The 56,482-nt window shown below is 66.5% G+C and carries 48 protein-coding genes (2 of these 48 running past the window's edge); 25 read left to right on the forward strand and 23 right to left on the reverse strand.

Annotated elements, in window-relative coordinates; genetic code table 11:
* The 5 genes from DLM85_RS04655 to alaS form a co-directional block, all read right to left on the reverse strand.
* On the reverse strand, nt 1–749 hold the 5' portion of the coding sequence (locus tag DLM85_RS04655; RefSeq protein ID WP_111476880.1) for an energy transducer TonB family protein. It extends 100 nt beyond the left edge of the window; the window shows 749 of its 849 coding nt (coding positions 1–749); the start codon lies at nt 747–749; the stop codon falls past the left edge of the window.
* 50 nt (nt 750–799) lie between these two features.
* Entirely contained in the window at nt 800–1,639 is an 840-nt protein-coding gene (locus DLM85_RS04660; protein ID WP_111476881.1) for a toxin-antitoxin system YwqK family antitoxin, read from the reverse strand.
* A 105-nt stretch (nt 1,640–1,744) separates the two neighbouring features.
* A complete protein-coding gene (locus DLM85_RS04665; RefSeq protein WP_111476882.1) occupies nt 1,745–2,695 on the reverse strand; it encodes an SPFH domain-containing protein in 951 nt (316 codons plus the stop codon).
* A 59-nt stretch (nt 2,696–2,754) separates the two neighbouring features.
* Nucleotides 2,755–3,540 carry an energy transducer TonB gene (locus tag DLM85_RS04670; protein ID WP_111476883.1) on the reverse strand — a complete coding sequence of 262 codons (786 nt, stop codon included), beginning with the start codon at nt 3,538–3,540 and terminating at the stop codon, nt 2,755–2,757.
* Nucleotides 3,541–3,673: 133 nt separating this feature from the next.
* Complete coding sequence (alaS, locus tag DLM85_RS04675; protein ID WP_111476884.1) at nt 3,674–6,358, reverse strand: alanine--tRNA ligase; 2,685 nt, start codon at nt 6,356–6,358, stop codon at nt 3,674–3,676.
* Between the two features lie 254 nt (nt 6,359–6,612).
* Here alaS and DLM85_RS04680 point away from each other — a divergent pair, with 254 nt between their 5' ends.
* The 5 genes from DLM85_RS04680 (at nt 6,613) to DLM85_RS04700 (ending at nt 12,711) form a co-directional block, all read left to right on the forward strand.
* A complete protein-coding gene (locus DLM85_RS04680) occupies nt 6,613–6,993 on the forward strand; it encodes a MerR family transcriptional regulator (protein ID WP_111476885.1) in 381 nt (126 codons plus the stop codon).
* 89 nt (nt 6,994–7,082) lie between these two features.
* On the forward strand, nt 7,083–7,802 hold the full coding sequence (locus DLM85_RS04685; protein WP_207890953.1) for an AXH domain-containing protein: 720 nt from the start codon (nt 7,083–7,085) through the stop codon (nt 7,800–7,802).
* Between the two features lie 101 nt (nt 7,803–7,903).
* Nucleotides 7,904–9,061 carry a DNA-processing protein DprA gene (gene dprA, locus DLM85_RS04690; RefSeq protein WP_341537755.1) on the forward strand — a complete coding sequence of 386 codons (1,158 nt, stop codon included), beginning with the start codon at nt 7,904–7,906 and terminating at the stop codon, nt 9,059–9,061.
* 207 nt (nt 9,062–9,268) lie between these two features.
* Nucleotides 9,269–11,755: a T9SS type A sorting domain-containing protein gene (locus DLM85_RS04695; RefSeq protein ID WP_111476887.1), complete on the forward strand. Its 2,487-nt coding sequence runs from the start codon at nt 9,269–9,271 to the stop codon at nt 11,753–11,755.
* A 131-nt stretch (nt 11,756–11,886) separates the two neighbouring features.
* Entirely contained in the window at nt 11,887–12,711 is an 825-nt protein-coding gene (locus DLM85_RS04700) for an aminotransferase class IV (protein WP_111476888.1), read from the forward strand.
* Here the strand turns inward: DLM85_RS04700 and DLM85_RS25335 are convergent.
* Nucleotides 12,708–12,854 carry a hypothetical protein gene (locus DLM85_RS25335; protein WP_165822005.1) on the reverse strand — a complete coding sequence of 49 codons (147 nt, stop codon included), beginning with the start codon at nt 12,852–12,854 and terminating at the stop codon, nt 12,708–12,710. The genes DLM85_RS04700 and DLM85_RS25335 overlap by 4 nt on opposite strands.
* Nucleotides 12,855–13,305: 451 nt before the next feature.
* A complete protein-coding gene (locus tag DLM85_RS04705) occupies nt 13,306–14,100 on the reverse strand; it encodes a thymidylate synthase (protein WP_111477503.1) in 795 nt (264 codons plus the stop codon).
* Between the two features lie 310 nt (nt 14,101–14,410).
* Between DLM85_RS04705 and DLM85_RS04710 the strand changes: the two genes are divergently transcribed.
* Nucleotides 14,411–15,409, forward strand: coding sequence for an N-acetylmuramoyl-L-alanine amidase family protein (locus DLM85_RS04710; protein ID WP_243635862.1), 999 nt, complete (start codon nt 14,411–14,413; stop codon nt 15,407–15,409).
* A 93-nt stretch (nt 15,410–15,502) separates the two neighbouring features.
* Here the strand turns inward: DLM85_RS04710 and DLM85_RS04715 are convergent, their stop codons facing one another.
* A complete protein-coding gene (locus DLM85_RS04715) occupies nt 15,503–15,748 on the reverse strand; it encodes a hypothetical protein (protein WP_111476889.1) in 246 nt (81 codons plus the stop codon).
* Between the two features lie 132 nt (nt 15,749–15,880).
* Here DLM85_RS04715 and DLM85_RS26165 point away from each other — a divergent pair, with 132 nt between their 5' ends.
* The gene (locus DLM85_RS26165; RefSeq protein WP_111476890.1) at nt 15,881–18,190 is read left to right on the forward strand and encodes an efflux RND transporter permease subunit; all 2,310 of its coding nucleotides are present in this window, start codon (nt 15,881–15,883) and stop codon (nt 18,188–18,190) included.
* Nucleotides 18,191–18,425: 235 nt separating this feature from the next.
* On the opposite strand, the gene DLM85_RS25340 is transcribed toward DLM85_RS26165, so the two are convergent.
* The gene (locus DLM85_RS25340) at nt 18,426–18,587 is read right to left on the reverse strand and encodes a hypothetical protein (protein ID WP_165822006.1); all 162 of its coding nucleotides are present in this window, start codon (nt 18,585–18,587) and stop codon (nt 18,426–18,428) included.
* 97 nt (nt 18,588–18,684) lie between these two features.
* On the opposite strand from DLM85_RS25340, the gene DLM85_RS04725 reads away from it, so the two are divergent.
* From DLM85_RS04725 to DLM85_RS04755, 7 genes are all read left to right on the forward strand, one after another.
* Nucleotides 18,685–19,269 carry a hypothetical protein gene (locus DLM85_RS04725; protein WP_111476891.1) on the forward strand — a complete coding sequence of 195 codons (585 nt, stop codon included), beginning with the start codon at nt 18,685–18,687 and terminating at the stop codon, nt 19,267–19,269.
* Nucleotides 19,270–19,484: 215 nt separating this feature from the next.
* Entirely contained in the window at nt 19,485–19,844 is a 360-nt protein-coding gene (locus DLM85_RS04730) for a hypothetical protein (protein ID WP_111476892.1), read from the forward strand.
* 90 nt (nt 19,845–19,934) lie between these two features.
* A complete protein-coding gene (locus DLM85_RS04740; protein ID WP_165822007.1) occupies nt 19,935–21,296 on the forward strand; it encodes an SWIM zinc finger family protein in 1,362 nt (453 codons plus the stop codon).
* Nucleotides 21,293–22,855: a DUF5691 domain-containing protein gene (locus tag DLM85_RS04745; RefSeq protein ID WP_111476895.1), complete on the forward strand. Its 1,563-nt coding sequence runs from the start codon at nt 21,293–21,295 to the stop codon at nt 22,853–22,855. Before DLM85_RS04740 ends, DLM85_RS04745 begins: the two co-directional genes overlap by 4 nt.
* A gap of 138 nt (nt 22,856–22,993) precedes the next feature.
* Complete coding sequence (locus tag DLM85_RS04750; RefSeq protein ID WP_111476896.1) at nt 22,994–24,094, forward strand: ATP-binding protein; 1,101 nt, start codon at nt 22,994–22,996, stop codon at nt 24,092–24,094.
* Complete coding sequence (locus DLM85_RS24945) at nt 24,010–25,440, forward strand: YopA family protein (protein WP_133256904.1); 1,431 nt, start codon at nt 24,010–24,012, stop codon at nt 25,438–25,440. The genes DLM85_RS04750 and DLM85_RS24945 overlap by 85 nt, the downstream gene beginning before the upstream one ends.
* Nucleotides 25,441–25,446: 6 nt before the next feature.
* Nucleotides 25,447–27,765: a DUF5682 family protein gene (locus DLM85_RS04755; RefSeq protein WP_111476897.1), complete on the forward strand. Its 2,319-nt coding sequence runs from the start codon at nt 25,447–25,449 to the stop codon at nt 27,763–27,765.
* Nucleotides 27,766–28,094: 329 nt separating this feature from the next.
* Here DLM85_RS04755 and DLM85_RS04760 read toward each other — a convergent pair whose 3' ends face one another.
* Nucleotides 28,095–30,794: a M1 family metallopeptidase gene (locus DLM85_RS04760; RefSeq protein WP_111476898.1), complete on the reverse strand. Its 2,700-nt coding sequence runs from the start codon at nt 30,792–30,794 to the stop codon at nt 28,095–28,097.
* A gap of 196 nt (nt 30,795–30,990) precedes the next feature.
* Between DLM85_RS04760 and DLM85_RS04765 the strand changes: the two genes are divergently transcribed.
* Nucleotides 30,991–32,115, forward strand: coding sequence for a VWA domain-containing protein (locus tag DLM85_RS04765; protein ID WP_111476899.1), 1,125 nt, complete (start codon nt 30,991–30,993; stop codon nt 32,113–32,115).
* A gap of 96 nt (nt 32,116–32,211) precedes the next feature.
* On the opposite strand, the gene DLM85_RS04770 is transcribed toward DLM85_RS04765, so the two are convergent.
* Both DLM85_RS04770 and DLM85_RS04775 read right to left on the reverse strand, forming a co-directional pair.
* The gene (locus DLM85_RS04770) at nt 32,212–33,564 is read right to left on the reverse strand and encodes a WD40/YVTN/BNR-like repeat-containing protein (protein WP_111476900.1); all 1,353 of its coding nucleotides are present in this window, start codon (nt 33,562–33,564) and stop codon (nt 32,212–32,214) included.
* Nucleotide 33,565: 1 nt separating this feature from the next.
* On the reverse strand, nt 33,566–35,692 hold the full coding sequence (locus DLM85_RS04775; protein WP_111476901.1) for a YCF48-related protein: 2,127 nt from the start codon (nt 35,690–35,692) through the stop codon (nt 33,566–33,568).
* Between the two features lie 251 nt (nt 35,693–35,943).
* Here DLM85_RS04775 and DLM85_RS04780 point away from each other — a divergent pair, with 251 nt between their 5' ends.
* The 4 genes from DLM85_RS04780 to DLM85_RS04795 all read left to right on the forward strand — a co-directional run bounded on the left by DLM85_RS04780 (nt 35,944) and on the right by DLM85_RS04795 (nt 40,234).
* Nucleotides 35,944–37,938: an AAA domain-containing protein gene (locus tag DLM85_RS04780; protein ID WP_111476902.1), complete on the forward strand. Its 1,995-nt coding sequence runs from the start codon at nt 35,944–35,946 to the stop codon at nt 37,936–37,938.
* 364 nt (nt 37,939–38,302) lie between these two features.
* A complete protein-coding gene (locus DLM85_RS04785) occupies nt 38,303–38,815 on the forward strand; it encodes an FKBP-type peptidyl-prolyl cis-trans isomerase (protein ID WP_111476903.1) in 513 nt (170 codons plus the stop codon).
* Between the two features lie 144 nt (nt 38,816–38,959).
* On the forward strand, nt 38,960–39,382 hold the full coding sequence (locus DLM85_RS04790) for a DUF3592 domain-containing protein (protein WP_165822008.1): 423 nt from the start codon (nt 38,960–38,962) through the stop codon (nt 39,380–39,382).
* Nucleotides 39,383–39,535: 153 nt separating this feature from the next.
* Nucleotides 39,536–40,234, forward strand: a complete 699-nt coding sequence (locus tag DLM85_RS04795; RefSeq protein WP_111476905.1) for a carboxypeptidase-like regulatory domain-containing protein — start codon at nt 39,536–39,538, stop codon at nt 40,232–40,234.
* Between the two features lie 354 nt (nt 40,235–40,588).
* Here DLM85_RS04795 and DLM85_RS04800 read toward each other — a convergent pair whose 3' ends face one another.
* Nucleotides 40,589–42,076 (reverse strand): amidohydrolase family protein, encoded by a 1,488-nt coding sequence (locus DLM85_RS04800; RefSeq protein WP_111476906.1) that lies wholly within the window; start codon nt 42,074–42,076, stop codon nt 40,589–40,591.
* 184 nt (nt 42,077–42,260) lie between these two features.
* On the reverse strand, nt 42,261–42,854 hold the full coding sequence (locus DLM85_RS04805; protein ID WP_111476907.1) for an acyl carrier protein phosphodiesterase: 594 nt from the start codon (nt 42,852–42,854) through the stop codon (nt 42,261–42,263).
* A gap of 153 nt (nt 42,855–43,007) precedes the next feature.
* Here DLM85_RS04805 and DLM85_RS04810 point away from each other — a divergent pair, with 153 nt between their 5' ends.
* The 5 genes from DLM85_RS04810 (at nt 43,008) to leuS (ending at nt 48,277) form a co-directional block, all read left to right on the forward strand.
* On the forward strand, nt 43,008–43,520 hold the full coding sequence (locus DLM85_RS04810) for a pyridoxamine 5'-phosphate oxidase family protein (protein ID WP_111476908.1): 513 nt from the start codon (nt 43,008–43,010) through the stop codon (nt 43,518–43,520).
* Nucleotides 43,521–43,612: 92 nt separating this feature from the next.
* Nucleotides 43,613–44,320 carry a spheroidene monooxygenase gene (locus DLM85_RS04815; protein ID WP_243635863.1) on the forward strand — a complete coding sequence of 236 codons (708 nt, stop codon included), beginning with the start codon at nt 43,613–43,615 and terminating at the stop codon, nt 44,318–44,320.
* A 344-nt stretch (nt 44,321–44,664) separates the two neighbouring features.
* Nucleotides 44,665–44,919, forward strand: coding sequence for a hypothetical protein (locus tag DLM85_RS04820; RefSeq protein ID WP_111476909.1), 255 nt, complete (start codon nt 44,665–44,667; stop codon nt 44,917–44,919).
* Between the two features lie 9 nt (nt 44,920–44,928).
* Nucleotides 44,929–45,390 (forward strand): hypothetical protein, encoded by a 462-nt coding sequence (locus DLM85_RS25710; RefSeq protein ID WP_207890954.1) that lies wholly within the window; start codon nt 44,929–44,931, stop codon nt 45,388–45,390.
* 103 nt (nt 45,391–45,493) lie between these two features.
* Complete coding sequence (gene leuS / locus DLM85_RS04830; RefSeq protein ID WP_111476910.1) at nt 45,494–48,277, forward strand: leucine--tRNA ligase; 2,784 nt, start codon at nt 45,494–45,496, stop codon at nt 48,275–48,277.
* A gap of 167 nt (nt 48,278–48,444) precedes the next feature.
* Here leuS and DLM85_RS04835 read toward each other — a convergent pair whose 3' ends face one another.
* From DLM85_RS04835 to DLM85_RS04865, 7 genes are all read right to left on the reverse strand, one after another.
* On the reverse strand, nt 48,445–49,095 hold the full coding sequence (locus tag DLM85_RS04835) for an NAD(P)-dependent oxidoreductase (protein WP_111477507.1): 651 nt from the start codon (nt 49,093–49,095) through the stop codon (nt 48,445–48,447).
* Nucleotides 49,096–49,173: 78 nt separating this feature from the next.
* Nucleotides 49,174–49,620: an Rrf2 family transcriptional regulator gene (locus tag DLM85_RS04840; RefSeq protein WP_111476911.1), complete on the reverse strand. Its 447-nt coding sequence runs from the start codon at nt 49,618–49,620 to the stop codon at nt 49,174–49,176.
* 76 nt (nt 49,621–49,696) lie between these two features.
* The gene (locus tag DLM85_RS04845) at nt 49,697–50,059 is read right to left on the reverse strand and encodes an MmcQ/YjbR family DNA-binding protein (RefSeq protein WP_111476912.1); all 363 of its coding nucleotides are present in this window, start codon (nt 50,057–50,059) and stop codon (nt 49,697–49,699) included.
* 24 nt (nt 50,060–50,083) lie between these two features.
* Complete coding sequence (locus DLM85_RS04850; protein WP_111476913.1) at nt 50,084–50,263, reverse strand: DUF6728 family protein; 180 nt, start codon at nt 50,261–50,263, stop codon at nt 50,084–50,086.
* 130 nt (nt 50,264–50,393) lie between these two features.
* Nucleotides 50,394–50,921: a GNAT family N-acetyltransferase gene (locus DLM85_RS04855; RefSeq protein ID WP_111476914.1), complete on the reverse strand. Its 528-nt coding sequence runs from the start codon at nt 50,919–50,921 to the stop codon at nt 50,394–50,396.
* Between the two features lie 110 nt (nt 50,922–51,031).
* A complete protein-coding gene (locus DLM85_RS24950; RefSeq protein ID WP_133256905.1) occupies nt 51,032–52,615 on the reverse strand; it encodes a DUF6770 family protein in 1,584 nt (527 codons plus the stop codon).
* A gap of 27 nt (nt 52,616–52,642) precedes the next feature.
* Nucleotides 52,643–54,250: a hypothetical protein gene (locus tag DLM85_RS04865; RefSeq protein ID WP_111476915.1), complete on the reverse strand. Its 1,608-nt coding sequence runs from the start codon at nt 54,248–54,250 to the stop codon at nt 52,643–52,645.
* 265 nt (nt 54,251–54,515) lie between these two features.
* Between DLM85_RS04865 and DLM85_RS04870 the strand changes: the two genes are divergently transcribed.
* Complete coding sequence (locus DLM85_RS04870) at nt 54,516–54,989, forward strand: nuclear transport factor 2 family protein (protein ID WP_111476916.1); 474 nt, start codon at nt 54,516–54,518, stop codon at nt 54,987–54,989.
* Between the two features lie 27 nt (nt 54,990–55,016).
* On the opposite strand, the gene DLM85_RS04875 is transcribed toward DLM85_RS04870, so the two are convergent.
* Both DLM85_RS04875 and DLM85_RS04880 read right to left on the reverse strand, forming a co-directional pair.
* On the reverse strand, nt 55,017–55,721 hold the full coding sequence (locus DLM85_RS04875) for a LytR/AlgR family response regulator transcription factor (protein ID WP_111476917.1): 705 nt from the start codon (nt 55,719–55,721) through the stop codon (nt 55,017–55,019).
* Nucleotides 55,718–56,482: the 3' portion of a sensor histidine kinase gene (locus tag DLM85_RS04880; protein ID WP_111476918.1), read on the reverse strand. It continues 357 nt past the right edge of the window; only the last 765 of its 1,122 coding nucleotides appear in the window; the start codon falls outside the window, past its right edge; its stop codon occupies nt 55,718–55,720. Before DLM85_RS04880 ends, DLM85_RS04875 begins: the two co-directional genes overlap by 4 nt.

The following is a 56,482-nucleotide window of genomic DNA, read 5'->3' on the forward strand; positions in this document are numbered from 1 at the left end:
CGCGGCAGCTTGCGCACGGCCTCCAGTGCAGCCGCGTTCAGCTGCTCGTCGTCGGAGGCCAGCACGCGCGCGTCCTGCACGTAGCCCAGGCTGTCGACCTGAAACGCGACGTGGACCACGGCGTCGGTGGCGCGGGCGTAGGATTTGGGCACGAACTGCGCAAACTGCTTCTGCAGGCTCTGAAACACCGCGGCCTGCCCGGCACCCTTGCCGGCCAGCTTGGCGCTGCTGCGGTAGCCGGGGCACACGTCCAGCGCCTGCCCATCGGGCCCGAAACACTCGCTCCTGACCACCGCGCCGGCCCGGTTTTGCTGGTCGCGGCGCAGCTTGCCCGAGGGGTAGTAGGTTTTCATGGGGCCGTCGGGCTTGCCGAGGCGGTAGCTCACGTCCTCGCGCAGCTGCCCGCCGGGGTACCACTCGCGCACCCGGGCGTGGGGCACCTGGCCGGGCAGCTCGCCCGCGTAGCCCGCATCGAGCAGCTGCTGGTGGCCCTGCACGGTAAAGCGGCGCACGCGCCAGCGCACCCCGAGGCTGTCGGCCCGGCGCAGGATGTCGTAGGCGTAGGCGCCCGCGGCCGAGGGCAGCGGCACCAGGTTGCGGTCGAGGTAGCGCAGGGCCACGCGCTGGCCCTCGAGCTGGTCGAGGCGGGTCACCACTTTCACCTGCGCGGTGGCCGCGCTGCTCAGCCCGAGGGCCAGCCCGGCCGCGCCGGCCAGGGCGGCGCGGCGTTGAACTTGTAGAGTAGCCATGCGGGCAAGATACACAGGCCGCCCGCTACCACCAGACGACGCTTGTTCGCTCAGGGCTTGCGGCGCTTGGCCACGGCGGGGCTGTAGAGCACGAAGCCCTCAATCGGATCGGGCGCGAGGCGGCCTTCCAGGCGGGCCGGCTCGAAGCGCGGCAGGTGCCGAATGGCCTCCAGCACGGCCGCGTTCAGCGCCTCGTCGTCGCCGCGCAGGATGCGCGGGGCGGTGGCCCGGCCCAGCGTGTCGACGTAAAACGCGAAGTACACGATGCCCTTGCCCGGCCGGGCGTAGTCGGCGGGCAGGTACTGCGGGTAGTCCTGGCTGAGCTGCTGCTGCACGTCGGGGCTGCCGCTGGTGGGCTGGGCGAAGGTGTGGTAGGGCGGGCACTCGGCCGCGTCGCCGGTGGCGGTATAGCACTCGGCCCGCACCGCTTTCTGCTTGTAGTAGTCGACGAGGCGGCGCGTCTCGCCGTTGGGGTAATAAGTCTGCAGGCGGCCCTCGGCCATGCCCTTGCGGTAGCTGGCCTGCTCGCGCAGCTGCCCCGAGGGGTACCACTGCCGGCTCGGGCCCTCGGGCACGCCCCAGGGCAGCGCCCCGCCGAAGCCCAACGCCAGCAGCGGCCGGCGCGAGGCCATGTCGTAGCGGCGCACGCGCCAGCTGATGCCGGCGCTGTCGAGGCGTTGCAGCACTTCGTAGCTGGCGGCGCCCGCGGCCGCGGGCAGCGGGGCGCCGGCCGCGTCGTAGTAGCGCAGGCCGGCGCGCTGGTCCTGCAGCTCGTCGAGCACGGCCACGACCGGCAGGTCGGGCACGGGGGCGGTTTGGGCGCGGGCGGCCAGCGGCAGGGCGGCCAGGCAGGTCAGAAGCGGCAGGCGGAGAGTCGAGCGTAGGGCCATAGGCGGATGGGGCGGCGGGTGGGCACCCCCATTAAACGCAGCGCCCGCGCTTCCGTTGGGCGGAAGCGCGGGCGCGGGCAGTCGGGCCGGCCGTTGGCGGCCGGTTCAGGAGCGGCGAACCGGCGGCGAACCGCCGGGCCCGCCGGCGGCGGGCAGCTGCTGCATGGCCATCAGCTGCTGAATGCTTTTCTGCATGCCCTCATTGGAGCCGTCGAGGAAAATCACGTTGCCCTTGCCCTGTTCGGCGAAGTGCTTGATGGCCTCGGTCCACATCGAAAAGTACACCAGCGAGGGGTCCAGGTTGTTTTCCGTCAGCTCCTGCACGGCGTGGGCCATACCCTTGGTGACTTCCTCCCGGAACAGGGCCACGCCCTGACCGCGCAGCTGGGCGGCCACTTTCTCGGCTTCGGCCGCAATCTTGATGGCGTTGCCCTCGGCCTCGGCGGCCTTGGTTTTGGTGATGAGCAGGGCCTGGCCCTCGTTTTCGGCGGCGGCACGCAGGTTGCTGGAGGCCACCACCTTGGCCATGGAGCGGATAATTTCCTCGTCGAAGGTGATGTCGTTGAGCTGCAGATCGATCAGGTGGTAGCCCCACGATTCCAGCGTCGCGTCGAGCTGCTCCTTTACGTGGGCCACGATTTCGCCGCGCAAGCTGAGCACGGCCGCCTGGCGCTGGGTGGCCACGAAGGTGCGGATGCTGCCCTCCACGGTGCGCACCAGCGCCTGCATCAGACTCATCTCGTCCACGAACTTAAAGGCCACGTTCTTGATGGCCTCTTCCTCGTGGTTGAGCACCGCGTACACCAGCATGGCCTTGAAGTTCACGTTGGCCTGGTCGGAGGTAATGGCCTGGAACTGCAGCTCCAGGGAGCGGTTCTGAATGCTGATGCGCTTGTAGACGAACTCGATGAAGGGAATCTTGAAGTTCAGCCCCGGCCGCATGATGCGCTGGTACTTGCCGAAAATGGTGATGACCGCCACGGTGCCCTGCTGCACCACGACAAAGGAGAGAAAAAGCAGCAAGGCGAGCAGGAGCAGCGGAATCAGCAGATACATGCAGCGGGCGGAATTGGGAGTACGGCCGGAAAGTACGCGGAATTAAACCAATCGGCCCGCTACAGCCCCAGCTGGCGCAGGGCCTTGATGACGCCGGGCGCCTTGAAGGTGATGGGCACCAGCATGGCCATGGGCACCCGCTCCCCGTCGACGCGGCCGGGCTCGAAGGCGGGCAGGGTGCGCACGGCGGCCAGGGCGGCCGCGTCCAGCTCGGGGCTGATGCCGGATTGCACGCGCACGTCCGTCACGTCGCCGCGGGCCGTCACGGTGAAGCCCACCAGCACCTGCCCGTCGCCCACGTCGGTCAGGGACGTGGGGTACGTGAGGTGGGCCTGCAGGTAGGCGACCAAAGCCGGATTGCCGCCCGGAAACGCCGGCTCCTGCCGAAACGCCACGTGGGGCTCCACCAGCTGGCCCTCGGGCGTGAAGTACTGGCCCTTGATCAGCCGGCCGTGGTCGTAGAGGTCGTTGCGCTTCAGCTGGCCGTCGGGGTAGTAGGTGCGCAGGTAGCCGTCGATTTTCCCGTCGTCGGAGCGGTACTCCAGCCGGGGCTGCCCGTCGGGGTACCAGGTGCGCACCGGGCCCTGCACCACGCGCCGGTCGGGGCTGCGGTAGCTGACTTCGGAGTACAGGCGGCCGTCGGGAAAGAATATCTGCGTCAGCGCGGACGCCCCGGCCCGGGCGGGCAGTTTCACCTGGGTGTAGTAGGCATTGGCCGGCTTCGCTTCCAGCAGATCGGTGTCGTAGAAGCTCACGAGGGAATCTTTGATGCAGCCTTGGGGTGCCTGGGCCCAGGCCGGCGCCGCGCCCACCAGCCCACCGGCAACGAGTAATGCTATTTTCATCTACGGAATCGTTTGAGTAAAAATAGCACACCACAACCAACTTTAGCCCGACTTGGCGGCCAGAAACAAAGAACGGCGGCCCCGGAATTGCCCGGAGCCGCCGTTGCGCTTGAATTGACTTTCAGCCCGATACTTACCCCAGCAGCCCGCTCACCAGCCCTTCGGCCTTGCCGATGGCGGCATCGAGCCCAGCGGCGTTCTTGCCGCCGGCCGTGGCGAAGAACGGCTGCCCGCCGCCGCCGCCCTGGATTTCCTTGGCCAGCTCGCGCACCAGCTGCGAGGCATTGAGCTTGCCGCCTTTGGCCAGCTCGTCGTCGAGCATTACCGCCAGCTGGGGCTTGCCGTCGACGTCGGCGCCGAGCACCAGCACCAGGTTTTCCGTCACCTGCCGCAGCCCGAAAGCCAGCGTTTTGAGCGCGTCGGCCGAGCGGGCAGGTACTTTGGCAGCCAGGAAGTTCACGCCCCCGAGCGGCTTCACCTGGGCGGCCAGCTGGTCCTTGAGCTGCCCGAGCTGCTGCTGCTCGGCCTGCTCCAGCTGCTTGCGCAGGGCGGCGGTTTCCTCCGAGAGCTTCTGGATGGTGGTGGTCAGGTGCTGGGGGTTGCCCAGCAGCTCGCGCACCTGGGCCAGCAGGTCCATCTGCTCGTCCACGTACTGCTCGGCCAGCTCGGCCGTCACGGCTTCGATGCGGCGCACCCCAGCGCCCACGGCCGACTCGCTCACAATCCGGAAAAAGCCGATTTCGCCGGTGTTGGGGGCGTGAATGCCGCCGCACAGCTCCACCGAGTAGTCGGCATCGAAGGTGATGACGCGCACCACGTCGGCGTACTTCTCGCCGAACAAAGCCGTAGCGCCGCGCTCCTTGGCCACCTGCAGCGGCACGCTGCGCTCCTCGCCCAGCGGAATCTGCTGGCGGATGCGCTGGTTGACAATCTGCTCCACCTCGCGCAGCTGGGCCTCGGTCACCTTGCTGAAGTGCGAGAAGTCGAAGCGCAGCAGCTTTTCGTTCACGAGGGAGCCGCGCTGGGCGACGTGCGTACCGAGCACCTGGCGCAGGGCCGCGTGCATGAGGTGGGTAGCCGAGTGGTTTTTGCGAATCTGCTGGCGCCGGGCCTCGTCCACCTGGGCCGTCACCGGGGCGTCGATGTCCTGGGGCAAATCCAGCGTGGTATGCACGATCAGGTCGTTTTCCTTGCGGGTGTCGATGACGCGCACCTTGGCCAGCGGCGTGAGCAGGTAGCCCGTGTCGCCCACCTGCCCGCCCGACTCGGCGTAGAACGGCGTCTGGTCGAGCACGACGTGGTACTCGGTTTTGCCCTTCTGCGTCACGGCGCGGTAGCGCAGGATGCGCGCCTCGGCCGTGGTGGCGTCGTAGCCCACGAAGCGCGGCTGCTCCTGCGAGGGCTCCACGATGGTCCAGTCGCTCTGCTCCTGTTCGGAGGCGTTGCGCGAGCGGGCCTTCTGCTGCTCCAGCTCCTTTTTAAACTCCTCCTCGCTCACCGTCAGCCCCTTTTCGCGGGCCAGCAGGGCCGTCAGGTCGAAGGGAAAGCCGAAGGTGTCCGACAGCTCAAACGCCGACTTGCCGTCGACGTGGCCGCCGTGCTGGCGGAAGCCTTCTTCCAGGGCATCGAAGCGGCGCAGGCCGTTTTCGAGGGTGCGCAGGAAGGCAATTTCCTCCTCCTCGATGACGCGCGTCACGAACTTCTCCTGGGCTTTCAGCTCGGGGAAGATGCTCTTCATGTGGTCGGCCAGCACGGGCACGATCTTGTAGAGGAAGGGCTGCTTCTGATTCAAAGACGAGAAGGCGTAGCGCACGGCCCGGCGCAGGATGCGGCGGATGACGTAGCCGGCCTTTACATTGGAGGGCAGCTGCCCGTCGGCAATGGTGAAGGCGATGGTGCGGATGTGGTCGGCAATGACGCGCACCGCAATGTCGGTTTTCTCGTTTTCGGTGGCCGGCGGGGTGTTCACCGTGGCCGGGGCCGTGCCGTGGTACTGCACGCCGGCTTCCCGGGCAATGAACTGAATCAGCGGCTGGAACACGTCGGTGTCGTAGTTGGACTTCACGCCCGACACGGCCATCATCAGGCGCTCGAAGCCCATGCCGGTGTCCACGTTCTGCTGCGGCAGCTTGATGAGCGACTTGTCGGCGCGGCGCTCAAACTCCATGAACACGTTGTTCCAGATTTCCACCACCTGCGGGTGGTCGGCATTCACCAGCTCGGCGCCGGGCTTCTGGGCCCGCTCCTCCTCGCTGCGCAAATCCACGTGGATTTCGGTGCAGGGGCCGCAGGGACCGGTGTCGCCCATTTCCCAGAAGTTGTCCTTCTTGTTGCCGGGCAGAATGCGGTCATCCGAGGTGTACTGCCGCCACAGCTGCTGGGTCTCGGTGTCGGCGGCGGTGCCGTCGGCCTGGTCGCCCTCAAAGTAGGTCACGTACAGGCGGTCCTTGGGCAGCTTGAACACGTCGGTCAGCAGCTCCCAGGCCCAGGCAATGGCGTCGGTCTTGAAATAGTCCCCGAACGACCAGTTGCCCAGCATCTCGAACATGGTGTGGTGGTAGGTGTCGTAGCCTACCTCCTCCAGGTCGTTGTGCTTGCCCGACACGCGCAGGCACTTCTGCGTGTCGGCAATGCGCTTGTAGGGGGCGGGCTTGTTGCCCAGAAAGTAGTCCTTGAACGGGGCCATGCCCGAGTTGATGAACATCAGCGTCGGGTCGTCCTTCACCACGATGGGAGCCGAGGGCACGATGTGGTGGCCCTTGGAAGCGAAGAAGTCGAGGAACTGCTGGCGGACTTGATTGGCGGATGGGAGCGACATGAGCGGCGTAGCGCGAAATTTCACTTCGCGTCTTTCGGTTGGTATCTTTAGAAGGAGCGGCGCGGCTAACTTGGGCGCCGCCGGTTTTTGGCTACTTTTCGGCTTCCGAAGCCGCCGCTGCGGCCCCGGAAAGCACTTCCGGCAAAGGTAGAAAGGTATTAGGTATTGGGTAATAGGTCGTGGGACATTGTTTCGCGCCCCACCACCCAGCCTTTTTATCCTAATACCCACTACCCACTACCTACTACCAGTCCATGCCCTACAAAGAGCGCGACATCGAGAAGCAGTACTACACCATCGGCGAGGTGGCCGCGCAGTTCGACGTGGCCCCGTCGCTGATCCGCTTCTGGGAAACCGAGTTCGACGACCTGAAGCCGCGCAAGAGCAAGAAGGGCAACCGCCTCTACTCCCCGCAGGACATCGAGACGTTCCGCACCATCTACCACCTGGTAAAGGAGCGCGGCTACACCATCCCCGGCGCCCGCGACCTGATGAAGCAACGTGGTCCCCAGCTCAAGGAGAAAGTCGACGTAATTCACTCGCTGGAAAAGGTGCGCAACTTCCTGGTGCAGCTGCGCAAGGAGCTGGACGTGGCCGGCAAGCAGGCCAGCGCCGGTTCCGCGAACGAGCAGTAACCCCTACCGCCTGGCGGCAGTACCGGCTATAATAAAACGTACTCCAACTTGAGGCTATGAGGGCGTGGCTGATACCCGTAGCGCTGAACATGTTGCTGGTCACCGGGGCTTTCCCGCACGAGCAATCGGTGGTGGCCGCGCGCCAGCGTACTGTAATGGCAGGAGCGGCGCGGCCACCGGGAACATTTGGCCGCTGGGTAAACCGGCGTACCAAACCTATTGGGCGGACGCTGGAGAAAGTGCTGCCCTTCCGGCTGGTTAAGCAGCGCCTCGTTCACGGGTGCGGCCGCTGCTTCCCGGCCGATACCCGCATCAGCCTGCCCGGCGGCGCCACCTGCCCCATCAGCGAGCTGCGCGTGGGCCAGAGCGTGCTGGGCTGGAACCCGGCCACCGCCACCCTCGACACCGCGCAGGTAGCAGCCCTGGCCACCGTCGTGCACGACTCGCTGCGGCTGCTCGCGTTTGCCGATGGCCGCACCGTGACGGCCACGGCCGACCACCCGTTCTGGGTGCAGCACGCGGGCTGGGCGTCGCTGGCGCCCGCCCTGACCACCGCCCGCTACGCCACCGGCCCCACCCGCCTGCTGCGCCCCGGCGACAGTTGCCTGGTCTTCAGCGGGGCGGCCCGGCTCGCGCCCACCCGCCTGCGCCACGTCACCGCCCTGACGGCCTGCGGCGTTACTACCTACACCATCACCCGGCTGAGCCACGGCAGCGTGTTCTTCGCCAACGGCTTGGCCGTGGGCGTCGAAGGCAACCCGCGCCGCAACGGCCGGCCGCCCAACCATTCCCTGGCGCGGCGTTTCTAGCTTCCGGCCCTTGCCCGGGCAAAGCCGAACCTGTTTCTATATTTACCACCTATCGACTCCCGCCCTTTTCCGACTTTTAGGACAATTAACCACGCATTCCCGTGCCGTTATTCTCATCTGCCGCTGACGCGCAGCCGGCCCCCGCATCCGACACTACCACTTCCCTCCTCTCGGAAGTTGCCCTCACGCTGCTGCCCGGCATCGGCCCGCTGGTCACGCGTCAGCTGATCGGTTACCTGGGCTCGGCCCAGAACGTGCTCAACGCCGGCCCCAACCAGCTGCTGAAAGTGCCCGGCGTGGGCCCCGCGCTGGCGCAGGTGCTGCGCAGCGCCACGCCCGCCCTGCGCCAGGCCGAGCAGGTGCTGCGCCGGGCCGAGAAAGACGGCGCCCGCCTGCTCTACTACACCCGCCCCGACTACCCCGCCCGCCTGCGCCCCGTGCCCGACGCGCCGGTGCTGCTCTACTACCAGGGCACGGCCGAGCTGAACAACCCGCGCACCCTGGCCGTGGTGGGCACGCGCCAGGCCACCGACTACGGCCGCGAGCAGACGGAAAAGCTCGTCAAAGGCGTGGCGCCCTACCAGCCGCTCATCGTCAGCGGGCTGGCCTACGGCATCGACATCGTGGCGCACCGGGCGGCCCTGCAGGAAAACCTGCCCACGGTGGGCGTCATGGCCACCGGATTGGACTCGATTTACCCCCACGCCCACCGCCGCACGGCCGAAAAGATGCTGGAGCAGGGCGGCGGTTTGCTCACCGAATTCACCTTCGGCACCCCGCCCGACAAGTACAACTTCCCGGCGCGCAACCGCATCATTGCCGGCCTGACCGACGCCACGGTGGTGGTGGAAGCCGCTAAAAAAGGCGGAGCGCTCATCACCGCCGAGCTGGCCCAGGACTATAACCGCGAGGTGCTGGCCGTGCCCGGCCGACTCGATCAGCCCGCGTCTGAGGGCTGCAACCACCTGATTCGCACCCAGCGCGCCGCCATCTACACCGGCCCGCAGGACGTGGAGCAGCTGCTCAACTGGGACGGCGCCCTGCAGCCCGCCGCCGTGCCCGCGGGCCTCAGCCCGGCCGACTTCACGCCCGAGGAGTTCCGCCTGCTGGAAATCCTGCTGGCCCACAAGGAAAAGCAGATCGACGAGCTGAGCTGGCAGGCCCAGCTGCCCATCAACCAGGTCTCGACGCTGCTGCTGGGGCTGGAGTTCCGGGGCGTGGTGCGGGCCCTGCCCGGCAAGAAATTTGCGCTGCTCTAAGCTGGGGACGGGGCCTGCCCGCCACCGCGTGGCCGCCGCGGCGGCATTACACTGATAATAAGCACGCTCCGCTTATCCGACCACTGGCTCTACCGGTGCGCGCTGCCCCGCAGCCCGGCCGAGCTGTGGCTCCGGTATACCAACGTGTATTTCGACGGCGTTGACGCCTTGCATTTTTCCCTTTTCATTCCTCCTTTTTTATCGTCCATGAAAACAGTTCGACTATTTACCGCCGTCCTGAGCCTGGCCGTGCTGGCCGCCCGGCCCGCCGCGGCGCAGGGCTTCGACCCGTCCTTCGCCGCGCCCAGCGTGTACGCCCCCGGTACGACCACGGCGACCCTGGAGCAGCCCGACGGGAAACGGGTGGTGGCGGGCTCGTTCGTGCGCATCGACGGCACGCCGGTTTCCTCCCGGGTGGTGCGCTTCAACCCCGACGGCACGCTCGACACGCCGTTTCTGCAAAACGTGGGCCCGTCGACCCTCATGCAGCGCATGCACCTGCTCAGCAACGGGCAAATCCTGCTCATCGGCCTCGGCGGGGCCACCACGGCCGGCGGCATCACGCGCCAGGACCTGGTGCGCCTGAACGCCGACGGCACGGCCGATGCCAGCTTCGATGCCGGCACCGGGCCGGAGGAGCAGGGCACGCACATGTACCTCGACGATGCCGTGTCGTTGCCCAACGGCAAGGTGGTGGCGGTGGGCCCGTTCGACCACTTCGACGGCGCGGTGGCCAACTACATCGTGGGCCTGACCAGCACCGGCGCCCTCGACCCGACGTTCAACCCCGGCACCGGCGCCAACGCCGTCGTGCGCACGGTGGTGGCGCTGCCTTCGGGCAAGCTGCTCATCGGCGGCTTTTTCACCAGCTACAACGGCAACCCCTGCCAGGGCCTGGCCCGCCTGAACGCCGACGGCAGCTTCGATGCCACGTTTTCCCGGTCCGTCACGGCCCTGGAAGTCATCAACATCGTGGTGCAGCCCGACGGCAAAATCCTCATCAGCGGCACGCTCCAAGCCAACGCGGGTTTGATGCGCCTGAACGCCGACGGCTCCATCGACAACAGCTTCACCATTCCGACGCAGCTCTACCCGAACACCATTTACGGGGACGGCATGCAGGTGCAGCCCGACGGCAAGATCCTGGTCATCAACTCCGGCCCCACCCGCGCGCCCGTGGTGCGCCTGAACGCCGACGGCACCGTGGACGCCAGCTACCAGTCGGGCACCAACCCCATCGGGTTTATCAACTCCATTACCCTGCTGGCCAGCGGCAAGAGCCTGGTCATGGGCTCGTTCACCGAATTCAACGGCACGACGGACCGCACCCTGGTGCAGCTCACCAGCACGGGCGCCGTCGACGCGAGCTTCCTGCCCAAAATCCAGACCAACGGCGGCGTCAACGCCCTGGCCCGGCAGGCCGACGGCAAGTACGTGGTGGGTGGCACCTTCTCCGAAATCAACGGGCAGGTGGCGCGCCGCCTCGCCCGCTTCAACGCCGACGGCTCGCTCGACGCCGCCTTCAGCACCAACACCGGCGGCCTGGGCGTCGTGGTGAACGACCTGGCCCTGCAGCCCGACGGCAAGGTGCTGGCCGCGGCCGGCGCGCAGGTGCGCCGCTTCCTGGCCAGCGGCAGCCCCGACAACGGCTTCACCGCGGGCACCTTCGTGGGCACTCCGAACCGCCTGCTGCTCCAGCCCGACGGCAAGGTGCTGGTGGGCGGCACTCACCTGAGCTACAACGGCCAGTCGGCCCCCTACCTGCTGCGCCTCACCGCGGCCGGCACCCACGACAACACCTTCGTGCCGGCCACTACCGGCGCCAACTCCATCAGTCAGTTTCACTCGATGGCCCTGCAGCCCGACGGCAAGCTGCTGGTGGCGGCGTACGTGCGCCCGGCCAGCGGCAGCGCCGTGTCGCGGGTGCTGCGCCTGAGCGCCACCGGCGCCGTCGACGCCACCTACACCTCGCTGCCCATTACCAGCGCCGGCAACGTCAATTCGTCGACCTTCCGGGCCACCAACCTGGTGCTGCAGCCCGACGGCAAATTGCTGCTGGCCGGCGCGTTCGGCGCGGTGGGCGGCGCGGCCCGCGGCAACGTGGCGCGCCTGAACGCCGACGGCACGCTGGACGCCGGCTTCGTCCCGGCAACGTTCAACGGGGCCGTTTCGGCCCTGGCGTTGCAGCCCAACAACCGGGTGCTGCTCGGCGGCTCGTTTAGCGCCCCCAACCTGTCGGCGAACCTGACGCGGCTGAACGCCGACGGCACGGCCGATGCCAGCTACCTCGCCACGGCCGTGCCCAACAGCATCGTGCGCACCCTGCTGGTGCAGGCCGATGGCGGCATCATGGCCGGCGGTTTCTTCACCGGCCTGAGCGGCCAGCCGGCCATGGCCCTGGCCCGCATATCGGCCCCGAACGTGCTGCACGCCGCCCTGCCCCAGGCCGTGGCCGACCGCACCCAGGCCTGGCCCGTGCCCGCCCGCACCACCCTGCACGTGCGCCTCGACCCGGGCGCCCGCGCCCAGACGCTGGAGCTGCTCGACGTGCTCGGGCGCCCGGTGCGCCAGCAGGCGCTGGGCAGCGCGGCCGACGACGCCACGGTGGCCGTCGACGGGCTGCCGACCGGCCAGTACCTGCTGCGCGTGCATTACGCCCAGGGCGCGGTGACGCGCCGCGTCAGCGTGCAGTAAGCCCAGGGCGCGGTGACGCGCCGCGTCAGCGTGCAGTAAGCGCCCCGCCGGGCCGCTTCCCGCAAAAGGATGAGCCCCCGGCTCATCCTTTTTTCGTGGCTTGTGGGCCGGGCGGACTATTTTGCCGGTCTATGTCCCTGGTTTTGCTCGACGGCGCGCTGCTTCCGGCCGCCGACCTCGCCCTGCCGCTGCCCAACCGCGGCCTGCAGTTCAACGACGGCTTTTTTGAAACGCTGGTGCTCATCAACGGCCAGCTGCGCTACGCCGCCGACCACGCGGCCCGCATGCGCTGGGCGGCTACCACCCTGCACCTGCACCTGCCCGCGGCCCTGAGCACGCCCGCGGGCCTGGAGCAGGCACTGCGGCACCTAGCCGAAGCCAGCGGCCTGGCCGCTGCGTGCCGCCTGCGGCTGCAGCTCTGGCGCGGCGGCGGCGGTCTGTATACCCCCGGCACGGCGGCCGCGCACTGGCTGGCCGTGGCGGCTCCGTTCGAGGCCGGGCCCGCCACGGCGGCCCGCGCGGCTTTTGCCGGCAGCATCCGCACCCACTTTTCGCCGGTGTCGTTCTGCAAGGGGCCGTACGCGCTGCATTACGTGCTGGCCGCGCAGGAGCGCGCCGCCCGCGGCTTCGATGAGTTGCTGCTGCTCGACGGGCAGGGCCACGTGGCCGAGGCGGTGGCGGCGGCGGTGTTCTGGCTGCAGGACGGGGCACTGTATACGCCCGCGCTGGAAAGCGGGTGCGTGGCCGGGGTGCGGCGGGCCCACCTGCTGCGGGTGGCGCAGCAGCGTAGCCTGCCCTGTCACGTGGGGTTGTTTCCGGCCGAGGCGGTGCTGGCGGCCGAAGCGGTTTTTACGGCCAACGTCGCCGGGATTCGGCCCCTGGCCAGCATTGGCGAAACGCCGCTGGCCGCGGCTCATCCGCTGCTGGAGGCGCTGCGGCGCTGGGAAGCCGCTTAGGCAGCCGAGGCGCGCCGCCGCCGGCGAATGCGCAGCCAGTCGGCCTGGAATTCCGCCAGGTCGGCTTCGGTCACGTCGTTGGCGGTCAGGATTTCGGCGCGGGACTGGCGGCCCAGCTCCAGCGCGTACAAAGCAATAAGCACCCGGTGACGGCGGGGCAGCGGAACGGGGTCAGAAAACAGGTGTGGCGTAGTGAGGTTCACGGCGTTGGCGGAGTCTGCGCCGATTGATTGTATTCTGGCGGACAGGTTTAATTTCCCCGGTGCAAAGATCGAGCCTTTTTCTGGAGTCGCCATCATACCAGCCGCGTTTATGTTCCAAAATTTATCCTACAACGGCACAAGCCACCCAAATGATGCAGTCATCAGATAAAAATATGATTCTAGCTCCCGCAAACAGGCATCAGCAAGCCTGAAAAGCCATTCTAGCAGGAATAGTTGTTTGCTTTTTTCCAATCCTTCACATTAGCTCTCCCACCAGAACAGAATTAACTTTATTAACAAAGTACCAATCATCAACAGGCGAGCCCCCGACAGCGGCTAAAAGCGCTGGCCGGGGGCTCGTCTGGTACAAAAGCCCGCTGGCTCGGGCGGCTTACACGGCTACCGGAGCCTTGATGGCCGGCCACGGGTCGTAGTTTTCCAGCTTGAAATCATCGTACTGGAAGCCGAACAGGTCGGTGACGGCCGGGTTCAGGCGCATCTGCGGCAGCGGGCGCGGGGCGCGGCTGAGCTGCTCCCGCGCCTGCTCCAGGTGGTTGGAGTACAGGTGGGTGTCGCCGCCGGTCCAGATGAATTCACCGGGCTGCAGGCCCGTTACCTGGGCCACCATCAGCGTAAGCAGGGCGTAGCTGGCAATGTTGAAGGGCACGCCGAGAAACACGTCGGCGCTGCGCTGGTACAGCTGGCAGGAGAGCTTGCCGTCGGCCACGTAGAACTGAAACAGGGCGTGGCAGGCGGGCAGCTTCATGGCTGGCAAGTCGGCCACATTCCAGGCCGACACCACCATGCGGCGCGAATCCGGCTGATTTTTCAGCTGCTGCAGAATCTGGCTGATCTGGTCGATGTGGCCGCCGTGGCCGTCGGGCCAGCTGCGCCACTGGTAACCGTAAACGGGGCCCAGGTCGCCGTTTTCGTCGGCCCACTCGTTCCAGATTTTTACGCCGTTCTGCTGCAGGTAAGCCACGTTGGTATCCCCTTTCAGAAACCAGAGCAGCTCGTGAATGATGCTCTTCAGGTGCGCCTTCTTGGTGGTAACCAACGGGAAACCCTGACTCAGATCAAACCGCATCTGGTAGCCGAAAACCGACACGGTACAGGTGCCGGTGCGGTCGGTCTTGAGTGTTCCGGTATCGAGTATGTGCTTTACAAGGTCGAGATACTGCTTCATGCGGCGGGTCAAGTTGGGGTGGTCGGCAAAAATAGGAAAAGCCGCCCGGGCTGCGGGCGGCTTTCGGTGTGAAGCCCGATTTGTGGCCTTTATTCTTCCCGCGGCAACTCCCGTCGCTACTTTTGCGGTACTTGCCTTACCTCCGGTGCAATTTCTCCCCGGCTGCCCCGGCCTTACCCCTGGTTTTTCCGCTACTTAGCTTTACCAGCCCGGCCCTTCTTCCAAACCCGACTCTCCCGCCGCTTTGCGAATACTTCTGCTCCTTCTCCTGCTTGTTCCGGTTGCAGCCTTTAGCCAGCATTTTCGCAAGGTGGTTCCCAAACGCGGCGACGTGATTTCGACGCTGCTGGTGCGCCACGGGCTGAATCCGCGCTACTACGAGCGGGAGTTTGTGGCGCTGAACAAGCCGCTGCTGGGGCCGCGCAACAGCCTGCGGGCCGGCAAATCGTACCGCCTGCCGCCGCGCAAGACGGCGGCCCAGCTGGCGGCCAGAAAGCCCGCCGCGGCCAAAGCGGTGGCGGCCCGGGCCGAAAAGGTAAAGGCCGTGAAGGGCCGCAGCGGGAGCACCGCCGTGCTCTTTGGCAAGTACGGCCGGCCCTCGGCCAGCGACCAGGCCCTCGGCGGGGCGGTGTTCTACCTCATGTCGGGCCACGGCGGGCCCGACCCGGGCGCGGTGGGCCAGTACGGCAACGCCAAGCTGGCCGAGGACGAGTACGCCTACGACGTGACCATCCGGCTGGCCCGGGTGCTGATGGAGCACGGCGCCACCGTCCACATGATCGTGCAGGACCCCGACGACGGCATCCGCGACGAGGGCGTGCTCAAGATGGACGCGGACGAGCTGACCTACCCCAACCTGACCATTCCGCTGGGCCACGTGGCGCGCCTGCGCCAGTACACCAACGCCATCAACCGCCTGCACGGGCGCTACGGCCGGAAAACCTACCAGCGCATGATTACCATCCACGTCGACAGCCGCTCGGCGGGCCTGAACACCGACGTGTTTTTCTACCACCACGAGCGCAGCGCCGTGGGGCTGCGCCTGGCCAAGAACATCCACCAGGTGTTCCGGCGCCGCTACGCCCGCTACCAGCCCAACCGGCCGTACGTGGGCACCGTCACGCCGCGCACCAGCCTCTACGTGGTGCGCAACAGCTACGCGCCCACCGTGTTTATCGAGCTGGGCAACATCCGCAACAGCAAGGACCAGCGCCGCTTCGTGCTGGCCCAGAACCGGCAGGCGCTGGCCAACTGGATCTGCGAGGGTGTCATCAACGACTACCAGCGCAAAACGCTGGAAGGGCAGTAGCTCGCCACGCTACGCGCGGCGTAGCGCGCTGCACGCAAACGGCCCCGCATCCTGCTGGATACGGGGCCGTTTTACTGACTGGCCGTCGGGAGCTTACAGCGACTTCACCGCCGGGGCGGCACTCGGGGCGGCGGCCGGAGTGGTTACGGCGGCCGAAGCGCCCTTTTTCATGCAGCACGACGGGGTGCCGGCGCTGGCACCTTTCGAAGCGCAACCGGCTTTCATCTCGGCCGAGCAGTTTTCTTTCTTCGCGCCTTTCTTGTCTTTGTCTTTGCCGTCGGTGGCGGAGGCGGTACCGACGAAGGCGAACAGGGCCAGGGCGAGCAGGGCGTTTTTCATGGGGCGAAAATGGAGAAGTGGAAAAGGAAACAAAAGCCAGAAACGGGTGGTTGGCTCAGCGCCGGCCCTAATCTACGCAACGACTTCGATACCGCCGCCGGCCCCGCTTAGTTCCCCCGCCTCCGCTCCTCCGTGCTCCAACCCCGCTCCCTCAGCCTGCTCACCCTGGCCGCCCTGGCCCTGCTGGGCCTGCTGGCCCTCACCGGCCTGCTGCGCCTGCGCTTCAACTACAATTTCAACGACTTCTACCCCACCGGCGACCCGGACCTGGCCTACTACCAGGACTACGCCCGGCGCTTCGGCAACGACAACGACTACGTGCTGGTGGGCCTGGAGGCCCCGGCCGGCCGCACCGTGTTCGACGCCGATTTTGCCCGCCGCGTCGACGCGTTTACACGCTTTGCCCAGCGGCAGCGCAACGTGCGCCAGGTGGTGTCGCCCACCACGGCCAGCAACCCCATCGTGGAGGGCCTGGGCGTGTTCAACGTGCCCTACCTGCACCTCGACCAGCTCGGCCGCGACCCGGCCAGCCGCGCCCGGGACTCGGCCCTGATCTACCGCACGCCCGGGCTGGTGGGCAACCTCTTCGCGCCCGACGCGCGGGCCGTGGCGGTGGTACTGCAAACCACGCCCGACCTCAAGAAGCCGCCCGGCGACACGCTGCTGGCCGCGCTGCGCGGGGAGCTGCGGCGCCTGGGCGTCGGGGACGAGCAGATTCACTTCGGGGGCAAGATGGTGGCGCAGTCGGTGTTTGTGGACCGGCTGCGGGTGGAAATGGCGGTGTTCGTGTCGCTTTCGGTGCTGCTGGTGATGGGGCTGCTCTGGCTCACGTTCCGGGCCTGGTGGGGCGTGGTGCTGCCCCTGTCGGTGGTGGCCGGGGCCACGGTGGGCGGGCTGGCGCTGGTGGGGTGGTCGGGGGCGGGTATCGATCTGATGACCGCCCTGCTGCCGGTGATGATGTGCGTGGTGGGCATTGCCGACTCGGTGCACCTGCTCACGCGCTACGTGACGGAGACGGGGGAAGGCACCCCCACGGTGCCGGCCCTGCGCATCAGCATGCGGGAGTCGATGTTCGGCTCGGGGCTGTCGGCGCTGACCACGTCGCTGGGCTTTTTCACGCTCACGGCCAGCCACATCCGGCCCATTCACAACTTCGGGCTGTACACAGGGCTGGCGGTGCTCATTGCCTACGCCCTGTCGTTCACGCTGCTGCCGGCCCTGCTGGTGCTGCTGCCGCGGCCGCAGCAGAAGTTCGGGGCCGGGCGCAGCTGGGACGGGCCGCTGATGCGCCTGCTGGCCTGGGTGCTGCGGCGGCGGGCCCTCATCGTGGGGGCGGCAGCGGTGCTGGTGGTGGGCGCCCTCGCGGCCGCGTCGCAGGTGCGCATTGAGTCGCGGCTGCTGGATGACCTGGCCGACGACGACCCGGTACAATTGGACTTCCGCTTTTTCGAGCGGGCGTTTGCCGGCGTGCGCCCCTTCGAGCTGCACCTGCTTCCGCAGGGCGGGCGCACCGTCTACAGCCTCGACGTGCTGCGCGAAACCGAGGAAATCGAAGCGTACCTGCAAAGCCGGTACGGCCTGCGCTTCGTGGCCTCGCCGGTGACGGTGGTCAAGTCCCTGCGCAAGGCCCTGAACGGCGGGGCGCTGGCGGAATACCGTCTGCCCGACTCCGAGGCCGAGCTGCAGCGCCTGCTGCGGCGGCTGCGCCCGTTTCGGAAGAAGCCCGAGTTTCGGGCCCTGGCCCTCGACGACGCCCGGCAGGGCCGCCTGACCGGCCGCATGCCCGACCCGGGCAGCACCACGGTGGCCCGCCTGAACCGGGGCCTGCAGCAATTCCTGCGCACCCACACCGACCCGGGCGTGCTGCGCACCCGCCAGACCGGCTCGGCCCTGCTCATCGACAAGAACAACCAGAACCTCACCCGCGACATGCTGCTGGGCATCGGGATGGACGTGGTGATGGTCACGGTTATCGTGCTGGCGCTGTTCCGCTCCTTCCGCATGGTGCCGGTGGTGCTCATTCCCAACCTGCTCCCCATCGTGGTGGTGGGCGGGGTGATGGGCCTGTGCGGGGTGCCCATGAAAGTCAGCACCAGCATCATCTTCACCATTGCCTTCGGCATTGCCGTCGACGACACCATTCACTTCATTACCAAGCTGCGCCTGATGCTGGGCAAGGAGCCCACGGTGGAAGCGGCCGTGCGCCACACCTACCGGCTGGCCGGCAAGGCCGTCATCGTCACCTCCCTCATCCTGGTCGGCGGCTTCAGCACCCTGCTTTTCTCCTCCTTCGACGGCACGTTCTACGTGGGCCTGCTCATCGGCCTGACGCTGCTCTTCGGCGTGGTGGCCGAGCTGACGCTGCTGCCCATCCTCATCCTGCATTTCTACAAGAAGCCCCGCGTGGGCCGGGCCCGGCGGCTGACGGCCTCAGAAAAGTGAGCAATAGCTAGACCCTGTTTCCGAATGATTCGGATGCAGCGGAGAAGCATTATCCCCCTATGTCGAAATTTTCGACAGCATATCCGGCGCCTTCTACCCCTATGTCGAAATTTTCGACAGTGTGTCCGGCGCCTTCTCCCCTCATGTCGAAATTTTCGACAGTGTATCTGACACGTCCGACCCTGTTTCCGAATAATTCGGATGCAGGGTCGGACGTGTCGGGAAGGTGTCCGAATCATTCGGATGCCAGGTCGGAGGCGTCGACTACGTCGCCGGATTTTTCGACCTGACTTGGGTAGAGCTGCCGGCCAGGCGGGTAGGCGGGGGACGGGTAGCCGGGGACGAAGTTGGTGGCCGGGTCGGGCGCCGGGGAGCGGTGGCGCTTCGTGGGGGGCATCTGAGCGGCGGTGGGCAGGGCTGGCGGGGCAGCAGAAGCCCCTGATTTTGGCGCGGCACCCAACCAGCGCGGCCGGGCTGCGTACTTTTGCCCAGCTATGAAATACCCCGTTTGCCTGCTGCTGGCCGCCACGCTGGCCTTTCCGTCCGTTGCCCAAACGCTCGCGCCGCCCGACGACGCGGTGCCCGGCCTGATCCGGGAGCGGGAGCAGCTCATCAAAGAATACGAGGCCGCCAGCGCCCAGCGCAACGCCTTTCTGGCCAACAAGCCTTCCAAGAAAGACCTGGAGGAAGTCATCGGCGCGCTGAAGGGCATCATCCGCAAGGATTCCGAAATCGTGCAGGCGCTGAAGGCCGGGGAGCTGCGCCGCCAGGCCAGCATCGTGGCCGAAAAGCAGCAGGCCGTGCAGCAGGCCACCGTGGCCCAGACCGACCAGACCTCCACCAAGGAGCGGTTCTACGACCTGGAAAACCAGATTGCCAACCTGGAGCTGCGCGACAAGCAGCGCGAGAAAAAACTCCGCGAGGCCGAAGCCGCCGCCCACGAGGCCCAATCGGGCCGCACCACGCCCCAGCTGCTGGCCGTGGGCCTGGCCCTGCTCAGCCTGGGCCTGCTGGGCTACGTGGCCAAGCTGCGCGGCCAGCTGAACGGCGCCCCCCGCCGCAGCGCCAAGCGCCGCTAGGGCCGGCGCCGGGGCCGGGCGGGTATCCAGCCCGTCATCCTGAGCGCAGCAAAGCACCTGATAGCAGTTCCATGAACGTCGTAGAGACGCGTATTCGCGTTTTGTCGTCCGCACCGCGTGCCGTTCAACGATGAGACGCGAATACGCGTCTCTACGGGTCGGCCGCTTTGTTCTTCAGGTACCAGCCCGCCCCATCGGCGCCTACCTTTGCGCTCATGCTCGTGGTAGCCGCCGAATACCTGACGTACGCCGAGGCCGTAGGCCTCTACCACCGCCTGCACGACGAGGCCGCCATCGTGAGCCTGGTGAAAAACTACGGCCCGGCCACCCTGCCCTTCGGCGACGGGCTGTACTTCCGCCTGCTCATCGAAGAAGCTGACGTGGCGGCGGCCCAGGCCATCGTGGAGGAGTTTGAGCAGCGCCGCACCGAGCGGGCTGCCGTACGCTGCCCGCGCTGCGGCTCCTACCACGTATGGCCTGCCCCGGCCGGGGCCCGGCCCTGGTACAAGCGCCTGTTCTACGCCGGCACCACCCTCTACCACTGCCAGCACTGCGGCTACGACTTTTCGGCCTGAGCCGCCCCCGCCGCCGGGGGCGGCGTGGCCGGCCGCTGCTATCTTGCCGCCGCCTACGGCCGTAGCCATTCTATCTATTCCTTGATGCTGATGTGGACCGAAGACCAGGCCCGCGCCCTCGTACCCGACGCCGGCACGCTCAAGCGCGGGCTGGAGCTGGCCACGCCGCCCAAGTGGCAGAACCTGGGTCAGACCGCCGCCGCCGCCTGGGGGGAGTGCCAGGGCAGCGGCGCCAAGCCCTACCAGACCGGCATCGACCTGACGGAGCCGGCGTTTAAGTGCTCCTGCCCCAGCCGGGTGTTTCCGTGCAAGCACGGCGCGGCCCTGCTGCTGCTGCTGGCCCGCCAGCCCCAGCTGTTCGGGCCCGCCACCCCGCCGCCCTGGCTGCAGGAGTGGCTGGACAAGCGCCAGCACGCCCCGGCCAGAAAAGCCGCGCCCGCCGCCGCCCCGGCGGCTCCGGCCGCAGCACCCGCGCCGGATGCGGCAACGGCGTCGGCGCCGGGGGTGGCCGTGAGTGCGGCCCGGCTGGAGCGCATGCAGCGCGGGGCGGCCGAGCTGCTGCACTGGCTGCACGACTTGATTGGGGCGGGGCTGGCCCAGGCGGAGCAGCGCCCCGCCGGCTTCTGGGAAAACCAGGCCGCCCGCCTCGTGGATGACCAGCTGCCGGGGCTGGCCGCCGCCCTGCGCGAGCTGCCCGACCTGCGCCAGCAGGGCCCCGACTGGCCCGCCCGCCAGCTGGCCCGCCTCGGCGAGCTGTACCTGCTGGCCGCCGCCTTCGGGCGCCTGAACGAGCTGCCCGGGGCCCTTCGCGCCGACGTGCTGCAGCTGGTGGGCGTGAGCGTGAAGAAGGAAGACGTGCTCGGCCGTCAGCCCGCCGTGGCCGACAGCTGGCAGGTGCTGGGCCAGGTGACCAGCGAAGAAGAGCGGCTGCTGGCCCGCCGCAGCTGGCTGTGGGGGCAGCGCACCGGCCGCTACGCCCTGGTGCTCGAATACGCCTTCGGCGGGCAGGCCTTCGGCACCGCGCTGGTGCCCGGGGGGCAGTACCGCGGCGAGCTGGCCTTTTACCCCGGCGCCCGGGCCCTGCGCGCCGTGGTGGGCCCCGCCTGGACGTTCGAGGGCCTGCACGACGACATCCTGGACCCCGGCCTGACGCCCGCCGCCCTGCTCGACGCCTACGCCACCGCCCTGGGCCAGCTGCCCTGGCTGCGCGAGTGGCCCGCTACCCTGGCCGGCGTAGTGCCCCGGCCCGGCCCCGACGGCACGGTGCAGCTCTGCCACCCCGGCAGCGGCCAGCAGCTGCCCCTGCACCCCGCCAGCGAGCTGGGCTGGGAGCTGCTGGCCGTCAGCGGCGGCTACCCCATCACCGTATTTGGCGAATGGGACGGCCGGGCGCTTTTGCCCATCACCTACACCGGCGCCGCCGCGCCCCCCACCCCTGCCGCCGCGCTATGAACCCCTCCGCTGACTGGCAACAGCTGCTGCAGCTGGCGCTGCTGGGCACCCGCCACGGCGGCGGGGCCCCGGTGCCCACGCTGCCCGAGCTGCCCGCCCCGCCCGACGCCTCCCGCGAAGCCCAGGTGCTGCGCAGCGCCGGGGCGCTGGGCTTGTTGCAGCGGGCCGGCTACCAGGCCGCGGCTGCCGCCGAAGCCCCGCCCGCCCCGGCCGGCCCCGAAACCCAGCCTACCCTCGGCCCCCAGGGCCAGGACATGCTGCGCCAGCTGCTCGGCGGCCACCACGCCGAGGTGCTGCCCGACTACCTGCGCGAGCTGGCCCGCCACGGCCGCCGCGTGCCCCACCGCCTGCTGGTGTCCCTGCTCGACTACGCCCACGGCCGCCCCGAGCTGCGCGCGGCCACCAGCGCCGTGCTGGGCGTGCGCGGGGCCTGGCTGCTGGGCCTGAACGCCGCCTGGGCCGCGCAGTACGCCGCCACTACCGACGACGATGCCACCTGGGACACCGGCACGCCCGCCCAGCGCCGCGACTACCTGCTCGGCCTGCTCCCGCGCGACCCGGCCCGCGCCCGGGCGCTGCTGGCCGCCGCCCTGCCCCAGGAGCCGGCCCGGCAGCAGGCCGTATTGCTCGGCACCCTGGCCGCCCGGCCCGACGGCCTGCTCGCCGCCGACGCTGCCCTGCTGGAGCCCTACCTGGCCTCCAAAAGCAGGGACGTGCGCCAGCAAGCCGCCAGCCTGCTGGTGCGCGTGCCCAGCAATGCCCTGGTGGCCCGCCTCTGGCCGCACGCCGCTCCCCGGCTCACCCTGAAAAAGCCGCTGCTGGGCGCCGCCCGCCTGGAAGTCGGGCTGCCCGAGGCCTGGGTGCCTGCCTGGCAGGCCGACGGCATCGAGCCGAAAGACGGCCGCTTCAGCGGCGAAAAAGCCGCCTGGCTGGGTCAGCTGCTGGCCCTGCTGCCGCCCGCCCGCTGGGCCGCGCACTTCGGCCAGCTGCCCACCCGGCTACTCACCCTGGCTGCCGACGGCGAGTGGGCCGCCCTGCTGCTGACGGCCTGGCGCCACGCCCTGCAGCTGCACCGCGCCGCCGACTGGGCCCGCGCCTACCTCGTGCTGCAGCTGGAGCGCGACGACGTGCCGCCGCTGCCCGCCGACGCGCTGGCCGAGCTGCTCAGCCCCGCCGAGCTGGCCGAAACGCTGCTGGCCCAGCTGCCCCGCCAGCCCCGGCTCAGCCAGCCCGAGGCCCGCTGGGAGCCGCTGCTGCTGAATCTGCCCGGCCCCTGGCCCGCGGCCCTCACCGAGCAGGCCCTGCGCATCATCGATAACACGCTGACGGTGCCCGCCGCGGGGCCGCGCTACACGTTTCACTACCGCCTCACCCAGCTGCTGCGCCACATGCAGCTAGTGGTGCCGCCCGGGCAGTACGCCCGCTGCGCCGAAGTGCTCAACCCGCTGCGCGAGGCAGAAACTGCCCTCAACAATCCCATCAACCAGCTCCTCGACACGCTGTACTTCCGCCAGCAGCTGGCCGCCACCCTCACCGAGCCGCCCGGCCCGGACAGCTGACGGCCAGGTGACGCGCTGCGTTGCCCTTCCCCGCACAATCAACCTCCGCCAACCCCAGCCCGGCCAAAGCCCGAAACCGGCCCCACCGGGTGCCTTCCTCGTCCGACCTGCCTTTAGTTACGTTCCACCTACTTCGCCATGTCCGCCACGCCCAACCCCGATAACATTCTGCGCCCCCACGCCGAGGTGCAGTACGCCGAAGAGCTAGCCGCCCTGCGCGCCGCCGACGACCGGCCCAAACCGCCCGGCTGGCAGCTCTCCCCCTGGGCCGTGGTCACGTACCTGCTCGGCGGCCAGCTCGATAATGGTTTCGCCATCGAGCCCAAGTACATCGGGCAGCGGCGGCTGATGGAAATTGCCGTAGCTACGCTGGCCACCGACCGCGCCCTGCTCTTGCTGGGCGTGCCCGGCACGGCCAAAAGCTGGGTATCGGAGCACCTGACGGCGGCCATCAGCGGGCACTCGAACCTGCTCATCCAGGGCACGGCCGGCACTAGTGAGGACGCCATCCGCTACTCCTGGAACTACGCCCGCCTGATTGCCGAGGGGCCCTCGGCGGCGGCGCTGGTGCCCTCCCCCCTGCTCAAAGGCATGCAGGACGGGGCGCTGGTGCGTATCGAAGAGCTGACGCGCATCCCGGCCGACGTGCAGGACGCCCTGATTACGGTGCTGTCGGAAAAGGTGCTGCCGGTGCCGGAACTGGCCACCGAGGTGCAGGCCACGCGCGGCTTCAACGTCATTGCCACCGCCAACGACCGGGACAAGGGCGTGAACGAGCTGAGCAGCGCCCTGCGCCGCCGCTTCAACACGGTGGTGCTGCCCCTGCCCACGTCGGTGGCCGAGGAAGTGCAGATTGTGCAGAGCCGGGTGGAGAAAACCGGCCGGGCCCTGCAGCTGCCGCCCACCACGGCCGCCCTGGAGCAGATCAGCCGCCTGGTGACCATCTTCCGCGAGCTGCGCGGCGGCGTGACGGAGAACGGCAAAACCAAGCTCAAAAGCCCCAGCGGCACCCTGAGCACCGGCGAAGCCATTTCGGTGCTCAACAGCGGGCTGGCCCTGGCCGCCTACTTCGGCGACGGCACCCTGCAGGCCGCCGACCTGGCCGCCGGCCTGACCGGCGCCGTGGTGAAAGACCCGGTGCAGGACCGCGTGGTGTGGCTGGAATACCTGGAAACCGTGGTGAAGGAGCGCGACGGGTGGAAGGATTTGTACCGGGCCTGCCGGGAGGTGGTGGAGTAAGAAATCTACAAACGAATAATAATACAGCAATGCAAGATCAAGACACCCAAAAAACTACTGCCATGGCCTCACCTAACGAGGCAATCAGCATCTACAAAGGCCTTTTCCAACTAGCCAATCTTACTGGCACTGCAACTCTAAATGGACAAATATATTTCAAATGGCTTCCTGATGCAATGGTAAGATTCGAAGGAATACATCAACATCATGAGCATGACAACCCAGACCACATAGCTTTCTTTAATCATGATGAAAAAACCGACATTATAATTAATGGACTTCTATTTGGGAAGGGTTTTATCAATCAAGTAAATATCTCTAAAGATACAACAATAAAAGGAATAATACCTGGCCAGGCAGTTATTGGCGAAGGCAATATACCAGTTGACTCGGTTCATTTCAGCATAGCGAATTTTAGACGACTAGCTACTACAGAATTAATCTTTACTTATGAAGATTGGTCAATATCTATCAAAGAATCTAAAAATTTCAAAGACAAAGAAGACAACTTAAATGATCAAGGAGGTTATTTTATATTACACAACGGAACAATTACAAATAAAAGAAACCCAGTAAAACTATCCGAAATACAAGACTTAGTCCATTCATTCTCCACATATTTAACATTTATAAATGGCCGCAGATGTTCTTTACTTTTTTTGAATGGGGTTTTTAATAACGAGATTATTTGGCAAGACTTCACACCTAGATTCACAGATCAGTATAAGCCTGTTTTTTCATGGGCACAGAAATTTAATAACGAAGGACTAGTTAAGGCTTGGCAAAACTTTAATAAATTATGGAAAAATAAGAGTGACCAGAATTTCCTGAGCGGCGCTATCCACTGGTATATTGAAGCAAATGGACATGCAGCTTTTACTGAAGGATCAATCGTATTGACACAAACTGCATTAGAACTAATATACAATTGGCTCCTTATTGAGCAAAAAAGAATATTAATTGGTCGTGATGCAGAAAATATTTCAGCCTCGAATAAAATAAGACTATTATTAAATCAAATAAATTTACCAGTAAAAATACCCCAAAATTTAAAAGCAATACTCAATAATATTAAACTATTTGAAACAATCAAAAACGAAGAACCTGATGGGCCTGACGTTTTTGTACAGATCAGAAATATCATTGTCCATTCACAAGAAGAAAAGAGAAGAAAATTAATGGATATACCTTCAATGTCTCAGTATGAAGCACTACAAATAGGGCTATGGTATACCGAACTATGTCTTCTTTATATATTAAACTTCAATGAATCATACCGAAATAGATGCTTAAAAGCTCGTTGGGCTGGTTCAGATGAAGAAATAGTGCCTTGGGCTAAATCCTAAATTATCATGCCCACCGACCTGCGCCTCTTCGGCATCCGCCACCACGGCCCCGGCAGCACCGCCTCGCTGCTGCAGGCCCTTGACGCCTACCAGCCCGACATCGTGCTGCTGGAGTGCCCCGCCGACGGCGAAAAGGCCCTGGCCGAAGTAGCCAACGCGGCCCTGCAGCCGCCGGTGGCCCTGCTCGTCTACAACCCCAGGCAGCACCAGCAGGCCACGTTTCTGCCCTTCGCTTACTTCTCGCCCGAGTGGCAGGCCGTGCGCTGGTGCCAGCAGCACGGCGCCCACCTGCGCGCCTTCGATTTGCCGATGACCCTGCGCTTCGCCCTGCCCGACTCGGTGGAACACCTGCCCGGCGAAACCGCCGCGCCCGCGGACGAAGCCGCCCAGGCCGCCGAAAACGAAGCCGCGCCGTCAGGCTCCTCCTCTCCCTCGGAGAGGGGGCCGGCCCCGGCGGGGTCCCGTGAGGCGCCCCCGCTGCGCCTCGACCCCATTGCCCACCTGGCCCGCCTCGACGGCTACGCCGACGGGGAGCGGTGGTGGGAAGCGCGCATTGAGCACTCCGCCGGCCACGCCGACGCCTTCGCGGTGGTGCTGCAGATGATGACGGCGCTGCGCGAGGCGCTGGCCCAGCCCGAATCGGCGGAAACGCTGCTGCGCGAGGCCTATATGCGCGAGACGCTGCGCACCACGCTCAAGCAGGGCTACCAGCGCGTGGCGGTGGTGTGCGGGGCCTGGCACGCGCCGGTGCTGCGCGCCGAGGGGCTGGCGGCCTACGCCAAGGACGACAAAGCCCGGCTGAAAGGCCTGAAGAAGGCGCCCACCGAAGCCACCTGGGTGCCCTGGACCTACGAGCGGCTGGCCCGGCAGTCGGGCTACGGGGCGGGCGTTGTGTCGCCGGCGTGGTACGAGCTGCTGTTTGAGCAGCCCCACGCCGCGGTGGTCACGCACTGGATGGTGCGGGCGGCGCACCTACTGCGGGAGCAACAGATCGATGCCTCGTCGGCCCACGCCATCGAGGGGGTGCGGCTGGCGGAGGCGCTGGCGGCCGTGCGCGGGCTGGCCCTGCCGGGCATCGAGGAGCTGCAGGAAGCGGCGGTGAGCATCTTCGGGGGCGGCTACGCCGAGGTGCTGAGCCTGGTGCACCAGCAGCTGGTTATCGGCCAGAAGCTGGGCCAGGTGCCGGAAGAGCTGCCGGCCTCGCCGCTGCAGCAGGATTTGGCGCAGCACCAGAAAGCCCTGCGCCTCAAGCCCGAAGCCGCCGCGAAAACCCTGGCCCTGGACCTGCGCAAGGACACCGACCTGGGCCGCAGCCACCTGCTGCACCGCCTGCAGCTGCTGGGCATCCGCTGGGGCCGGCCGCAGCGGGTATCGGGCAAGAGCGGTACCTTCCACGAAGTGTGGGAGCTGCAGTGGAAGCCCGAGCTGGTGCTGGCCGTGCTCGAAGCCGGCCGCTGGGGCAACACCATCCTCGCGGCCGCCAGCGCCGCCGCCGGCCACCGCGCCAGCGAAGCCCAGGACCTGGCCCAGATCAGCCAGCTGCTGGAAGAGGCCCTGCGCGCCGACCTCGCCCCGGCCCTGCCGGCCCTGGTGGCCCGGCTCGAAACCATCAGCGCCGGCACCCGCGACGTGGCCCACCTGCTGGCCGCCCTGCCCCCGCTGGTGCAGGTGCTGCGCTACGGCAACGTGCGCCGCACCGAAGCCGGGCAGGTGGCCCAGGTGGTGCATCACTTGGTGCCGCGCCTCTGCATCTCGCTGCCCCGGGCCACCACCGGCCTCGACGTGGACGCCGCCCGCGCGCTGCTGGAAAGCCTCGAAGCCGCCCACCAGGCCGTGGCCCTGCTCCCCGACGCCGCCCAGCAGGCCGACTGGTACGCCGCCCTCGACGCCATTGCGCGGCAGCCGGCCAGCAGCGGCCTGCTGGCCGGGGCCGCCGCCCGCCTGCTCTTCGACGCCCAGCAGCTGCCCGCCGACGACACCGCCCGCCTGCTGGGCCTGGCCCTGGCCGCCGCCCAGCCCACCGCCTACGCCACCGCCTGGATCGAAGGCTTTCTGCGCGGTTCGGGCCTGCTGCTGATCCACAACCAAGTGCTCTTCGACCTGCTCGACGCCTGGCTGGCGGGCCTCGCGGAAGACGCCTTCCAGGAAACCGTGCCCCTGCTGCGCCGCGCCTTTGCCGAGTTCAGCCCGCCCGAGCGGCAGCAGGTACTGGCCCTGGCCGTCAGCGGCCCCGGCGTCGGCCCCGCCACCGAAGCCGTCGACCTCGACCTGGAGCGCGGCCGGCGGGTGCTGCCGGTGCTGCGCGAGCTATTGGGGGTGGCGTAGGCTTGTTTCGCCGCAATCAGCCCCGCAGACCCGAGCCCGCGGCCAACGGCAACACCCGGTAGTCATTGCGAGGCGTAGCCAATCCTTCTTCCAGCAGCAACGCCGCCACAATAGCTACAGACTTAAAACCGCCCCGCCCGAACCTGCACAACGACAGCGTTGGGCGGGGCGGTTGTGGGCAGTGCCGGTTGGGCCGTTGCGCCGCGAGCGAATGGGTTGGCCAGGCCTTCCTGCGGGTGCTCGGCTACGTATTGCAATGACGGTCAGTAAACCGCAGGCAGGTTGCATCCCTGCTCCAAGGCGCCCCCGGCGCATGATACCTACGCCCCTTACTGCCCCGTCAGCTGCTCGGCGCGCAGCAGGTCGTCGGCGGCTTGCTGGAGCTTGGCGCGCAGCCGGGGGTTGTACTGCGGATGCGCGGCCAGGAAGCCGCGGACGGTGCAGGCGGCGGTGGGCGTCTGGTAATAGCCCAGGGTGGCCTGCAGCCAGTTGTGGGGAAAGAAAATGTCGCCGGTCTGCTGAATTTCCTCCAGCAAGGCCAGGCTCTGCGGCAGGTACTGCTCGGAGGCGGCCGCGCGCAGCGGGTGGTGCAGGTAGCCCAGGGCCGTTACCACCCAGGCCTCCTTTTCGCGGTTGTGCGCGTCGGCCAACGAGGCAAAGAAATGGTCGCGGGTGGCCTGTTCGGGGGCCAGGGCCGGCATGAGGAAGCGCAGGCGCTGCTGCCGGTCGGGGTTCTGGATGCGGGCGAGCTGCCGGGGCAGGATGGGGTCCGGGGCAGGGTAGTCGCGCACGGCCAAGGCCAGGGCCAAGGCGGTGTAGTCGTCCTCGGTGAGCTTGACGCCGGCGGGCGGCTGCTGCCCATCCCAGATCTGGTACAGCCGCTGCTGGGCCGTGCGGCTCAGCGCCACCGACTGATAGGTTTTGAACAGCAGCTTCTTTTGGTTCGGCGCGGGGTTCCGCTCCAGCGCATACCACAGCTCCTGTTCCAAGGTGGCGGCCAGGGCCTGGCGCTGCTCCGGCCGCAGAAACTTCCAGTACAGGTCGCCGAGCTGCGCGGTGAGCAGCTTCAGGTTCAGCTCCTCCGGCTCGTGCAGCAGGCGCTGCCGGTACACGTCGAGCAGGGTGCGCGGCGTGAGGTAGCGGCGGCTCAGCACGTTCTCGTAGAGGTTCACGTAGCTGGCCGCCCGCGCCACGGGGCTCGGTAGCAGAGCGAAGCGCTGGCCCAGCACCTGCCCCATTTCCTTGTAGCTGTAGCTGCGCGGCACCCCGAGCTGGTCGTCCACCGGAAACACGCCGTAGCCCAGGCCCGAGGAGTTGAACAGCACGAACAGCGGCACCGGCTCCCCGGCGGCGGCGGGCACCGTCACCTCGGGCTGGGTCAGGTTCACCGTCAGTTCCTTGCTGCGGCCGTCCGGGTACACCAGCTGCACTTCGCAGCGCTGCGGCCAGAGGCGCGTGCTGCCGTCCTCGGCCCGCTGCGTGAGCGTGAGGCTGCTGATGCTGCCGCCGCTGGTGTGCAGCGTGTAGTCGAACACCGGGCGGCCGGGCTGGTTGACCCACACCTGGTTCCAGGCCTGCAGGTCGGCGGGCGTGCGCGCGTCCAGCATGCGGATAAGGTCGGGCCAGGTGGCGTTGCCGCGGGCGTAGGTGCGCAGGTACTCGCGCAGCCCTTCGCGGAAGGCGTCTTCGCCCATCAGCCGCTCCAGTTGGCGCATCATGATGGGCGCCTTGTGGTAGATAATGTTGCCGTAGAGCGAGCCAGCGTCCTGCAGGTTCGCCAGGGGCTGACGGATGGCATTGGCGCCGGCGGTGCGGTCCACGCCGTAGGCCGCCGGGAAGTGGTCCACCACGAACTTCAGGTCGTAGTTGGCCCCGGGCACGGCCACCTGGGTGATTTTGTCGGCCATGAAGTTGGCAAACACCTCCTTCATCCACACGTCGTCGAACCAGCGCATGGTCACCAGGTCGCCAAACCACATGTGGGCCGTTTCGTGGCTGACGAGGCTGCTGCGGGCCAGCAGCTGGTCCTGCGTCGCGCCCGCGTCCAGAAACAGCGTGCTGGCCTTGTAGTCGATGGCCCCGACGTGCTCCATGCCGCCGTACTGAAAATCGGGCAGGGCGGCGAAATCCAGCTTCTTAAACGGGTACGGAATACCGGTGTACTGCTCCAGGAAGCCCAGCGCGGCGCGGTGAATCTGGAAAATGGCCGGCAAGCTCAGGCGCAGCTTGTCCGCGTCGGTTTCGCGGTGCAGCAGGTGCAGATTGCGGCCCGCCACCGGCCCGACGGCGGCCGGGCTTTCGGCCGTCTGAAACCGCCCCGCCACGAAGCCGAACAGGTAAGTGCTGATGGTATCGGACGGGGCGAAGAAGTAGGTAGTCGAGCCAGGGAGCAGCCCGTCAAGCTTTAGCTGGGTGGAATCCAGCGGGGCATTTGCCAGGGCCTGCCAGCCGGTGGGCACGTCAAGGGTAAGCTTGAACGAGGCTTTCAGATCGGGCTGGTCGAACACCGGGAAGACCGTGCGGGCGCGGTCGGGCACCAGCAGGGTGTAGAGAAAGTCGTCGTTGCGGTTCAGCGAGAGGTTGCCAGCCCGAAACTCGAGGCCGATTTCGTTGGCCCCCACCCGCAGCGCAGCGGCCGGGACGACCAGGTGCTCCGCGCGGTGGTCGATGGCCACGGCCCGGCCGTTGACCGTCAGGCGCCGCAGCCGCTCGGTCTGCTCCTTGAAGTCGAGCTGCAGCGGCTGGGCCGCCGATTGCAGGCGGAAGCGAATGACTTCAACGGCCTGAATATCGGCCTGCTTGTCGGCGGGCACTGTCAGGGCCAACGCGTAGCTCAGGCCGCTGAGCTGCTGGCGGCGGTACTCGGCCAGCCGGCGGCTCACGCCCGGCTCCACGGGCACGGCGGATGCCGCAGCTTCGGCTTCCCTCGGGGCGTCCAGGGGCCGGGCGGGGCGGGTACTGGTGCAGGCGGCAGGGGCCAGCAGCAGCCAAACGCTCCAGCTGCGCAGCGCACGAGGGCATCGGTTCATATCGAATAGCGGGCAAAAGCCCGAAATTAGCCCAAACCCGCCCACTTGGCCCACCTTCGCGGAACGCGCGGCCCGGGCGGGAGTTGCCCGGGCCGGTTTTGCCTGCGTACTTGCCGCCCGGCCCGCCGGGCGGGGCACTTCCCTCCCATACCCGGGCGGCGCCTCGGCCCGCCCTTCACTTCTTGCTACCTGCCCTATGCCCGCTGACCACGCCGCCCGCTGGAAGCTCGTCCTCGGCTCGGCCGCCGACGCCGACAACGCGGTGCCCCTCTCGCCCGACTACGGCCGCATGGACGAAGTGCTGACCCAGCTCTACGACCAGCAAAACCAGGCGCGCCGTGGCGGGCTGGGCTCCTCCGCGCCCCGCGTGTCGCGCTGGCTGGGCGACATCCGGCAGTACTTTCCCGCCTCGGTGGTGGCCGTGATGCAGCAGGATGCCATGGAGCGCCTGGGCCTGAACGAGCTGCTGCTGGAGCCCGAAATTCTGCGCTCGGTGCAGCCCGACGTGCATCTGGTGGGCCTGCTCATGTCCCTGGGCCGGGTGATGCCCGCCAAGGCCCGGCACACGGCCCGCGAGGTGGTGCAGCGCGTGGTGCAGGAGCTGGAGCGGAAACTGGCCAACCCGCTGCGGCAGGCCGTGCTGGGCGCCCTGAGCCGGGCCGTGCGCAACCCGCGCCCGCGCTACCGCGAAATCAACTGGCATGCCACCATCCGGGCCAACCTGCGGCACTACCAGCCTGCCCAGCGCACCATCATTCCGGAGCGCCTCGTGGGCTACGGCCGGCGCGGGCAGGCGCTCAAGGAAATCGTGCTGTGCGTGGACCAGAGCGGCTCGATGGCGGCCTCGGTGGTGTACGCGGGCGTGTTCGGGGCGGTGCTGGCCTCCATCCAGGCGGTGCGCACCCACATGGTCGTGTTCGATACCGCCGTGGTCAACCTCACCGAGGAGTTGCAGGACCCGGTGGACCTGCTGTTCGGCGTGCAGCTGGGCGGCGGCACCGATATCAACCTGGCCCTCACCTACTGCCAGCAGCTCATCACCCGCCCCGCCGACACCATCCTGGTGCTCGTCAGCGACCTGTACGAGGGCGGCAACCCGGCCGAACTGATCAAGCGCGCCGCCGCCCTCCAAGCCGCGGGCGTGACGCTGGTGGTCCTGCTGGCCCTCAGCGACGAGGGCGCCCCGAGCTTCGACCGCGCCGTGGCCGAAAAGCTGGCCGCGCTGGGCATTCCGTCGTTTGCCTGCACCCCGGATAAGTTTCCGGCCCTGATGGCGGCGGCCATTCAGGGCCAGGACGTGGCGAAGGCGGCGCAACCCTGACGCGCCCTCTCAGCCCCGCTCGCAGGCCCCCAAGCGCCGGACGGCCCCGCTACGAGCAGTAGCGGGGCCGTCCGGCGCTTGGGGGCCTGCCGCGAATCAGGGCGCGTGGTAATACACCCCGCTGTCGGTAATCAGCATCAGCGAGCCGTCGGCCTTGACGAAGTAGTTGTAGATGCGCGGCGTGAAGCCCGGGGTGGCCAGCGCGTAGCTACCGGGCGTGCCGGCGTACACGCCCGGCGTGAGGTTGCCGAGCACCACGAAGTACAGCCGGTTGCGGGCCGAGGTGATGTTGTAGATGGAGTGGGACGTGTGCGTCTGGGGCGTGTAGAACGAGCTGACGGTGCCGGTGAGCGAGGCGGGGTTGAGCACGGCCAGCAGGGCGTCGCCCGAGCCGACGACCAGGTTGCCGGTGTGGTCGACGGCCAGGGCCGTCACCTGGCTGCGCACGTACTGCGCGGCCGGGGTCTGGCGCAGCCAGTTGCTGCCGTTGTCGGTCGATTTAAACAGGTTGCTCCATTTGTCCACCAAAAACAGTTCGCCGCCGGGCAGGCGGGTCAGCAGGCTGTACTGCTCCCAGTACTGGCCCGCCACGAGCTGCTTGCGCCAGAAGCCCCCGTTGTTGGTGCTGCGGTACAGCCCGTCGTTGAAGAAGCTCACAAACACGTTGTTGTCCTCCGCCACCAGGTCGATGGGGTAGCGGTGGTCCAGGATGCCGTTGTTGACGGCCGTCCAGGTGGCGCCCTGGTCGTTGGAAACGTGTACGCCGCTGTTTTCCATCAGGGCGTACACGGTGCCGCGGGAGTTGCACTTCAGAAAGCGCACGTAGTCGTTGACGGCGGGCAGCGGCAGCAGACGCCAGTTCACGCCCTCGTCCTGCGACGCGTAGCCCTTGCCGCCCATGACCATGTAGAGCCGGCCCGCGCAGTTGCAGATGCTGCTCTGCAGCCCCCCGCTCATCGGCTCGCCCCCGCAGGCGCGCACCCAGCCGCTGCCCTGGCGGGCCGTGGCCCGCGCACTCACCGAGTCCAGGGGCGTGCACTGGCCCTGGCTGGGGTCGGCGCAGCTGGCATCGAACAGGTAGAAGGTGGTTTTCTGCTGCAGCAGGTCGCAGCCCAGGCTCCAGCGCACCCGGATGCGCCCGCGCGCGTCGGCGCGCAGCAAGCCGCGCGGCATGCCCCAGTTGTTGGCGGCTTCCACGTAGCCGTTGCCGGTCAGGCGGTAAGACACGAGGTAGCCGTTGGCCGGGGCATTGCCAGCCGGCTGCACCTGCAGCACCACGCTGTCGGGCACGAAGGCGCCGAAGGTGCCGCTCTGGGTGCCGCCGCGCACCAGCGTAAGCCGGGCCGGGACGGGGTCGGTCGGGCGGGGGTCTTCCTTTTTCTTTGGTTCGCAGCTGCCCAGGGCCAGCAGGGCCGCGCCGGTCAGCAAGCCGGCAAATAACTTGATCATCTTATTCCTTGATAAAGCGGGTGGTCAGAATCGTGTGGCGGGCGTCTTCGACGCGCAGCAGGTACATGCCCGCCGGCAGGGTGGCCACGTCGAGCTGCTGCCGGTCGGCGGCGCGGGCGGGCGCCAGCCGGCGCCGGCAGCGGCCCTGCGCGTCGTACACCCACAGGCTCGTCGGCACGAAGCCGGGCGGGTAGGCCAAGGTCAGGGCCTGCCGGACCGGGTTGGGGTACAGCCGGAGGCTGCCGGTGCGCGCGGCGGGCGCGGCGGCGGCCAGCGGCGCCCCGCTGCGGTCGGTCAGGTCGCGCTGGTAAAGGGCGGTGCGGCCCAGGGCCAGCACCGAGTTCACGTCGCGAAAGTGGTACTGGCGCAGGTCCGTCACGCGCTCAGCGGCCGTGGTAATCACGCGCCAGCTGCGGCCGCCGTTGCTGCTGCGGGCCAGGTCGCCCACCTCGTTGCCCACGTACACCAGCGAGTCGGAGAAGAAGTGCAGGGCAATCAGGTTGCCGGTCAGCCCGCTGGGCACCACGGTCCAGTTGGCGCCGCCGTCCACGGTGCGCACGATGCCCCCGAAGGTGCCCACCGCCAGCCCGAAGGCGGGCGAGCGAAACCGCACTTTCAGCAGGTCGTTGTTGACGGGCGGGTCCACTTCCTGCCAGCTGGCGCCGGCGTCGGTGGTTTTGACCACCTTACCCACCAGGCCGCAGGCGTAGCCCACCGCGGGCGTCGGGAAGCTCAGCGAGGCCAGTCGGTTCTGAAAAGTCGTCGGGGCGTAGGTCCAGGTGCGCCCGCCGTTGGTGGATTTGGCGATGCGCGCAGGGCTGCCCACCGAGCCACCGGTGGAGTAGATAACCCGGCCGCTCACCAGCGCATAGTCGGAGGAGGACTGGTGCCCGATGAAGGCCCCGGAGCGGCCGTTGTTCATGTCGAAGGTGCGCCCGCCGTCGTAGGTGAAGTACAGCCCGTTGTTGACGGTCTGCACCATGCCCGTATCCGCCCCGGCAAAGTAAAGGCCGTACTCCGAGGTCTGGCGCAGCGTCTGCTCGTCCACCGACCAGGTGCGGCCCGCGTCGGTGGTGCGCAGCAGGCCGGCGGCCTCCCCGACCACCAGCCCCTCGCCGTTGGGCCGCACGTGCAGCGCGTAGTTGTCGCGCAGGTTGGTCGAGGCCGGGTTGACCATCTGCCAGCTCTGCCCCCCGTCGCGGGTCAGCACGATGGCCCCGTCGTTGCCCACGGCACAGCCGAACGCGGGCGTGGGAAAGTGCACGCCCGTCCAGCTGAACGTGTAGCCCGACTGGTACACCTGGGGGCTGGTCTGGCCGCCGTCCTGGGTGAGGTTGATGTAGGAGTAGTTGGAGAAGAACAGGCCGCGCTGCGCGCTCAGGAAGTACACCAGGGTGGCGCTGTTGCCCACGGGCAGGCGCGTCCAGCTCAGGCCGCCGTCCTGCGTCTGGTAGGTGCCGTTGAAGGACGTGACGGCGTAGCCTTCCAGGGCGGTGCGGAAGTGCACCGTGCGGAAGCGGCTGGTTTGCAGGCCCAGGCGCTGCCAGCTGCCGCCCCCGTCGGTGGTCTTGTAGAGGCTGAAATCGACGGCGAGGTAGCCCACCTGGTTGTTCACCATCGAAAGGGTGCTCGGGTCGCCCTGCACCGTGCCGCCGCTGTTGTGGGGCACGTTCAGGTTGCGCCAGCTGGCGCCGGCGTCGGTGGTTTTGTACACTACCCCGTCGAAGGTGTTCAGGTAGCCGATGCGGGCGCTGGTGAAGCGCAGCCGGTGCGCGTAGCCCGCGCCGAGCCCGACGCTGGACGCCTGCCAGCTCTGCCCGCCGTTGGTGGTTTTGAGCAGGGCCACGTCGGTGAGGGCGTAGCCCGTATCGGCCGCCGTGAAGCATACCGACTGCACCCGCGAGGCGTTGCCGGGCAGCGTCAGGGCCTGCCACGTCCGGCCGCTGTCGGTGGTTCGGAACAGGGCCGCCCGGCTGTTGGCGAAGCTGCCGCCCACGTAGCCCGTCTGGTCCGACACGAAAAACACGTCGTTGGCGTACAGCCCCAGCGGGTAGATGCGCTGCCACTGCGCGTGGGCGCGCGGGGCCAGCAGGCTTAGCAGCAGCCCCAGTAAGTAGAGTTTCTTCATTCCGAACGTCGGATAGGTGCGGTAACGACTGCCGCCGCGCAGCTGCGCAGCCGCAAAATCAGGGCAATTTCGCCCGCTGCCGCTGGTTTTCCAGCAACCGGCCGAGAAATTTTGCCGGGCCGCCGGCGCCACTTCCCGGCCCGCGGGCCGCGCCGGCCGGCCATTCCACAATTCTGCCCGACCTTCGGCCGCACGTTTGCCGTTCAACGGTTGTTGTCCCGGTTTACGTTTAGATCAGAAGCCCGAAGAAGTTGGCCGACACTGCCCCCCACCTACCCGCTGACTCCGTTTACGAAGAACTCCGCCGCGTCCAGGCTTTGCTGAAGCTGGAGCAACAGGAGGATTTGGAGCAATACCGCCTGCGCAACGCCAAGAGTACCATCTCGGAGCGCGTGAGCCGGGGCCTGAGCTGGTACCCCGTCAAGATTACCAAGGAAGACATCGGCTTCGGCGGCAAGCTGGTGCTGGAGCTGGAGCGCCCCGCCGGCCAGAGCCAGCAGCTGCACCTGTTTCAGGTCGGCAAAAACGCCGCGCTGTTTGGCAACATCCCCGGCCGCGGCGGCTCCGACAAGCCCACGCTGCAGGGCGTGGTGACGGCGGTGCGCCGCAACAAGATTACGCTGGCCACCAACAAGGAAGACCTGCCCGACTGGATTGACGAGGGCAAGCTGGGCATCGACCTGACCTTCGACGAGGTCAGCTACCGCGAGATGGAATTTGCGCTGCAGAAGGTGCAGGGCGCTTTCGGCCGCCTGCAGGAGCTGCGCGACACCCTGCTGGGCCACCGCCCGGCCGAGTTCAAGCCGGTGGCCGAAGCGGAGAAGCTCTACTACCCCAACCCGCTCAACGCCTCGCAGCTGGCGGCTGTGCAGCTGGTTATGGCCGCCAAGGACGTGGCCATCATCCACGGCCCGCCCGGCACCGGCAAGACCACCACGCTGGTGCAGGCCATCCTGGAAACCATCCGCCGGGAGCGGCGGGTGCTGGTGTGCGCCCCGAGCAACACGGCCGTGGACTTGCTCACCGAAAAGCTGGCCGAGCGCGGCGTCAACGTCATCCGCATGGGCAACCCCTCGCGGGTATCGGACCTGCTGCTGGAGCACACGCTCGACGCGCAGATCATGACCCACAAGCACTACCCGGAGCTGAAGTCCTTGCGGCAGACGGCCGAGCAGTACCGCGAGGAAGCGGGCAAGTTCAAGCGCCATTTCGGCTGGGAAGAGCGGCAGCAGCGCCAGCACCTCAAGGAGCAGGCCCACCAGCTGCTGCAGGAGTCGGATCAGCTGGAAAAGTACATCACCGAGGATTTGCTCGACAAGGTGCAGGTCATTACCTGCACGCTGGTGGGGGCGGCCAACCGCGCCATTCGCCACCTGACCTACGAAACGGTGTTTATCGACGAGGCCGCCCAGGCCCTGGAGCCGGGCTGCTGGATTCCGATAACGAAGGCCGAGCGCGTGGTGCTGGCCGGCGACCATTGCCAGCTGCCGCCCACCGTCAAGAGCGAAAAAGCGGCCGCCCAGGGCCTGCGCGAAACCCTGTTCGAGAAGTGCATCACCCGCCAGCCCGCCACGGCGCGCATGCTGGAAGTGCAGTACCGCATGCACGAGGACATCATGCGCTTTTCGTCGGACCAGTTCTACGGCGGGCGCCTGGTGGCCGATGAGCGCGTGCGCCGCGCCGATCTGCACGCCTTCGATTTGCGCTTCCCGCCCGAGCCCGGCGCGGTGGAGTTTATCGACACGGCCGGCTGCGGCTTCTCCGAGCTGGGCATCCTCGACTCGCCCTCGGTGGCCAACCCCGAGGAAGCCGACCTGCTGCTGCGCCGCCTGGTGGAGCTGCTGCAGGACTACCACCCCACGGACCACGAGCACCAGCCCCTGAGCATCGGCATCATCGCCCCGTACCGCGCCCAGATCAACTACCTCAAGGACCGCGTCGACGAAATTCCGGAGCTGCTGGCGCTGCAGAACAAGCGGCAGCTCAGCATCGGCACCGTCGACTCGTTTCAGGGCCAGGAGCGCGACATCATTGCCATTACCCTCACCCGCAGCAATTCGGCCTCCGACATCGGCTTCCTGGCCGACATCCGCCGCATGAACGTGGGCATGACCCGCGCCCGCCGCAAGCTGCTGCTGACCGGCGACTCGGCCACGCTCAGCTCCAATGCCTTTTACCGCGAGTTCGTGAACTACGTGGAAGACATCGGCGCCTACCGCACGGCCTGGGAGTTTCAGGATTTGTAGGACGGGAGCGGGCGCCGCAGCCTGACGGCAACGCCCCGTAGTCATTGCGAGCGAAGCGCAGCAACCGCAGGAAGGCGGAGCCAATCCTTCCGCTCGCGGCACGACGGCCCCACTGGTACTGGCCTAAACGGCGCCGCCCGACGTCACAGCAGCTGGCTTCGGGCGGTCCTATTTTTGGGCAGCAAGTGGCGTAGCGGCGGTGCTCCTGGAGGACGGATGGCCGCGCTTCGCTCGCAGTGACTACGGGGCGTTGCCGTCAGCCACCGGCACCGTTACAAATCTGCCCTCAGCCCGAACAAAGCGGCGCCCGGCGCGTTATTTTCCCTTACTTGCCATTGTTTTCCTTATTCCTCCCCCCGAACCCATGCAGATTGCAGATCAAAAGGTCGTGACGCTGACCTACGACCTGAGCGTAACCAACGACGAGCAAGCCAAACAGCTCGTGGAAAAGGCCGAAGCCGATTCGCCCATGGTGTTTCTGTTCGGCATGAGCGGCCTGCCCGAGGAGTTCGAGCAGCAGCTGCAGGGCAAGCAGCCCGGCGACTCGTTCAGCTTCACCCTCTCGCCCGAGCAGGGCTACGGCGAATACGACCAGGACGCGCTGGTGGACCTGCCCAAGCAGGTATTCGAGGTCGACGGCCAGACCGACGCGGAGATGCTGCAGATCGGCAACTACCTGCCCATGTCGGACAACCACGGCAACCACCTGCAGGGCAAGGTGGTGTACGTCGGCAACGACACCGTGAAAATGGACTTCAACCACCCGCTGGCCGGCATGACCATGCACTTCGACGGGCAGGTGGTGGACGTGCGCGACGCGACCAAGGAAGAGCTGGACCACGGCCACGTGCACGGCGAAGGTGGCCACCACCACTAAGCTGTATGGCTGGTTAAAACTAAAAACGGGGCCTTACAGCCCCGTTTTTTTTATTTTTCGCCGCTGCCCCCCAGCACCGTGCCCGCCCCTGGCCCAAGGCGCACAACGGGGCCTTGGTGAAGCATGGTGACTTTTAAACTGCGGATGCCTACTAACTACTCAGCCGTCGGAGCCACAGCCGTGGGCGGAATCGGCTTCGGCCTGTATCAGATTTACCAGTGGTTTCGGGGCCGGGCGCTGCGCCGCCACGGCAAGCCGGTCACCGCAACCATCCGGCGGGTGGTGCGGCGGCCATTGGCCCGGCCGCCGCAGCTTCGCCTGGAAGTGGCGTACCGTACCGAGCCGGGCACGCGCCACCACGCCGTCCTCAACGTGCCGGACACCGTGTATTTTCAGTACGCCGAGGGCGAGGAAATAGCGCTCTGGTACCACCCCCGCCGCCCCGAGCAGGTTGAGCCGGAGGCGCGGCTGCTGGACGCCGATTCAGACTCCCCGTTGTACACGGGCGTGTTGCTGGTCGTCGTCTTCTCCTACTTCCTACACGAAGCGGTTCAGGCGCTGCGCTGAGGCCCAAGTAGCCGGCGCTGGGGGCGCATACCGGGTTTGCTCTTGCGGCAGCCGGCTGGCGCAACCAATTGGGCGGTATCGTCCTCTCCCTCTCAACTGGCCGCGGCCTGCTTTCTTGGTCACTCAACTTCATCCTCTCTATTCGCTCCTCGCATGCCTAGAATTCTTTGCTTTCTGCTGCTCGTCCTGCTTACCACCACGGCCTTTGCCCAGCGCACCATCAGCGGCCGCGTGGTGGCCCAAACCACCAAGGAGCCCCTGCCCGAAGTAACCGTGCGGGTGGAAGGCCAGCCCGGGGCCGTCGTTACCGACAAGGCCGGGCGGTTTTCGCTGACGGTGCCCGCCGCCGAGACGCCCCTGACGTTTTCGCACCTGGGCTTCCAGCCCGTGACGGTGCCGGCGGGGCAGCTTGGCGCCGAAGTCAGCCTGGCCGAGCAGAGCTACCTGATTGGCGAGGTGCAGGTCAGCTACGTGCAGCTGCAAAAGCTGCTGCTGCGCCAGTGGCGCATCGCACCGGCTTCGCTCGATGACGCTGCCCGGGTAATCACCGCCCGGGTGCGGGCCCAATCGGGCGACAAGGCCGAAATGCTGGAGAAAAACCCCGACGCCGTGCGCCGCGTCATGGAATCGGCCCGCTATGACTTCCGGCCCGACGGCATCGTCAAAACCAAGCTGATGATAGCCGGCCACAAGCTGCGCTGGCAGCTCGACGAGGAAAGCCGTACGCTTACCGTGGTGGATCAGGAAGGCGGGGAGCGGAAAATCAAGGTGGTGGAGCTGACCGCCGACCGGCTGGTATTGCTGGGCCAGGCCCCCAACGCCCCGGCCATTACCTACGTGCCGGCCAAGTAGCGGGCCGGCAGCCGCACGCCAACCAGGAGCCGGGCGGCAGCAGTTGTTCAGCCCATTCAGACGCACGCCGGCTTTGGGCTAACGCGCCCCGAGCGGCCGTTGCGCCCCTCGCTGCCCTAAACAATGCCCTCGTTAAAACCACAGAACCGGCCCACTCAGGGCCGGTTCTGCGTTACAGCGAATCTACGAACGGCGTATCAGGCGCGCAGGGACGCCCCCTGCGTCGTCTCGGTGAATGACAACCCCCAACCGGCGCGGCCGCCAAGGCGCAAGGGTGCGTCTTGGCGGCCGCGCCGGTCGTAAATCCGCGTTAGAAACTGGTTTTTTGCAGCTTGGCAGCGGAGGCTGGTGGATTTAGAGGGCGAAATTTGTCAGCTTCAGCTTAGGCCGGTTTGCGCCATTGCCATTGACCGCCTTTTCGGTAAAAGCGGCCGTCAGCTGTGGGTTAGCGGGTGCCTCAAACACCAGGGCCATATAGTGGTTGATAATCTTTTGTTCAAAATCCACGAACCCTTTTTTGACTGAATCCTCCAGCTGATCTTTAATAGTATCTTCTTTAATAAAGGAGCGCCTGATTGAGTTAATAACCAGCTCTTTAATCTGGTCATACGTGAATTTATAACGGTGGGCCAAAATCACGTATTGCTCGGTAATGCTTGAGCGCAGCACGCCTTCATCATCGGTGCAGATGACGATGGGAATGCCGTTTTTGTAGTACAGCTCAACGGGGTGCATATCATTCGCCACGCCCAGAATGAACTCATTACTCGATAGGTTTATCTCAATAACTACATCTTTTTCTTTCAGCAGTTCGATGGTGCTGGTAAACTCGTTGTCGTAGATAATATCCACGGCGTGGCCAATGCGGGTGGGCTTGGCAATGGTAATGGCGTCGCGGATGTGCCGCCCTAGTTTCTCGGGCTGCACCATGCCCGTGGTAAGTTCCCCGGCGTGAATGGCGTACTGCACGCCTTTGTACTTCGCTTCCAGGTAGGCGTAAAACTGCATATGCAGCCAGTAGTCACGCATGGCTACCTCCCCGTTCTCCGCGGCCACAATGTTTACGCCGACAATAAGCGGGCTTTGCGCGGCGGAGTAAAAGCACGCCAGCAGCTCAATAAACATGTCGGTCGGCTGGCGGAACCGGGCCGCGTAGTTCTGGTAGCGCATGATGAAGCTGGCGTCATCCATCTTGCTGACGGTATGCAGCTGCTTCACCATTTCGTTGTGCTTGTCCGCCACCTTCTGAATATCAAATTCGTGGCGTTCAACTAATTCATCCAGCACGCTGGTCAGCAGAGCTTTATTTTCCAGCCGCTGGCAGTACAGCATTACCTGATCATACTGGGCCTCGTTGGGCACCGTGATGGTTTTCAGGTCCAGGCTGATGAAGATGGTCTCGATGTAGCTGATGCGCTGGTTCAGCGCCCGTTTCTTGAGCTCAATCAGCCCTTCCACGTAGTTTTCCTTGCTGGCCACCGAGAAGCTGGGAAACGTAGCGAAGAAGTGCTCATCGTTTGATTCAACGCCTTTGGTAAAGTCCTTGTCCGACCACTTCCGCAGCATCCGCAGCTTCACCTGCTCCAGGTTCTCCAGCTTGGAAAAGCGTTGCCACTCCGGCAGCGTAGCGGCCACCGGCGTCGGCAGTTCCTTGACGACTTCCAGCGTTTCCGTATTGATATAATAGTTCTTCTCGATTACGTAGGCGATGTAGCTTTCCGCGTAGATCGAGCCGGAGTAATGGTGGTGCAAGTCGCCGCCTTTCGGCATCATGCTGAAAAAGGAGAAGAGCGCCGAGCGGTTGCCGCGCAGTTCTGCGAGAATAGAATTGAGGGATTCCATTGCGGTGGTTGATAAAGTGAGGGGTTGCCCGGGGCAGGTGCGGAAAGGCCGCGCTCAAGCGGGGCAATATATCGTTAATTGATTATAAGCCCGGAAGTATTATCGGCGGCCAAACGGCGGCCGGAGCGGCGCAGGCGTCCCTGGCCGACTGGCCAGCCGAAAACGCCCCGGCTGCGGCGGGCAGCTACGCAGACGCTTCCACCGCCATCCGCAGCTCCGGCCAGAACGCCTCGAAATCCGTCTGATAGGCCGCCAGCTCGGCCAGAAACGCCGGCCCGCCGGTAGCCAGCACTGCGGCGCCCGGCACCCGGCGGCTCAAGCCCTGCAGCGCGCGTTTCAGCCCTTCGGGATACGCGTAGCCCGTCAGCCAGTCGCCCTCTTGCATGTACGGCAGCATGTGGCGCAGGCGCTCGGGCAGCTCGTGGCGGCGCTGGTGCAGCAGGGCGTACATGCGCTGGGCAAAGGCCGGCAGCGGCTCCTGCGGGTCGTAGTGGTAGCGCTGGAAGTCGCGGGCCAGCAGGTGGTCGTAGCCCACGTCGGCCACCACGCCGGCCCACTTGCCCAGGCCGGCGGCGCGCAGGCGGGCGGTGCTGCGGCGCACCACGGGGTGGGCGTCGGTGAAGCTGTCGATGAGGCGGTGCAGGCGGATGCCGCGCTGCACGGCGGGCGCGAAGGCGGCCACGGCCGCGCGGCCGCGCACGGCTTCGGCGGCGAAGTTGCCGAAGAGCCGGTCGTCGTCGTGGGGGCCGGAAAGGACGAGGTGGGCGAGAAAATTCACAGCGGGGCGGCGGGTGGAGCGGCCGGGAACGGGCCCCGGCGGATAACTACAATGTTTTCACACCAATGGTTATGGGGGCTGAACCCCGCACCGCTCCGGCCCGTAAGCCGGGGTAGTTATTTCTCCTTGATTCCACACCAAAACACCCGCCCCATGTCCGAGAAAACGCCCGTGACGCACGACCTCTCCAAGCTGTTCGAGAAAATCAAGGACGTGCGCATTGCCATGCTCACCACCGCCGACGAGCAGCACCAGCTCCACTCGCGCCCGATGTACACCATCAAGCCCGAGCACGACGGCTCGTTGCTCTTCTTCACCGACGCCGACTCGGCCAAGGTGTTTGAAGTACGCCGCGACGACAGCGTAAACCTGAGCTACTCCAACCCTGACGACAACGTGTACGCCTCCGTGACGGGCCATGCCTCGGTGTACCACGACCAGGCCAAGATCAGCGAGCTGTGGTCGGAGCCGATGCGCGCCTGGTTTCCCAAAGGCAAGGAAGACCCGAGCATCCGCATCCTGAAAATCGTCATCGACAAGGCAGAGTACTGGGATTCGCCCAGCTCCATCCTCACCCAGGCCTACGCCTACGCCCGCGCCGTGGTGACGGGCGAGAAAAGCAAGGACGACGACGTGAACCAGCACGCGCAGGTGAAGGCCCGCTAACGGCTATTTTCGGCCTTGCACCGATTGTTGAGCGGGACGGAAGCCATTCCGTCCCGTTTTTTGTGGCCTTGCCCCACTTCTTTTCGTTTCTGTTGCCCTTGTCCGTCGCCACGCTCTCCATCATCACCGTTCGGCCCGCGGCCCGCCGCTGGGCCCTGGCCCGCATGGGCACCGTGCCCGCGCAGCTGCGCCGGGTGCCGGGCCTGGGCTTCCACAAGCTGCTCGGCTCGGGCTTCGATTTCGGCCTGCGGCCCAATTTTCAGCGCTACGGCTTTATGGCCAGCTGGGCCGATGAGGCGGCGGCGCAGGCGTTTTTCGCTCAAGACCCCGTCTGGCAGGCCTATCAGCAGCGCAGTCAGGAACTCTGGACGGCTTACCTCGCGCCCCTGCAGGCCCACGGCCTCTGGGACGGCCTTGCCCCGTTTGGCGCGTCGGCCGCATCTGCCGCGCCCGATGCTCCCGTGGCCGTGCTCACGCGGGCCAGCATCCGGCCGCTGCGGGCGTGGAGCTTCTGGCGGGCCGTGCCCCCGGTGAGCCGCACGGTGGCCGCGGCGCCGGGGCTGCTGGCCGCCATCGGCCTGGGTGAGCTGCCGATTGTGCGCCAGGCCACGTTCAGCCTGTGGGAATCGGGGCGGCAGATGCAGCAGTACGCGTACGGCGCGCAGCACGAGGGCCGGCACCGCGACGTGGTGCGCCGCACCCGGCAGGAAGGCTGGTATTCGGAGGAGCTATTTGCCCGCTTTGCGGTGCAGCGCACCGAGGGGCTCTGGGACGGGCGCAACCCGCTGCCGCTGAGCTAGGGACAAAAAAAAAGAGCAGGCCCCCCGTCACGGCACGACCCCACACCTGAAGTCGCGCCATGTTGCCGCATTTGACGGGCAGCCTGCTCACGACAAAGGTGCGACATCCCGCGGGCGCGCCAAACCGCATTTCTACGGGTTTTAGCCGGTTATTAGTACGGAATCCGGTCGAGCTTAGGAGCACACTTGAGCCTGTATAAGCCGGAAACGGCAATCCGTTGCGCGCTGCGGCTACGTAGTAGTCGCAGCTATTTTCCGGACGCCGGCCGATGGCCCTAACGATATTGGCAGTAAATTCACATTAGATAGCACTGTATTCCGGGTATACCATTTTGTTTTCCGTTATGACTCCCGATGAGCTGGCCCAGGCCGGATTCATATCCGCCCGTTCCATCACCGCCGCGCCGCGTTACGCCGAAGGCCACCTTTACGTCCACCTCACGGCCACCGGCGCCCTGCGCATGTTCGTGCCCTTCGACGCCACCCGGGAAGTGGAGCTGTCGACCGGCCACCTGCTCCACCCCGACGTGCTCTACCGCGGCTCCGTGCGCGACGCGGTGGCCCTGGTGCAGCTGGCCCAGCACTGGAGCGAGTCCTAGAGCAGTGGCATGAATACTATTGCAGCCACTCCGCACCAGACACTCTACGCCGCCCAACCGCACTTGCACCTGTTCATCGACGGGCAGCCGCTGGACGAGCTGCTGCACCAATACTATCCCGAAGACAATTACCAGGGCCTGGTGACTACGCTGCTAAGCTGGCTCGACCGGCCAGACGAGCGACAGGGGGTGTGGGAACGGGCCACGCTGCACAGCAACAACTGCGTGAAGCTGCTCATGTGCCCCGACGACCTGGACCTGAGCTGCACCGTCGTTGCCGCCGAGGTAGTCATAGAAGAGGAAATTGTCCGCTGGACCCGAATCGGCTGGGATGCCACCACCAGTCCGGACCCCGCAGACTGCTGCCGCGAAATGCAGTGGCTGCCGCTGATTCCGGCCTTCGCGTTTAACCGCGCCGAGTACCAGCGCTGCCTCGCTGCGTTTGCGGCGGTGCTCGACCAGCCCGAATAGGCAGCAACGAAACCGGGCCACGCCCGATTTTCCGGCCGGAAGCCGGCTTGCCGCCATTTCCGCGTATTTTCGCCGGCTCAACCGCTTTGATTCCGACGACGCTATGCCCGGCTACCGACCGCAGGAGATAGAGAAGAAATGGCAGCAGTTCTGGCACCAGAACCAGACGTTCCGCGCCCAGAACCACTCCGACAAGCCCAAGTACTACGTGCTCGACATGTTTCCCTACCCCTCCGGGGCCGGGCTGCACGTGGGTCACCCGCTGGGCTACATTGCCTCCGATATCGTGTCGCGCTACAAGCGCCACCGCGGCTTCAACGTGCTGCACCCCATGGGTTTCGACTCCTTCGGCCTGCCCGCCGAGCAGTACGCCATCCAGACCGGGCAGCACCCCGAGAAGACCACCCGCGAAAACATTGCCCGCTACATCGAGCAGCTCTCGGCCCTGGGCTTCAGCTACGACTGGTCGCGCGAAATCCGCACCTCCAACCCCGACTACTACAAGTGGACGCAGTGGATTTTCCTGAAGCTGTTCAACTCGTGGTACAACCTCGATACCAATAAGGCTGAGTCGATTCGGACTCTGCAGGACAAGTTTGCCGCCGAGGGCTCGAAGGGCGTGCGCGCCGTGTGTGACGAAGAGGAAGTGCACGACTTCTCCGCGGGCCAGTGGCAGATGATGACGGAGGCCCAGAAAATTGCCGCCGTGCACCCCTACCGCCTCGCCTACCAGTCGGAAACCTACGTGAACTGGTGCGCCGGCCTGGGCACGGTCTTGTCGAACGACGAAGTGAAGGACGGCGTGTCGGAGCGCGGGGGCTTTCCGGTGGAGCGCCGCCTGATGCCCCAGTGGAACCTGCGCATCACCGCCTACGCCCAGCGTCTGCTCGACGGCCTCGACCACCTCGACTGGCCCGACGCGGTCAAGGAAATGCAGCGCAACTGGATTGGCCGCTCGGTGGGCGCCGAGGTGCGCTTCGAGGTCGAAAACCACCCCGAGCTGCCGCTGACCGTGTTTACCACCCGCCCCGATACGCTGTTCGGCGTGTCGTACCTGGCCGTGGCGCCCGAATCGGAGCTGCTTGACGTGCTGACCACGGCGGCGCAGCGCGAGGCGGTAACCAAGTACGTGGAGTACGCCAAAAACCGCTCGGAGCGCGACCGGATGGCCGACGTGAAGACCATCACCGGCGAATTCACCGGCGCCTACGCCCGGCACCCGTTCAGCGACGAGCAGCTGCCCATCTGGGTGGCCGACTACGTGCTGGCCGGCTACGGTACCGGCGTGGTCATGGCCGTGCCCGCCCACGACACCCGCGACTACGCCTTTGCCAGGCACTTCAGCCTACCCATCGTGCCGGTGGTGGAAGGCTATGACGAAGCCGCCGGCGAGGCCTACGTGGCCAAGGAAGGCCGGGTGATAAACTCCGACTTCCTCAACGGCCTCGACGTGAAGCCCGCCATCCAGGAAGTCATCAAGCGTTTGGAGGAAAAGCAGATCGGCAAGGGCAAAATCAACTACCGCCTGCGCGACGCCATTTTCGGCCGGCAGCGCTACTGGGGGGAGCCGATTCCGGTGTACTACCGCGACGGGTTGGCCTTCGGCGTGGCCGAGCAGGATTTGCCGCTGGTGCTGCCCGAAATCGACGAGTACAAGCCCACCGAAACCGGCGAGCCGCCGCTGGGCCGCGCCCAGGACTGGCGCTACCGCAACGAGTTTGAGTTCGAGCTGAGCACCATGCCCGGCTGGGCCGGCTCCTCGTGGTACTACCTGCGCTACATGGACCCCAAAAACGAGGACCGGTTCGTGGGCGAAGAAGCCGAGCGGTACTGGCAGAACGTGGACCTGTACATGGGCGGCGCCGAGCACGCCACCGGCCACCTGCTCTACTCCCGCTTCTGGCACCTGTTCTTGAAGGACCTGGGTCTGGTCACGACCGAGGAGCCCTTCCAGAAGCTCATCAACCAGGGCATGATCCTGGGCCGCTCGAACTTCGTGTACCGCCTCAACGGTACCAACACCTTCGTGACGGCCTCCAAGCGCAAGGACTACGACACTACCGCCCTGCACGTGGACGTGAACATCGTGGAAGACGATGTTCTCGACGTGGAAGCGTTCAAGAAGTGGCGGGACGACTTCGCCAATGCCGAATTCATCCTCGAAGACAACGGCACCTACGTCTGCGGGGTCGAAATCGAGAAGATGTCGAAGTCGAAGTACAACGTGGTGAGCCCCGACACGCTGACCGAGCGGTACGGGGCCGACGCGCTGCGCCTGCACGAAATGTTCCTTGGGCCGCTGGAGCAGTTCAAGCCGTGGAACACCCAGGGCATGACCGGCGTCTCGGGCTTCCTCAAGAAGCTCTGGCGCTTGTACTTCCCCGAGGACCGCGACTGGGCCGTGACCGACGAGCCCGCCACGCCGGCCGAGTTGAAGGCCCTGCACAAGGCCATTCGGAAGGCACAGGAGGACATCGAGCGGTTCTCGTTCAACACCTCCGTCAGCACCTTCATGATCTGCGTGAACGAGCTGTCGGCGCTGAACACCCACAAGCGCGCCATCCTGGAGCCGCTGACGGTGCTCATCTCGCCCTACGCCCCGCACCTGGCGGAAGAGTTGTGGGAGCAGCTGGGCCATGCGGCCGGCTCGCTCAGCACCGCCCCTTTCCCCGAGTTCGAGGAGAAATTCCTGGTCGAAGACTCAGTGAACTACCCGGTGGCCATCAACGGCAAGGTGCGCGAGCAGATGACGTTTGCCGCCTCCGCCACCGCCGCCGAAATCGAGGAGGCCGTGCGTGCCACCGATATTCTGGCCCGCTTCGCCGAGGGCAAGCCCGCCAAGAAGGTTATCGTGGTGCCCGGCCGTATGGTAAACGTGGTGGTGTAAACCTCACCCCCCGGCCCCCTCTCCTTAGGGAGAGGGGGAGCCAGGCGTCAACTTTGAGCATATGCTAAGGCAATGAAAAGGGCCTCCGGTGCACACCGGAGGCCCTTTTCATTTCACACAATCGTTCGGCTCCCCCTCTCCCTAAGGAGAGGGGGCCGGGGGTGAGGTTAATACGCCGCTGTGAAGCGCTGGCGGCTGAACTGGTGCTTTTCTACCTCGTCGAGTACGGCCACGGCCAGGTCTTCGCCCGAAAGGATGCTGCGGCCCTGCTCGTTGAACACCGGATTTTCGGTGCCGAGGCGGTACTGGCCGGTGCGGCCGGTGTCGATGCCCTGGTGCATTTCGATGGCCGGGCTGACGAAAGTCCAGTCGAGCGTTTCATTGCCGCGCAATTCGCCCAGGTAGTCGCGGGCGGCGGTGGCGCCGGGCTTGTACTCGGCCGGGAACTGCGGGCCGTCGACCAGCTGCGCGTCGCCGATGTAGAGGCTGCCGGCCCCGCCGATGACCACGAGGCGCGGCACGCCAGCGGCTTCGGTGGCTTGTTCGATGGCGCGGTTGCCGGCCAGGGAATCGGCGTACAGGTTGGGGTTGGTCCAGCCGGCGTTGAAGGCGTTGAGCACCAGGTCGTGGCCTTTCAGCTGCGCAGCCAGCTGCGCGGGCTCGTTTACGTCGCCCTGCACTACTGTAAGGTTGGCGGGCTGCTCGGGGAGTTTGCTTGGGTCGCGCACGATGGCGGTTACCTGGTGGCCGCGCTGCAGGGCTTCGCGCAGCAGGTTCGAGCCGACAAAGCCGGTGGCGCCGAGGAGGGCAATGTTCATGGGTTCGGTCATTTGAGTTGGTGATGCAAAGGAACAACCTATTGTAACCATATTTGTTACAATAACTGAGAAAAAAATTTAACCCACCCCTACCGCCGTCCGCGCGACAATGTCCAGCGCGACCTGCTGCAGGGTGACGGTAGCCAGTTGCTGCTCCAGCGCCGCCTGCGCCCGCTGCAGCGTGTCGTTCAGCGCCGCCTGAATGTTGCGGCCCACCGGACAGGCCGGATTGGGCTGCTCGTGGATGCTGAACAGCTGCCCGGCTTCCACCACCTCGGTGGCCCGGTACACGTCGAGCAGGCTGATGGCGGCGGGCTGGCGCGAGAGGAAGGTGCCGCCCGAGGCGGGGCGCACTTCCACCAGCCCGGCTTTCTTGAGCTGCCCCAGAATGCGCCGGATAACCACCGGGTTGGTGTTGACGCTGCCGGCCATGCGCTCCGAGGTCAGCAGGCCGTCGGTGGGGCGGTGCGTGGCCAGCAGGGCCAGCACGTGCACGGCAACGGAAAAGCGGCTGCTGATCTGCATGAGTGAAGGGGAAAGATGAACGGGGTTGGCTTGGCAGCTGTAACCAAGTAGATTACAACAAGGTTCGGCGGCGGGCCTACTCCTGCTCGGCTTCGGCCAGCTCGGCCTGCACGGCGCGGGGCAGGGAGGCGCGCACCAGGTCGTAGGAGTGGTCGATGTACTCGCGCAGCTGGCGCCCGGTGACGCCGGTGCCGATGAGCACCGTGTTCCAGTGCTTCTTGTTCATGTGGTAGCCGGGCAGCACGAAGTCGTGCTCCTCGCGCAGCTGGGTGGCGCGCTCCGGGTCACACTTCAGGTTCACGCTGCTGAAGTCGTCGATGCTGGTCAGGGCGTAGATTTTGCCGCCGACCTTAAACACCAGCGTATCGGGGCCGAAGGGCGTTTCCTCGGTGGTGCCGGGCTTGGCGAGGCAGTAGTCGCGGAATTCTTCGATGTTCATAACGGGCGACGAACGGCAGGGCAGTTAGCGCAGGATGACGAACTTGAAGAGCATGTAAATCAACCCGGCCAGAAACATCAGCATCGATATCTTATTGATCGTGTGCATGGTGCGCAGGTTGAAATTGGTGTGGCGGTTGGGGTCCTTCTTGCGGAAGAAATAGCCGAACACCGGGCCGAAGTCGAATAAGTCCTTGGTACGCATGGGGCAGAAGCAGTAGAGCCGTGGAAAAGCGAAGGTAGCAAAACGCCCGGCGCCGGCCGTCGGCGTGCGGGGCCTTGGTAACAGCTTCGCGGGCCGGATAGTTGCCGTTGCGGCCGCTTCAGCACCGGTTTCAACCCTGCGCAAACGCCGCCGGGTAGCGCACCGTGCCCGCCGCCCGGGCCAGCGCGCCGGGCCGCAGCTCCAGGGCCATAAAAGCGGCATCGGGCACTTCGAACGGGGCCCGGATGCCCCACAAGCTGGCCGGGGCGAAGCCGAAGCGCGGGTAATACTCCGGGTGGCCCAGCAGGATGACCGACCCGTGGCCCCGGGCCCGGCCGGCCGTCAGCCCCGCCTCCACCAGCGCGGCCCCGATGCCCCGGCGCTGCTGCGCGGGCTGCACGGCCACCGGGGCCAGCGCCAGGCTGGGCGTGGACGAGCCACCGGCCGCCGGCTCAATGCTGATGGGCGTCAGCAGAATGTGGCCCACTACTTCGCCGGCCAGCGTGGCGACCAGGGCCAGCGCGGGCGCGTAGCCGGGGCCCTGGCGCAACCGCTCCACCAGCCGGGCCTCGCCGGGGCCGGCAAAGGCGGCGCGCAGCAGCGCAGTTACGGCGGGGAAATCGGCGGGCGTTTCGGGGCGGATCAGCAGGTCGGACATCGGGCGGCGGGAACTAGCCGGCCGGAAAGTACGGCTTCGGCCACGGCAAAGGCCCCGGCGCCGACAAGGTGTCGGCACCGGGGCCTTGTTTGGGCAAGCGCGGGACGGGTTTACTGCAGCGCCACCGTTTGCAGGCGCAGCATCTTGCGGCCGGGCTCGTAGCGGTAGAGCAGCACCTTGCCGGGCGTGGCGGCCACGAAGCCGGTCAGCGGGTCCTGGCGGAAGTACACCGGCTGGGGCGGCGCCTCGCCGTACACGAACTTGTTGACGACTTCGGCGGTGGTGTTCAGGTTCTTGCGAAACAAATCGATGCCCTGCTGCAGCTCGTTGGTGGGCTGGGGCGGCGCGGGCGGGTCGGGCAGCTTTTCCAGCGACGAGGCGGCCCGCACGGCCGTGCGGGTGGGCACGTTGGCCAGCACCGTGGCGTAAGCGTACTCCTGCTGGCCTTCCACACCGGTGTAGAGCAGGTAGGGCTCGGCCTGCTTGCCCACCACATGGCGGTAGTGGCTGTAGCGCAGCTCATCGGCCGAGCTGCCGGCCTTGAAGGTGCGCGCCACCGGGTAAATCCCGGCGGGTTTGCCCGTGGCGTCGAAGTTCAGCACGACGAACGGGCCGGGCTGCAGGGCGCCGCCGGGCTGCACCGAGGTGCTGTACTCCCCGATCAGCTTCACGTCGTTGCCGGTGGTGGTGAGGAGTTCGTGCAGGGGCAGGTAGCCGCGGCGCGACTGGACGCGCGGGCCCAGCGAGGGGTCGTTCAGGCTTTTGCCGAGGTCGGCCCAGCTGGTGAGTACCGGCGCGGCGGCCGAGCCGTCGGGCTTGTAGGTGGTCAGAAACACGCCCTGGGCGCTGTCGACGCGGGTGGCGCGGCTGTTGAAGTACAACCCGGTGGTGGCCACGCGGCCGTCGGCCAGGGGCAGCAGCTGCTCGGGCAGCATGGTCAGGCCGTCGCGGCGGGTGGGCGTGCGGTAGAGCACCCGGCCGCTGGCGCGGTCGATGCCGAGCACCGCGAAATCGGTGATGGTGCGCTGGGTTTTGAGGTTGCGGTTTACCACGTAGGTATCCGACAGCACCAGCGTAATCACGTCCTTGCTCACGGCCACCTTCAGCGGCACGTGCTGGCGCAGATCCTTCGGGAAGTACATCTGCGACCATTCCGGCTTCAGGTTGGCGTCGAGCACGGTGATGGCGTAGCCGGTGGTGTCGTTGCGGTAGGGCTGCACCAGGCACACGCCGTCGGTGGGCGTGCCCACCACCAGCGGGGTGCCGGCGGGGGCGCGGCGGGTCTCGGGCAGGGCCTCCAGCTCGCGGCCGAGCTGAGCGCCGGTCTGCGTGTTGAAGGAGTACAGGGCCAGGCCGGCGCCGCCGCGGCTGTGGAAGGCCAGCGTGTAGGTGGCCTTGCCGGGCAGCGTGGCCAGCGGCACGGCGCCCACCGGCACCGGCAGGGCGTACTGGTACTTCACCTTCAGCTCGGGGTCGAGCACGCGCACGGCGTAGAGGTCGTGGCCGTCTTCGCCGGCTTCGCTGCGGTACAGGGCCAGGTAGCCCTTGCCCTCGATGGGCAGCAGCTGCGGCTGGCCGGGTACGCCCTTGATGGAGAGTTGTTGCTGGGCCTGGGCGCGGCCGGGCAGCAGCAGGCCCGCCGTCAGGGCCAGGGTGAGCAGCCCGCCGAGGGGCCGCTTAGGGAAAGTCGTCATCGAAATAAACGGAATAAACACGCGGAATTACTTCAGGCCGGGCACGTCGAGCACCTGCAGGCGCAGGGTCTTGGCGGCTTTGTCGTAGTGCGAGTAGAGCAGCTTGCCCGGGGCGTGGGGCAGCACGTCGTCGTAGGCCAGGTCCTGGTTGGGGGCGGCTACTTCGTGCTCAAACTCGCGCACCGTCAGCTCGCCGCGGTCCTTGTCGGCGGGCACCACCGGCTGATCCAGGTAGAGGCGGGAGAACAGGTCGTCGCGCTTGTCGGTCAGGGCCACGGAGTTGACGTACTGCAGGTTCTGGTGCCAGTTCAGGTACACCAGCCGGGGCGTGGCGCCGGGCGCCAGGAAGCGGTAGCTGTACATCGTGCGCTGGGACCAGTCCTCGGGGCCGCCGCCCACGCTGCGGTTCTGGTAGAGCTTGTAGGGCTTTGGAATGCGGCGGATGGCTTGCACCTTGCCCTGCGCGTCGAGGTCGAGCACCACGAAGTCGAGGATGTAGCTGCGGGTGTTGCCAATGCCGAAGCCGCCCATCGAGCCGAAGCTGCTGTTGCTGTTGGCGGCCGGCGCCGGGGCCGACTTCATGCCGCCGGCCCGCTCGTAGTCGGCGTCGTTGTAGCCGAAGTTCTTGTAGGTTTCGCCCACCAGCTGGTAGCCGCCGCCGGGCTTTTCCAGGATTTCGTGCAGCTTGATGCCGGGGTAGTTGCGCACGGTGAAGACGGCCACGCTGGAGCGCGAATTCAGCTGCTGACCCAGCTCCTCGGTGTAGGGCGTGGTCGTCAGAAATTCCTGCTTGCCCTCGGGCGAGAGGCCCATGGAGAAAAAGCCGCCGCGGGGCGGGGCATCGGGCTTTTCGGTGTACACGGCCGGGCGCGGCGACTTGTCGGCGTAGGGCCCGGCCAGCAGCAGGCGCCCGGCCTTGTCGACGCGGGCAATGTTGGGCAGCACTTCGCTGGGCGCCGCGGGCAGGGCCGGGCGGGCTTTTTCGGCCCCGGTGGCCCCGTCGAGGCAGGCGACTTCCCAGCCGGCTTTCGAGTACTCGTCGATGGCGTAGACGTGGGCGTCGTCGGCGGCGAAGCGGCGCAGCTGGTACTTGCCCTTTTCGGGGGCGAAGTCCTTCTGCCACTTGGGCTTAAAGTCGGCGCCGTAGCGGGCCACGGAGTAGCCCTTCTTGTCGGCGTCGATGGGGTAGGCCAGGTAAAAGTCGCCGCCGGTGCCGGCCGGCTCCAGGGCGGTGATGCTGCCGAACACGTCGGCCAGCGGCACGTGAATGTCCTGGGTTTTCTGGCCGGCGGCGTTGAACTGCAGCAGGGTGCCGTCCTTGCCGTTGTAGAAGCAGAACACCGTTTTGTCGCCCACGGCGCGGGCGGTGAGCAGCTTGCCGTTGCGGCCCAGGCGCACGTCGGTGGTCGAGAGCTTTTTCAGGTCACGGCCGTAGAGCTCCAGGTGAAACAAATCGTACACGTTGCGCTCCTGGCGCATGGTGTAGTAGAGCTGCCCGTCGGCCGATTTGAAGCCGGTAAACGACCAGGCTTCCACGTCGGGAATGGTAACGTCCTGCGCCACGGCGGGCCCGGCGGCCAGCAGCGCCAGCAGCAGCCCGCGGCTCAGGCCGCGGCGCGTAAAGCGGGTATTCATGCAGTCGATAAGAAAAGGAATGAGGTGAAATCAGCCGCCCGCCGCGCGGCCGCAATACGGGCGCAGGTGGCGGAACTTACTGAGGTAAAGATACTACCGGCCTTGACTTATTCCGCGCCGATTGACCGACGCCCAGCTGAAATAGTGCGCCAGGGCCCGCTGGTTGCGGTGCGTCGCCTGACCAGCTTTGCGCTGGCCGGCTGATGTCGTGCAACGCCGGGCCGCCGCTGGTTTCTTTGCCTCCCGCAACTCCTTCCTTATTCCCATGCGCCTTCTCCTGCTTCTGCCCTGCCTGCTGCTGGCCGCCGCGCCCGCCGTGGCCCAAACCACCACCGCGGCGCCGGCCGCAGCCGAAACCGAAGCCGTGAAGGCCACCGTCAACCGCTTTTTCGAGGGCCTGCGCCAGGGCGACAGCGCCGTGGTGCGCAGCACCTTGGCGCCCACGGTGGTGCTGCGCACCATCAGCACTCGCGGCGGGAGCGTGCAGATCATGAGCGAAACCCCGCAGGAGCTGCTGAAAGCCGTGGGCACCCCGCACAAGGAGGTCTGGGATGAGCGCATCACGTTCGAGCGGGTGCTCATCGACGCCCAGCTGGCCAGCGTCTGGACGCCTTACCAGTTCTACGCCGGCGCCACGTTCAGCCACTGCGGCTACAACTCCTTTCAGCTGGTGAAGCTGCCGCAGGGCTGGCGCATTGCCTACGTCATCGATACGCGCCGCAAGGACGGCTGCAAGTAGCGGCCCAGGCTCCAGACACGGCGCGGCCTACTTCAGCGCCCCGCCCACCTGCTGCCGGTACATGCGCCCGATGGGCACCTCCTGCCCGGCTACTTCCAGGTGGCTCGGGCTGTAGGTGCGCACTTTGTCGAGGGCCACGATGAAGGAGCGGTGCACCCGCAGGAAGTTGCTGGCCGAGAGCTTTTCCTCCATGCTGTTGATGGTTTGCTTGACCACCAGGGCCGGGCCCGCGGCGCAGTGAATCTTCACGTAGTCCTTCAGGCCCTCCACGTACAGCACCTCGCGCAGCACCACCTTCACCATCTTCCGGTCGATGCGGAAGTACAGAAAGGCGTCGGGGTTGGCCCCGGCCGGGGTTTCGGCGGGCGCGGGCGGGGCCTCGGTTTTGGTGGCTTTGGCCACGGCCTTCAGAAACCGCTCCAGCGACACGGGCTTGAGCAGGTAGTCCACCGCGCTGAGTTCGAAGCCCTCGTAGGCGTACTCGCGGTAGGCCGTGGTGAAGATAACCTGCGGCGGATGCGGCAGGCTGCGCAAGAAGTCCGTGCCCAGCATCTTGGGCATCTTGATGTCGAGAAAGAGCAGGTCGACGGGCTGCTGCTGCAGGGCGGCAAAGGCCTGCAGGGCATTTTCGCAGGTGCCCACCAGCTCCAGGTGGGGCACTTCCCGCACGTAGGCGGTCAGCACGTCCAGGGCCGGCGGCTCGTCGTCGACCAACAGGCACTTGAGTTTCATGGCAGTTGCGGTTGAAGCGTAGCGGCGGTGGCCGTCGGTTGGGGCCGGCCGGGAACCGACTGGGCCCGGGGCGTGAGCGGCAGCTGTAGGATGATCAGGAAGGTATCGGGCTCGGGCAGCACCTGCAGCCGGTACTGCCCGGCGTAGTGGTGCTCCAGCCGCTGCCGCACGCGGCGCAGGCCCGCGCCTTCCGTCCAGCCCGCCGCATCGGGCAGCTGGCTGTTGATGACTTTGAGCACGAGCTGCCGGTTGCGCGCCACCAGGTCGATGCTGATCCAGGCGCAGTCCAGGGCGGGGGCGGTGCCGTGCCGAAACGCGTTTTCCAGGAAGGGCAGCAGCAGCAGCGGCTCGATGGCGTAGTCCTCGAACGCGCCGCTGAAGTTGAGCGACACCTCCACGCGGTGGCCCAGCCGCAGCTGCTCCAGGGCCACGTAGCGCCGCATCATGGCCACCTCGTCGGCCAGCGGCACGGTGTCGTGGGGGCCTTCGTAGAGCATGTAGCGCAGCAGCTCGGCCAGGTGCAGCACCGCCCCCGGCGACTCGGGCGCCTGCGCGGCCGTGAGGCGCTGCAGGGAGCGGAGCGTGCCGAACAGGAACGCCGGCTGCAGCTGGGCCTTCAGCAGCTGCAGCTCGGTGCGCAGGCGCAGCTGCCACAACTGCTGGCGCTGGCGGCGCTGCGCTTCCCACTGGCGGGTAATTTTCACCGTCACGGCAATGCCGGCCGTCAGCATGGTGAAGAAAAAGGTGTAGTTCAGGCTCCA

It is taken from the genome of Hymenobacter edaphi (assembly GCF_003258365.1).
GTDB classification, from domain to species: Bacteria; Bacteroidota; Bacteroidia; order Cytophagales; family Hymenobacteraceae; genus Solirubrum; species Solirubrum edaphi.

What these genes read in the sequence shown, in the direction of transcription:
- DLM85_RS04845 (WP_111476912.1), bottom strand. Translation starts at nt 50,059, where the DNA reads ATGAACATCGAAGAATTCCGCGACTACTGCCTCGCCAAGCCCGGCACC.
- DLM85_RS04700 (WP_111476888.1), top strand. Translation starts at nt 11,887, where the DNA reads ATGTCCCTGGTTTTGCTCGACGGCGCGCTGCTTCCGGCCGCCGACCTC.
- DLM85_RS04800 (WP_111476906.1), bottom strand. Translation starts at nt 42,076, where the DNA reads ATGGAATCCCTCAATTCTATTCTCGCAGAACTGCGCGGCAACCGCTCG.
- DLM85_RS04755 (WP_111476897.1), top strand. Translation starts at nt 25,447, where the DNA reads ATGCCCACCGACCTGCGCCTCTTCGGCATCCGCCACCACGGCCCCGGC.
- DLM85_RS04835 (WP_111477507.1), bottom strand. Translation starts at nt 49,095, where the DNA reads ATGAACATTGCCCTCCTCGGCGCCACCGGCTTTGTCGGCTCGAACCTG.
- DLM85_RS04850 (WP_111476913.1), bottom strand. Translation starts at nt 50,263, where the DNA reads ATGCGTACCAAGGACTTATTCGACTTCGGCCCGGTGTTCGGCTATTTC.
- DLM85_RS04725 (WP_111476891.1), top strand. Translation starts at nt 18,685, where the DNA reads ATGAAATACCCCGTTTGCCTGCTGCTGGCCGCCACGCTGGCCTTTCCG.
- DLM85_RS04740 (WP_165822007.1), top strand. Translation starts at nt 19,935, where the DNA reads ATGTGGACCGAAGACCAGGCCCGCGCCCTCGTACCCGACGCCGGCACG.
- DLM85_RS04715 (WP_111476889.1), bottom strand. Translation starts at nt 15,748, where the DNA reads ATGAAAAACGCCCTGCTCGCCCTGGCCCTGTTCGCCTTCGTCGGTACC.
- DLM85_RS04680 (WP_111476885.1), top strand. Translation starts at nt 6,613, where the DNA reads ATGCCCTACAAAGAGCGCGACATCGAGAAGCAGTACTACACCATCGGC.
- DLM85_RS04855 (WP_111476914.1), bottom strand. Translation starts at nt 50,921, where the DNA reads ATGTCCGACCTGCTGATCCGCCCCGAAACGCCCGCCGATTTCCCCGCC.
- DLM85_RS24950 (WP_133256905.1), bottom strand. Translation starts at nt 52,615, where the DNA reads ATGACGACTTTCCCTAAGCGGCCCCTCGGCGGGCTGCTCACCCTGGCC.
- DLM85_RS04840 (WP_111476911.1), bottom strand. Translation starts at nt 49,620, where the DNA reads ATGCAGATCAGCAGCCGCTTTTCCGTTGCCGTGCACGTGCTGGCCCTG.
- DLM85_RS04770 (WP_111476900.1), bottom strand. Translation starts at nt 33,564, where the DNA reads ATGATCAAGTTATTTGCCGGCTTGCTGACCGGCGCGGCCCTGCTGGCC.
- DLM85_RS04790 (WP_165822008.1), top strand. Translation starts at nt 38,960, where the DNA reads ATGCCTACTAACTACTCAGCCGTCGGAGCCACAGCCGTGGGCGGAATC.
- DLM85_RS04870 (WP_111476916.1), top strand. Translation starts at nt 54,516, where the DNA reads ATGCGCCTTCTCCTGCTTCTGCCCTGCCTGCTGCTGGCCGCCGCGCCC.
- leuS (WP_111476910.1), top strand. Translation starts at nt 45,494, where the DNA reads ATGCCCGGCTACCGACCGCAGGAGATAGAGAAGAAATGGCAGCAGTTC.
- DLM85_RS04820 (WP_111476909.1), top strand. Translation starts at nt 44,665, where the DNA reads ATGACTCCCGATGAGCTGGCCCAGGCCGGATTCATATCCGCCCGTTCC.
- alaS (WP_111476884.1), bottom strand. Translation starts at nt 6,358, where the DNA reads ATGTCGCTCCCATCCGCCAATCAAGTCCGCCAGCAGTTCCTCGACTTC.
- DLM85_RS04730 (WP_111476892.1), top strand. Translation starts at nt 19,485, where the DNA reads ATGCTCGTGGTAGCCGCCGAATACCTGACGTACGCCGAGGCCGTAGGC.
- DLM85_RS04760 (WP_111476898.1), bottom strand. Translation starts at nt 30,794, where the DNA reads ATGAACCGATGCCCTCGTGCGCTGCGCAGCTGGAGCGTTTGGCTGCTG.
- DLM85_RS04810 (WP_111476908.1), top strand. Translation starts at nt 43,008, where the DNA reads ATGTCCGAGAAAACGCCCGTGACGCACGACCTCTCCAAGCTGTTCGAG.
- DLM85_RS04685 (WP_207890953.1), top strand. Translation starts at nt 7,083, where the DNA reads ATGTTGCTGGTCACCGGGGCTTTCCCGCACGAGCAATCGGTGGTGGCC.
- DLM85_RS04795 (WP_111476905.1), top strand. Translation starts at nt 39,536, where the DNA reads ATGCCTAGAATTCTTTGCTTTCTGCTGCTCGTCCTGCTTACCACCACG.
- DLM85_RS04785 (WP_111476903.1), top strand. Translation starts at nt 38,303, where the DNA reads ATGCAGATTGCAGATCAAAAGGTCGTGACGCTGACCTACGACCTGAGC.
- DLM85_RS04695 (WP_111476887.1), top strand. Translation starts at nt 9,269, where the DNA reads ATGAAAACAGTTCGACTATTTACCGCCGTCCTGAGCCTGGCCGTGCTG.
- DLM85_RS04765 (WP_111476899.1), top strand. Translation starts at nt 30,991, where the DNA reads ATGCCCGCTGACCACGCCGCCCGCTGGAAGCTCGTCCTCGGCTCGGCC.
- DLM85_RS04865 (WP_111476915.1), bottom strand. Translation starts at nt 54,250, where the DNA reads ATGAATACCCGCTTTACGCGCCGCGGCCTGAGCCGCGGGCTGCTGCTG.
- DLM85_RS04670 (WP_111476883.1), bottom strand. Translation starts at nt 3,540, where the DNA reads ATGAAAATAGCATTACTCGTTGCCGGTGGGCTGGTGGGCGCGGCGCCG.
- DLM85_RS04750 (WP_111476896.1), top strand. Translation starts at nt 22,994, where the DNA reads ATGTCCGCCACGCCCAACCCCGATAACATTCTGCGCCCCCACGCCGAG.
- DLM85_RS04775 (WP_111476901.1), bottom strand. Translation starts at nt 35,692, where the DNA reads ATGAAGAAACTCTACTTACTGGGGCTGCTGCTAAGCCTGCTGGCCCCG.
- DLM85_RS04745 (WP_111476895.1), top strand. Translation starts at nt 21,293, where the DNA reads ATGAACCCCTCCGCTGACTGGCAACAGCTGCTGCAGCTGGCGCTGCTG.
- DLM85_RS25710 (WP_207890954.1), top strand. Translation starts at nt 44,929, where the DNA reads ATGAATACTATTGCAGCCACTCCGCACCAGACACTCTACGCCGCCCAA.
- DLM85_RS04705 (WP_111477503.1), bottom strand. Translation starts at nt 14,100, where the DNA reads ATGAAGCAGTATCTCGACCTTGTAAAGCACATACTCGATACCGGAACA.
- DLM85_RS04665 (WP_111476882.1), bottom strand. Translation starts at nt 2,695, where the DNA reads ATGTATCTGCTGATTCCGCTGCTCCTGCTCGCCTTGCTGCTTTTTCTC.
- DLM85_RS04660 (WP_111476881.1), bottom strand. Translation starts at nt 1,639, where the DNA reads ATGGCCCTACGCTCGACTCTCCGCCTGCCGCTTCTGACCTGCCTGGCC.
- DLM85_RS25340 (WP_165822006.1), bottom strand. Translation starts at nt 18,587, where the DNA reads ATGCCCCCCACGAAGCGCCACCGCTCCCCGGCGCCCGACCCGGCCACC.
- DLM85_RS04875 (WP_111476917.1), bottom strand. Translation starts at nt 55,721, where the DNA reads ATGAAACTCAAGTGCCTGTTGGTCGACGACGAGCCGCCGGCCCTGGAC.